Consider the following 57,066-nt stretch of genomic DNA (forward strand, 5'->3'; position numbering starts at 1 on the left):
GCGACCAGCCCCCACCCACCCGCACCCACCCCGCAACCGCACGCCCCCACCACCCACGCTCCACCACCCCCACGCCACACCACCCGAATCGCCCCATATGCCCCCTTCCCGTGGCACCCTGTCCGACGTCATCGCCCGCCACCCCGAAGGGACGCATCATGACCACCCTCCACCACGAGCACGCCTCCCACACCCACGACCACGGCCCCGGCTGCGGTCACACCGAGGTGCCGCACGAGGGGCACGTCGACTACGCGCACGACGGGCACCTGCACCGCGCGCACGACGGCCACTGGGACGAGTGCGAGGCCGGAGAACACGTCTCCCACGACGGTCACGAGCACCGGCACGGCCAGGACTGCGGACACGAGAGCGTCCTGCACGGCGACCATGTCGACTACCTCCATGACGGCCACCGCCACGCCGCGCACGAAGGCCACTGGGATGACCACTGACCCGACCGGAGAACCGGAGAACCGGAGTACCGGAGAACCGGAGAACAGCGGGAAGACTCCGCCGACAGCTCCCCGCCGCACCCCGCAGGGAGCTGTCGGCCTATCGTGGGCCGGATCACGTTCACCCCCACCTCTGGACGACATACCGACCAGTCGGCATGATGGTCGCAACCGTTCACGCGCGTAAGGAGCCCCGATGAGCCCCGACCATCCGCCAGGCCTCGACCTCGACCGGCTGCGCGGCCTGCTCGACCGCGAGCGGCCCGGCCTGGTGCAGGGCCCCCTCACCGGACGGCTGATCGAGGGCGGACGGTCGAACCTCACCTACGCGGTCTCGGACGGCAGCGCGCGATGGGTCGTACGACGGCCCCCGCTCGGCCATGTCCTGGCCACCGCGCACGACATGAAGCGCGAGCACCGGGTCATCAGCGCCCTGCACCCCACCGAGGTACCGGTCCCGAAGCCGGTCCTGCTGTGCGAGGACGAGGAAGTCATCGGATCGCCCTTCTACGTCATGGAGTTCGTCGAGGGCACCCCGTACCGCACCGCCGACCAGCTCGCCCCCCTCGGCCCCGAGCGCACCCGCGACGCGGTGCTCTCCCTCGTCGACACCCTCGTGGAGCTGCACGCGGTGGAGCCCGCCGAGGTCGGCCTCGCGGACTTCGGGCGCCCCGAGGGCTTCCTGGACCGCCAGCTGCGCCGCTGGGGCAAGCAGCTGGACGCCTCCCGCAACCGCGACCTGGCCGGCATCGACGAGCTGCACGCGGCCCTCGGCCGTCACCTCCCCGAGTCCCCCGCGGCCACGGTCGTGCACGGCGACTACCGGCTCGACAACGTCCTGATGGGCGACGACGACCGCATCAAGGCGATCCTCGACTGGGAGATGTCGACCCTCGGCGACCCGCTCACCGACCTCGGTCTGCTGGTGATGTACAGCATGCCGCTCGGCATGCCCGACTCCCCCGTCTCCACGACCGCGGAGGCCCCCGGCCACCCGGACCCCACCGAGCTGGTCGCGCGCTACGCCGAGCGCTCCGGGCGGGACGTGACGGCGGTGTCCTGGTACACGGCGTTCGCGTGGTTCAAGCTCGCCGTGATCCTGGAGGGCATCCACTACCGCTACACCCTCGGCCAGACGGTCGGCCGGGGCTTCGACCGCATCGGGGACCTCGTCCCGGTCTTCATCCGGCACGGTCTGACCACTCTTCACGACGGCATCCAGGAAGGCTGACCCGCATGGACTTCGCGTTCGACGCACGCACCGAGGAACTGCGCGCCAAGCTGCTCGCCTTCATGGACGAGTACGTCTACCCCGCCGAGGCCGTCGCGGAGGAGCAGCGGGCCGAGCTCGCCTCACCGTGGGACACGCCGGCCGTGGTGGAGGAGCTGAAGGCGGAGGCGCGCAGGCAGGGCCTGTGGAACCTCTTCCTGCCCGACGCCGAGTACGGCGCGGGGCTCACCAACCTCCAGTACGCGCCCCTCGCCGAGATCACCGGCCGCTCCCCGCAGCTCGCGCCCACCGCGCTGAACTGCGCCGCGCCGGACACCGGCAACATGGAGGTGCTGAGCCAGTTCGGCGACGAGCGGCAGAAGAAGCAGTGGCTGGAACCGCTGCTGGCCGGTGAGATCCGCTCGGCGTTCGCGATGACCGAGCCGGAGGTGGCCTCCTCGGACGCCACCAACATCACCACGTACATCGAGCGCGAGGGCGACGAGTACGTCGTCACGGGCCGCAAGTGGTACATCTCCGGGGCGATGAACCCGGACTGCAAGATCTTCATCGTGATGGGCAAGACCGACCCGGACGGCACGGACATCCGCCGCCAGCAGTCGATGATCCTGGTCCCGCGGGACACCCCCGGCGTCACGGTCGAGCGCGCGATGAAGGTCTTCGGCTACGAGGACCACTACCACGGCGGCCACGCCGAGGTGATCTTCGACCACGCGCGCGTACCGGCCTCGAACCTGATCGGCGAGGAGGGCGGCGGCTTCGCCATCGCCCAGGCCCGTCTGGGCCCGGGCCGGATCCACCACTGCATGCGGCTGATCGGCATGGCCGAGCGGGCGATCGAGCTGATGTGCCGCCGGGCGGTGTCCCGTACCGCCTTCGGCAAGGCGCTGGCCCAGCAGGGCGTGGTCCACAACTGGATCGCCGACGCGCGCGTGACCGTCGAGCAGCTTCGGCTGCTGGTCCTGAAGACGGCCTGGCTGATGGACACCGTCGGCAACCGGGGTGCCCACACCGAGATCCAGTCCATCAAGATCGCCACGCCCCGCGCGGTCGTCGACATCATCGACCGGGCCATCCAGCTGCACGGCGCGGGCGGGGTCAGCCAGGACTTCCCCCTGGCCGAGCTCTACGCCGGCGCCCGCACCCTGATGATCGCGGACGGCCCGGACGAGGTGCACCAGCGCTCACTGGCCCGGCGGGAGCTGAAGAAGTACCTGTGACGGGCCGCTAGGGCCGCAGGGCCCGCAGCAGCAGGTCGGCCAGGTGGTCGGCCACCTCCTGCGGGCCCATCGGTCCGTCCGGGCGGTACCAGGTGGACAGGTGGTGGACGGACCCGAAGTGGTAGTCCACCACCAGGTCGGCCGGGGTAGCCGTGGAGAAGACCCCCGCCGCCTGGCCCTCCTCGATCAGCGCCCGGAACCGCTCGTGGTACTTGCGCCGCTCGGCCCGCACCTGCTTGTTCTTCTCCGGGCTGAGGTGGTGCATCGACCGGAAGAAGATCATCGCGTCGTCGAGGTTCTCGATGGTGGTCACGACGACGTCGGCGGCCGCCGCCCGCAGCCGCTTCTCGATCGGCTCGTCGGTGCCCGCGAGCGCGTCGAGGCGCTCCTGCTGCACGCGCAGCACGCGCGCGTACACCTCGTGCAGGAGGTCGTCCTTGGAGCCGAAGTAGTGGTATAGCGCCCCCTTGGTGACGCCGGCCGCCTCGACGATCTCCTGCACCGAGGTGCGGTCGTAGCCCTGCTCGGCGAAGAGCCGGGTGGCGGCGGCCAGCAGCCGCTGCGGGACGGGCGTACCGTCTCCGTCGGTCGTCCTGGGCACTGTGCCGCCACCTGCCTTCCTGGAGGTCATTCACTGCCTTGCGGTCGGGAACGCAGTTCCCGACGGAGGATCTTCCCACTTGCCGTCTTGGGCAGGTCGGTCAGTATCTCCACGTGCCGCGGGTATTTGTAGGCGGCCAGTCTCTCCTTGCACCAGGCGGCGAGTGCACCGGGGTCGGTTTCGGCACCCGGACGGAGGCTGATGTACGCCTTGACGGTCTCCCCGCGGTACCCGTCGGGCACCCCGACGACGGCCGCCTCGCGCACCGCCGGGTGCGTGTAGAGCACGTCCTCGACCTCGCGCGGCCACACCTTGAAGCCGGACGCGTTGATCATGTCCTTCTTGCGGTCGACGACGTAGAGCCAGCCCTGCGGGTCCATGAACCCGATGTCGCCCGTGCGCAGTTCGCCGTCCGGGAAGGTCTCGGCGGTGGCGTCGGGCCGCCGCCAGTACCCGGGCACGACCTGCGGCCCCCGTACGACGATCTCGCCCTGCTCCCCGAAGGGCACCTCGGCACCCTGGTCGTCGACGATGCGGACGACGGTGTCGGGACCCGGCACGCCCACCGCGAGCGTCCCGGACACCGGGTCGACCGGCGCCTCCAGCTGGGGCGGCACGGACGCGCAGGGCGCGGTGCACTCGGTGAGTCCGTAGCCGTTGCGGATGTACGGCCCGAAGCCGGCCCGGAACTTCTCCACCAGGGCGGGCGGCAGCGGGGCCCCGCCGGAGGAGATGTTGACGAAGGACGAGAAGTGCTCGCGGGTCACGTCCGGGTGGGCGGCCAGGGCCATGAACGCGGTCGAGGGGCCCACGGTGTAGTGCGGCCGGTGCTCGGCGAACGCCTCCAGGACCACGCCCGCCTCGAAGCGGTACGCCAGCACGAGCGTGCCCACGCTGTTCAGACACGCCCCGAGCTGGCAGACCATCCCGGTGATGTGGAACAGGGGTGCGAGCGCGAAGTAGACGGGCGCGTCGGGCAGCGCGAGCCCGGTCCGCTGCCGCTCCGCGTTGTACATGATGTTGCCGTGCGTGTTGGTGGCCCCCTTGGGGGTGCCGCTGGTGCCGGAGGTGTAGCTGATCAGCGCGAGGTCGGCGGGCGTGACGTCCCGGCCCTCGGGCGCCTTGTGCCCGGCGCGGGCGACCGCGACCAGATCATCGGCGTCCGCGGCCTGCGGCAGCCGCTCGAAGGTGAGCACGCGCGCGTCCCCGCGGCTCTGGAAGTCCAGCTCGCACCCGGTGAGCGCGATCCGCACCGGCGAGCCGGCCGCCGTCTCGCGCAGGTACGACTCCCAGGCCCGGTCGGAGCAGATCAGCGCGGCCACCTCGCCGTCCCGCAGCACATGCCCCACCTCGCCGGCTTTGTACATGGGGTTGACGGGCACCACGACCGCGCCCGCCTTCCAGGCACCGAGCAGCGCGAGCACGAAGAGCGGGGAGTTCTGGAGCAGGATCGCCACCCGCTCCCCGCGTTCCAGTCCGCGCGCGGCGAGGTGCCCGGCGACGGAGTCGCTGAGCTCGTCGACCTCGCGGTAGCTCAGCCGTCCGTCGAAGTAGGCGAGGAAGGGCCGCTCCGGCGCCTCGGCGACGGCCCGCCGCAGCGCGTGGACCAGGGAGTCGTCGGGCGCGACCGGACCGCGCTGGGCTTCGCTCAGCAGCCCGAGCCACGGCCTGGCCGCGTACAGCGAGTCGGTCATCGCAGCTCCTCCCACTTCTGCTGGAGGTGGTTCATCCCGGCGAGCCACCGGTCGGGCGTGGCGGCCCGCGCCTGGTAGTACTCGGCGACCTCCGGATGCGGGAGGATCAGGAACCGGTCCTCCTCGATCCCCCGGAACAGCGCCTCCGCCACGTCCTCCGGCTCCACGGCGGTCGGCTTCAGCACCAGGTCCCCCGCGCTCCCGGTGGCGGCGAGCATGTCGGTGCGCACACCCTGCGGACAGATCGCGTGCACCTTGATCCCGCGGTGCCGGTACGTCAGCGACAGGTACTCGGCGAAGGCGAGCGCCCCGTGCTTGGTCACGGCATAGGGAGCCGCCCCGATCATGGTCAGCAGCCCGGCCGCGGACACGGTCGACACGAACCGCCCGCTCCCCCGCTCCAGCCACCCCGGGAGCAGCGCGTTGGCGGCCCGCACATGGGCCATCACGTTGACGTCCCAGGAGGTGGCCCAGGCACTCTCGTCGAGCGGGTCCCCGCCGAAGGCGACACCGGCGTTGGCGCAGTAGACGTCGACCACCCCGTCCAGGGCGTCGAGAGCGTCGGGGACCACGGCGGAGGCGTCCCCGGCGACGACGATCCCGCCGATCTCCTCGGCGACGGCCTTGGCCCGCCCGGCGTCCAGGTCGTTGACGACGACCCGAGCCCCTTCCGCAGCGAACCTCCGGGCCAGCGCAGCCCCGATGCCACCTCCCGCCCCGGTCACAACCACTCCGGCACCTTGCAAGGCTCCCACCATCGGTCTCCTTCGACTGCGGCTCGACTGCCCGGCCAGACTAACCGGTCGGTATGTCGGAAGGAAGGGTGACAGGAGCGCCCCTTTAGGGCGCGGGGAACTGCGCGACCAGCCACGAAGCACCCGCAGCCTCCCCACAACCGGCGGGAGCGCATACCGTGCCCCCCATGCGCCTATCCAGACGAGCTCTCCTCGCAGCGACAACGGCAGCAGCTTCACTCACCTCCGCCCCACCGTCCTCCGCGGCCCGGCACAAGAAACGCACCGGATTCGAGAACCTCGCCGCATCCGGCTACGAACAACTCCGCGGCCAGCGCATCGGCATCGTCACCAACCCCACCGGCGTCACCCGGGACGTCCACCACATCGTCGACGTGATGCACGCAGACGAAAGAGTGAACCTCGGGGCCGTCTTCGGCCCAGAACACGGCTTCCGCGGCACCGCCCAGGCCGGCGGTTCCGAGGGCCGCTACGACGACCCCGCGACCGGCCTGCCCGTCTACGACACCTACCTGAAGAGCGGCCAGGCCCTCGCCGACATCTTCACCGCCTCCGCCGTGGACACGGTCGTCTTCGACATCCAGGACGTCGGCGCCCGCTTCTACACCTACATCTGGACGCTGTACGACTGCATGGAGGCCGCCCGGCTCGCCGGGAAGCGGTTCGTCGTCCTGGACCGCCCCAACCCCGTCACCGGCCGCCGCGCCCAAGGCCCGGTCCTGCACAGGGAGTTCGCGACCTTCGTGGGCCGGCAGCCCATCTCCCAGGCGCACGGCATGACGGTCGCGGAACTGGCCCGCCTCTTCAACGCCGAGTTCCTCACCACCCCGGTGGCCCTGGACACCGTCCTGATGACCGGCTGGCGGCGCGAGGAGTTCTACGACGCCTGGGACCTCCCCTGGGTCCCACCGAGCCCGAACATGCCCACCCCGGACACGGCGCTCGTCTACTCCGGGACCTGTCTCTTCGAGGGTACGAACCTCTCCGAGGGCCGCGGCACCACCCGCCCCTTCGAACTCCTCGGCGCGGAGGGCCTGGACGGCCGCTGGGCCGCCGCCGCGAACGAACTGGGCCTGCCCGGCGTGCACTTCAGGGAGGCCTACTTCGCCCCCACGTTCTCCAAGTTCCAGGGGAAGACGATCGGCGGGGTGCAGATCCACGTCCACGACAGGCCGGCGTACGACCCCGTCCGCACCGGCATCGGCCTGCTCGTGACCGCCAGAAGGACGTGGTCAGACTTCGCCTGGCGCCCGGACAACTGGATCGACAAGCTCACCGGCTCCACCCGGGTCCGCACGATGATCGACGCCGGCGCGAGCACGGACGAGGTCGTCGGCGGCTGGCAGGACGAGCTGAGGGCGTTCCGGCGGATTCGAAAGAATTACCTCCTCTACGGATGAGCCGTGACGTATGGCCAACTTCACCTGGTAGCAGGACGATACGCACCACTGCGGGGGACGAGGTGGGTGCGTGATGGTGGATCCGGCGATGAGCGTGACGCCGTACTGGGAGCTGACGTTCGACGCGGACGGCGACCCGGACTCCGGCCGGCGGGACCGACTGCTCGCGGAGGTGGTGGATCGGGGCGTCAGGGACCTGGTCGTCTTCGCGCACGGCTGGAACAGCGACCGCTCGGGTGCGACCCGGCTCTACAGCCATTTCTTCGCCCCGTTCCCGGAGTTCGCGCCGGCGGCCGGGCTCGGGTACGTGGGGGTCGTATGGCCGTCGATGCGGTTCTCGGACGAGCCGATCCCGGACTTCCCGCGGGCCGTGGCCGCCGAGCTGCCGCCACGTCCGGTGCTGGACAAGGACACCCGGCACGCCCTCCTGGAGACCTTCCCCGGCCGGGCCACGGTGATCGACCGGTTGGCCCAGCTGCTGGATCAACAGCCTCGTGAGGAAGCGGAGTTGGCGGAGTTCGGGCGGCTGGTGCGGCTGCTGGTGGAGGTCGTGCCGCCGGGGCCGCAGGCGCTGTTCGCGGCGGACACGCTCGCCGAGGGGGTGCCGCAGGACGAGCCGGAGATCCTCGCCGGGGACACGGCGACCCTGTGCGAGGAGTTCGCGCAGGCCGTTGCACAGCTCGAAGACCCCGACGGGGTGCGGGGGTTCGCGCTCCCGAACCCGTGGGACGGGGCGCACGAACTGCTGCGGCAGGGGACGTACTACGCGATGAAGCGGCGCGCGGGCACCGTCGGCGAGCGCGGGCTCGGCCGGGCGATCGGGCAGCTCGCCGAGCGGGCGCCCGGGGTGCGGGTGCATCTGGTCGGGCACAGCTTCGGCGCCCGGCTGGTGTCGTTCGCGCTGCGCGGGCTGCCGGAGGGGGTGCACACGGTCAAGTCGGTCACTCTGCTGCAAGGGGCCTTCTCCCACTACGCGTTCGCCACCAGGCTGCCGCACGACCCACGCGCGGGAGGGGTGCTCCAGGGGCAGCAGAACCGTGTCGACGGGCCGCTGGTGTGCTGCTACTCCAGCCATGACTCGGCGCTGGGCACGTTGTATCCGCTGGCGTCGCGGATGGCGGGGGACGCGCTGGGGGTCGCGGACCTCGGCATCGGCCGGATGCTGGGCGACCGGTGGGGCGCGATGGGGCACGACGGGGTGCAGGCGGTGCCGGGCACGAAAGCCCTGAAGCTCGCCGACGCCCTCGCGACGGGGCTCCCCGCGAAGGGGTGTGTGAACGTCGACGCGGCGGCCGTCGTCAGACGGGGCGGACCGCCCTCGGGCGCGCACAACGACATCTGCCACCGCGAGCTGGCCCGGCTGGTGCTGGCGGCGGGCCGTGTCCGCTGACCCGCCGCCAACAGGTTCACTTCTCAACGGTGTTACCGGTGCGAGGTGTACTCCACCACCTGCTGGAAGGTCGGACGGTTCTGCCAGCTGATGTTGTAGTGCTTGATGCCGCCCAGGGTGCGCTGCACGATCGAGTCGGCGCACCACTGGTCACCCGCCGAGCACAGGCTGTCGCCCGGGTAGACCTGGGCCGCCGTCTTGCCGGACGCGGTCTTCAAGGTGCTGATGAGGATGTCCCGGCAGGCGCTGAGGCTGCCGCCGCCGCAGTACTTGTTCGCCAGCGGGCCCTGCACGTTCTCCCCGAGCACCGCGCGGACGTCCTTGTCGACGTAGCTCCACCAGCCGTACTGGAAGGAGCTGCCCGCGTGGGAGCCGGTGGGGCCGTGCGCGGCCGACGGGGACTCGTCGACGGGCAGGTTGGCCTGGAGGTCGGTGTACAGGGCGGTGCCGAGGCCCGGTTCGAAGATGCCCTTGGCCAGCAGGGGCCACCACGCGTCCAGGATGCGGATCGCGTCGGCGTCGGCGTACTTCTTCGAACCCGCGGAGGTCTCGGTGCGCTTGCCGCCGGCCGTCAGCCACGTCTGGAGCTTGGTCACCGCGGCGGCGGCCGTGGAATCGGTGACCGTCGAGCTGTTGATCACCTTGAGCAGGTCGGGCAGGACGTCCTCGGCGCGCAGGTCGGCCAGGGACGCGTCCGCCATGGCCTTCACCAGCGAGGCCCTGGTGACCCCGCCCGCGGCGACCAGTTTCTTCACCCGGTCCTCCAGCAGGTTGCCGCGGTGCACCGAGCCGTCGCCCCAGGGCGCGGTGGTGTAGTCCTTGGCCTGCTTGTTGTTCCAGGAGATGTAGTAGTCCTGGTCGATGGAGTTGGGGTGCGCGGCGGGCGGGGTGTAGTCGGCGGTGTTGGTCGTCGGGTTCCAGTTCCGCCACTCGTACGCGGCCTGCGCCCACACCGGGAACTCGGCGTCGACGCCGGAGGCGCGCACCGGGTTGTCGCCGCTGTTGTAGTACGCGGTGTGCGAGGAGTCGGCGTAGAACCAGTTGAAGGTGTAGTTGATGTGCTGCACCGCGCTCTGGAAGGTCTGCGGGCTCTTCACGTAGTCGGGGTCGTTGAGCATCTGGAAGCCGATGATCGAGTCGGCCTCGTGCATGTAGGAGGAGCGCAGGGTGGTGTAGGCGACCTTCTTGCCGCCGACGGTCGCCCGGTACTCGACGGGGCCGTACTTCGTGCGCCAGACCCTCATCGTGTACGACCCCGCGGCGGTGCCGTCGGCCGTGGTCGGGGTCCAGGAGTTCTTCTGCTCGATCTTGTCCATGGCCGTGCAGGTGCCGTGGTACAGGTAGTGGTAGTCGTCCTGGCACAGCTCGACGGCGTAGGTGTCGATGATGTCCTGGCCGGAGGTCGTGGCGGACCACGAGTAGTCCTGGCCGCGGCCCAGTTCGACGTACATGCTCAGGCCCGCGAAGGAGGCGCCGCGGGCGCTGATGCCCGGGCCCTGGATCTCCTGGAGCATCAGCAGCTGGGGGGCGAAGTAGCCGGTCTGGGGCCCGAAGACGGCGACCGGGTGGCCGCTGGCCGTGTACTTCCCGCTCACCACGAGGGCGTTGGACATGCCGCGCTTGGCGGAGGTGAGGGCGTTCCCGGTGGCCGCGGCGGAGGCGGCCGTCGCGCTCTGGGATGCGCCGGTGCCCGTGGCGTCGTAGACCAGCGGCTCGGTGTTCACCGAACCGGCGTCGGGCAGCGCCTCGCCCTGCGGGTCGGCGGGCTTGGTCGCGTAGGGGAAGCTCTCGCCGTTGTGGACGGTGAGGACCGCCTCGGGGTCGTTGCGCTCCCGGAAGGACTCCCAGACCTCGGTGCCCTTCGTCACGCCGTACTGCTGCTGGGCGGCGAGCAGCGAGATCGCGTTGTTGACCTCGCCGCCGCCTCCGGAGCCGAAGAGGGCGCCGATGACGGAGGCCAGCGCGACCAGGTCGGTGAGCTTGAAGTGGTCGATGGTGCCCGCGTTGGTGATCGAGTCCTTGTGTCCGGTCAGGACGTACTCACCGGGGAAGTAGCGGCCGCTGTCGGAGGCGTCGATGTAGGAGTTGATGCCGGCGAGATAGGCGTTGGCGTCGGCGAGCGCCTGCTGGCCCCGGGCGCCGTTGGCCGCGACCGCGTTGTCGATCTGGGCCTGGAGGTCGGCCTCGCTGTAGGGGGCGTTGCGCCAGAACTGCTGTTCCAGGCCCTGGTTGGAGGCGGCGCCGCCCGCGAAGCCGGTGAGCTGGCCCCGGCCCACGTGCCGGAAGACGTCCATGAGCCACAGCCGGTCCTGGGCCGCCGCATAGCCCGCGCCGAACTCGGTGCCGTACCTGGTGGTGCCGGTGATGTGCGGCACACCCGTCTTCTTGTCGCGGACGATCGTCACGTCGGTGCGGCCGGCCGGGCTGAGGGTGGAGGCGACCTGGTCGGAGGGGACCCCGAAGGAGGCGTCGTTGAAGAAGGTGTTGATCGTGGAATTGGTGAGACTCGGGTAGCCCTTGGCCAGGTTGGCGTAGGGGCCGAGCTGGTCCTCCGCGTGGTCGGGCTGGGTGCCGAAGGCCTGGTTGAGGAGGACCTGCGCCAGGGTCGCGTTGCCGTTCTCACCGGGCGGCAGGATGTCGGAACACTGGCCGCCGCAGTAGTCGTTGGAGGCGGCCGCTGCCGCGGTCGTCGCGGTGGCCGAGGTCTGCGCGGTGGCGGAGGTCTGTGCGAGTGGGGACAAAAGACCTGCAACCAGGACGCATATGGATGCCGACTTCAGGAACCCGGAGAGTCTGCCGGGAGTTCTCAGTCTGTCAAGGAGGGTGCGCGGGTTACGGCGAGGCATGGCAGCTCCAACCGACGGGGGGTGTGCGGGGACGTTACCGCCGGTATCCCCGAGATTGAAGATGAACATGCGTCAAGTTTTGACAGGGATGCGTGGGCTTATGGAGGGCATCGGAAATCGGATGGAGCCAAATCGCTTGTCGATACGTCTATTCGGCGAAGTCCGAACGACGACGCCGAAGTGACCGAAGTACAGGTGCAGGTGTGACGGAGGTGCAGGGCGATGGCCGGTTTCCGGAGTCTGGCGAGACAGGTGCGAGATCCGCGGTGCGATCTGGCGCTTCGGCGCTACTCACTGCGCAAGTGCCTTGAGAGGTTCGCTCCTTACGGGCACAGGGCGACCTGGGACCATTTGTGCTCCCGGGCGGGATTCGGTCCCGAGGACCGCTCCCCCGACCCAGCGCGGCTCGTGGCCGCACTGGAGGAACTGGAGGAGGCGCGTTCGGTCTGGCTGGCCTACGAGGTCGAGTTCGCCGAGCGGCGCAAGAAGGAGAAGCACGACGGGTTGCGCAGGCCGGGCAGTGTGGACGACTGGCATCGGCTGACCTGGGGCGGGTTCGGTGTCGCGTGGTGCGACGACCCCCGGGTGCACCCCGGTGAGCCGCTGGCGGAGGTGCTGCGCCGGCTGATCTCCGCGCTGGAGCGCGAGCCGGGCGCGGTGTGCCCGGTGTGCGACGGGGAGCGGCTCGTCTGGAAGTACGAACTGGACCACGAACCCTCGACGGGTCCGGTCTGCGTGGACTGCGGGATCCTGGTGCCGCGGCCCGTGCTCACCCCGGAGGCCCTGGCGGACGCCAGGCGCGGACGGCTGCTGGTGTCGGCCTAGAGCAGGTGCGCGCTGGGGGTGCGCCGGGGATGCCGCACCCCCTGTATTGCCGGGCCCGGCGGGACTGCCGGTGCCGACTGGCATCATCGAGTGATGGTGCAGGTGTGTCTGAACGGTCCGCGCGGGGCGGCCGACGGGACGGCGGTACCGCTGACGCCCGAGGCCATGGCCCGGTCGGCGGCCGAGGCCGTCGCGGCCGGCGCGACGGACATCCACGTCCATCCCAAGACACCGTGCGGGCAGGACAGTCTGTCGCCGCGTGTGGTCGCGGCGACGCTGGAGGCGATCCGGGCCCTGGTGCCGGTCCCGGTCGGCGTGACCACCGGCGCCTGGTCCGAGCCGGACCCCGCGGCCCGGGTCGCCCGCGTCCGGGAGTGGACCGTGCTGCCCGACCACGCCTCGGTCAACTGGCACGAGCCGGGTGCCGAGTCGGTGGCGGCCGCCCTGATCGAGCGCGGGGTCGGCGTGGAGGCCGGTATCTGGTCGGGGACCGACGCGGCGGCCCGGTTCGCGAGGTCACCGCTCGGGCCGAGAGTGCTGCGGGTGCTCGCGGAGGTGACGGACACAGAGGCGGCCGAGACCGCCGCGCACCGCCTCCTCGCCGGCCTGGGCCCGGCTCACGGTCGCCCGGTGCTGCTGCACGGCGAGGACGCCGGAGCCTGGCCGGTACTGCGGCTGGCCGGACGCCTGGGGCTCGCGACCAGGGTGGGACTGGAGGACGTGCTGGTCCTGCCGGACGGGCAACGGGCGCTTTCCAACGCTCAGTTGGTGTCCGAGGGGCTGGTCCAGTACGGGTGCGCCCAGCGCTCGTCGTAGGGCAGGGCGAGGAGTTCGGCCTGGACGGCCAGGTCGGGCTCGCCGCTGGCGCGGAGGCGGGCGGGGGCGTGGGTCGCCAGCCAGGACTGTAGGGCGGCGACCGCGGATCCCTCGTCGTCGTGGATCCACCAGAGCCACGGCGAACCGTCGGTGATCAGGTGGTACAGCCAGTCCTTCGCACAGCTCACCAGGTGCGCCTCTACGGCTGGCCCGTCCCGGAAGCGGTCGAGGAGCGGGGTCATGTCGTCCAGGATCATGGCGCAGGTCTCGAACACGTCGTGGACGGGGTACGGCGGCTCGGGGTTCGTGAGGGCGTCGTCCCACCAGGCGAGCACGAACGCCTCGACGGCTTGGGCCTGTCGGGTCGGCCAGGCCCGCCAGTCGACGCGGCTCAGGCCGTGCCGGGCCCAGCCGATGCCGTCCAGGCTGCCGTCGGCCATGGCGTGTGCTGCCTGCGGGAGGAGGCGGCGCATCACCGCCGGGTGGTCCTCGAAGTGACCGGGGCTCTCGAAGACGAACCGGCGGACCAGATCGGCGGGCACGCGCGTGTACGGGGTGCGCAGATACGCGATCTCCTCGGGCCCGTAACACAGCTCGCAGCCGGTCTCGGTGGGGCTCGCGAAGCCGTTGAACACGGTGTCGATGTCGGCGAGGGCCGCGGCAAGGGCCGGTGAGGTCATGGGAGTTCGTCCCGTCAGGACTCCGGGCGCGGTGTCGCCGCGGGCCGAAGATCGCGACGCTACCAGGCCCCGGCAGGGGGACCCAGTGGTTTTCCCGGGACACGGTGACCGCCGTCGCGGCTCAGCAGCACTCCCCCGCCGCCCCTTTCGGTTGCCGTTCCCCGCTCTGCTGCACCAGCAGGCGAGACCCCGTGTGACGGTCGCCGAAGACGTCGTCCGGGTTGGACAGCACGCAGGTGTCGAGGGAGAGACAGCCGCAGCTGATGCAGTCGGTGAGGTGGTCGCGCAGACGGTTCAACTGCTTGATGCGCTCGTCCAGTTCGGAGCGCCAGGCCGCGGAGAGCCGGGCCCAGTCCTCACGGGTGGGGGTGCGTTCCTCGGGGAGCTCGGAGAGGGCGTCGCGGATCGTGGCCAGCGGGATGCCGACCCGCTGCGCGGCCCGGACGAAGGCGACCCGGCGCAGCGCGTCACGCGAGTAGCGGCGCTGGTTGCCCGTGGTGCGGCGGCTGCTGATCAACCCCTTGGACTCGTAGAAGTGCAGGGCGGAGACGGCGGCGCCGCTGCGCGCGGCGAGCTGGCCGACCGTGAGCTCGTGGATCTTCTCGGGAATCTGGGGCACCCCTCGAACCCTACCCATGCCGCCACCCCGGCGGGTCCGTTGACAGGGGCCCTCCGGCCGACCATGCTAAGCAGTCGCTTAGACATGATGGGGCGAGGAGGCCGGGACATGGCAGAGCCGAGGATCTTCACGGGTGCGGACGACCTGAAGGCTGCGGTGGGCGAGGAGCTGGGGTACACCGACTGGCTGGAGGTCGACCAGAAGCGCATCGACCTGTTCGCGGAGGCCACCGGCGACCACCAGTGGATCCATGTCGACCCGGAGAAGGCCGCCACGGGCCCCTTCGGCACGACCATCGCGCACGGCTACCTCACGCTCTCCCTGCTGCCGCTCTTCGGGCCTCAGCTGATCAAGGTCGAGGGCGTGAAGATGGGCGTGAACTACGGGACGAACAAGGTCCGTTTCCCCGCGCCGGTGCCCGTCGGCTCCCGGCTGCGCGCCACCGCGCGGATCACCGGAGTCGACGACGTCGCGGGCGGGGTGCAGGTCACCGTGGCCTTCAGCGTGGAGCGCGAGGGCGGGGACAAGCCGGTGTGCGTGGCGGAGTCGGTGTCGCGGTACTACCTGTAGGGCTGCCCTCGACGCACTAGCTGTAGGGCTGCCCTCGACGCACTACCCGTAGGGCTGCCCTCGACGTACTACCCGTAGGGCTGCCGCTCGGCGCCCGTGGGGCTACTTCGCCGCCCCCACCATCCGCAGCACGAGGTCGGCGTCGAGCGCGCCGACCTCGTCGGGGGTCCAGGGGCCGTCGACGTTGAACCAGCGGGCCACGTCGATGCAGAGCGACATCACGGCGAGGGTGGTGCCCTTGACGTCGAGGACGTCGAACTCGCCGGAGGCGACGCCGTCCTCGATGATCCCGCGCACCACGGCGTCGCACTGGCGGCGCAGGTCGAGGATCTCGGCGCGGGCGTCGGGGCCGAGGGAGTCGAGTTCGTACTGGACGACCCGGGCGGTGGTACGGCCGCCGGCGTGCCAGCGGACGAACGAGCTCACGGCGTCGGTCAGCCGCTCGGTGGCGGTGCCCTCGCGGCGGGCGGCGACCTGGAGGATCTCCAGGGCCTTGGTGTGCCCGATCCGGCTGATGCGGTGGAGCAGCTCTTCCTTGGTCTTGTAGTGGATGTAGAGCGCGGCGGGGCTCATTCCCGCCCGGCCCGCGATGTCGCGGGTCGTGGTGGCGTGGTAGCCGCGCTCGGCGAACGCCTCCACCGCGGCGACGAGCAGCCGCCGCGCCGCGTCGGGCGTGACCTCACCCCACGCCGACGTCTCGCCGCCGGCCGTCTCCTCCGCCGTGCTCATCGCAGACCCCTCTCCACCGTTCAGAGCCCCCACCATACCGCCGAACCTGAGCAACCGCTTAGCCTCCCCGCTCAGACGCGGGAAACGACAGGGAGGGGGACAGGCCGGGGAGGACAGGCAGGGGAGGACAGGCAGGGTGGGCAGGCAGGCAGGCAGGCAGGGGAAACTCAGAGCTTCTCGAAGGGGTCGTGTTCGGCGAGGAGCTTTTCCAGGCGGGCCTGGTCGACCCGGCTGACGATCTGGCCGGCCTCCTGGCGGTCGCGGATCACCTTGGCCAGGGTGAAGGCCGAGGTGACGAGGTACAGAACGGCGATGGCGAGGAACCCCCGCACCCAGGCATCCGCGTTCAACCGGAAGATGCCGATGGCCGTGGCCGCCATGGCCACACCGAAGGAGGCGACGGCCTGTCCGTAGAAGGCCGCCGTGTTCTGCTGCTTGACCGGTGTCTCACTCATGGACAGAGTCTCGGCCCGCCGCGACCGCGGCCACATCCGCTCAAATACTCAGCTGGTACTCAGAACGCCGACACACCTGTCAACGCCCGGCCGATCACCAGCTTCTGGATCTGGCTCGTGCCCTCGTACAGGGTCATCACGCGCGCGTCCCGCAGCAGTTTGCCCACCGGGTACTCGTCGATGTAGCCGTACCCGCCGAACACCTGCACCGCGTTGTTCGCGGCCCGCACCGCGGCCTCCGAGGCGAACAGCTTGGCCTTGGAGGACTCCACGGCGAAGGGCAGGCCGCGGTCGATCAGATCGGCGACCCGCCAGGTCAGCAGTCGCGCCGCGTCCACGTCCACGGCGATGTCACTGATCAGCTCCTGGACCAGCTGGTGCCCCGCGATCGGCTTGCCGAACTGCTCGCGCTCACCGGCGTACCGGACCGCCGCGTCCAGCGCGGCCTGCGCGATCCCCACGCACCCCGCCGCCACCGACATCCGCCCCTTGGCCAGCGCGGACATCGCGACGGAGAACCCCTTTCCCTCGGGTGCCAGCATCGCGGAGGCCGGCACCCGCACCCCCTCCAGGACCAGCTCGGCGGTCGCCTGTCCACGCAGGCCCAGCTTGCCGTGGACGGTCCTGCGGGTCAGACCGGGGGTGTCGGTCGGCACCAGGAACGCGGAGACGCCCTTGTGTCCGGGTGCGTCCGTCGAGCGGGCGAACAGGAGCACCACATCGGCCCACGTGCCGTTGGTGATGAACATCTTGGTGCCGTCGATGACGTATTCGTCACCGTCCCGCACCGCGCGGGTGGTGAGGTTGCCGGCGTCGGAGCCGGTCCCGGGCTCGGTGAGGCCGAAGCAGCCGACGTACTCCCCGGAGGTGAGCCCCGGCAGCCAGCGCCGCTTCTGCTCCTCGCTCCCCCATGCCGCGACCGTCTTGGCGACCAGTCCCAAGGAGACCGACACGATCCCGCGCACGGAGGAGTCGCCCCGCCCGAGCTCCTCGGTGACCAGGCAGTACGCGAGATGGTCGCCGCCCGAGCCGCCGTACTCCTCGTCGATCGTCAGCCCGAGGAACCCCACCTCGCCGAGCTTCTTGACGACAGCCCGGTCGACCTCCTCGGCGCGATCCCAGGCGACGACATGGGGGGCGATCTCACGGTCCACGAAGTCCCGCGCCAGCCGCCGGACGGCGGTCTGCTCCTCGCTGAGCCCCAGGTCGACCACGAGATCACCCCACTGTGAGAGACAGGCATGCATGACAGGCAGGAAAGACAGCTTTAAATTAGCACTGCTAGTTTACCTTCCGCCGCCCTACTATGTGCGCCATGGCCCGACCGCGCAAGCCCCTCCTCAGCACCGACCGGATCGTCGAGACGGCCCGCGCGCTCGTGGACACCGACGGTCTGGCGGGCCTCTCCACCCGCCGGCTCGCCGCGGAGCTCGGGGTCAGCGGCCCATCCCTCTACAACCACTTCCGCACGAAGGACGAGATCCTGGAGGCGGTCGCCGACTCGGTGAGTGCCCAGGTCGACCTGTCGATGTTCCAGGACGGCCGACCGTGGCGGACGGCCCTGCACGACTGGGCCGTCTCCTACCGCTCGGCCCTGCGCGACCACCCGAACATCGTCCCGGTCCTGGCCCAGGGTCCCGGCCGCCGCCCCGCGGGACTCCGGCTCGCCGACGCGGTCTACGGCGCGATGGTCGACGCGGGCTGGCCCCCGGCCCAGGCCACGTCCATCGGCGCGCTGATGCGGTACTTCATCATGGGCTCCGCGCTCGGCTCCTTCGCGGGCGGCTTCGTGGACGACGCGAGCGCGTACGACCCGGCCGACTACCCGCACCTCGGCCAGGCCCACCTGCTCGCGGAACAGCAGGAGAAGATCGACGAACGGGCCTTCGAGACGGGCCTCAGGGCCCTGCTGGACGGTCTCGCCCAGCAGTACGAGCAGGTCGGGCGCACCGCGTAGCGGCAGCGCAGACACAGGCCGAGGCACAGGCACTGGCACTGGCACTGGCACAGGCACAGGCACAGCAACGCAGCCGTCCGAAATCCGCGAGCTTTCCGGCCCCGCACCTTCCTACCCTCGGAAACATGATGAACCCCCGCCGCACCGAACTGCTGGCAGCCGGCGCAGCCACCGTCACCGTCGTCCTGTGGGCCTCCGCCTTCGTCTCCATCCGCAGCGCGGGCGAGGCCTACTCCCCCGGCGCCCTGGCCCTCGGCCGGCTCCTGTCGGGCGCGCTCGCCCTGGGCGTGATCTGCCTGGTACGGCGGGAAGGTCTTCCGCCACGTGAGGCCTGGCGAGGCATCGCCGTCTCCGGCATCCTCTGGTTCGGCTTCTACATGGTCGTCCTGAACTGGGGCGAACAGCAGGTCGACGCGGGTACCGCCGCCCTGGTCGTCAACATCGGCCCCCTGCTGATCGCCCTGCTCGGCGCCCGGCTGCTCGGCGACGCGATGCCGCCGCGCCTGCTGGCCGGCATGGCGGTGTCCTTCGCAGGCGCGGTCACCGTGGGCCTGTCGATGACGGACGACGGCGGCTCCTCCGTGCTCGGCGTGGTGCTGTGCCTGCTCGCGGCGATCGCCTACGCGGGTGGAGTCGTCGCCCAGAAGCCCGCCCTCGGGTCGGCGAGTCCCCTTCAGGTGACGACCTTCGGCTGCCTGGTCGGAGCCGTCGTCTGCCTGCCGTTCTCCGGGCAGCTGGTGTCGGAGGCGTCCCACGCCCCCGCCTCCGCGACGCTCAACATGGTCTACCTGGGCGTCTTCCCGACCGCCCTGGCCTTCACCACCTGGGCCTACGCCCTCGCCCGTACGACGGCCAGCCGGATGGGCGCGACCACGTACGCGGTGCCCGCCCTGGTCGTCCTGATGTCCTGGCTGGCGCTCGGCGAGGTCCCCGGGCTGCTCACCCTCGCGGGCGGGGCGCTGTGCCTCGCGGGCGTGGCGGTGTCGCGGTCCCGGGCCCGGACCGCCGCGGGCCCGGTGACGGCGACGGCACCGGTCCCGCGGCCCGAGAAGGCCTCGGACTCCTCGTAGACGAACCCCGTCCGCGAGGACCGTGGGTCAGAACACCACCAACGCCCTGCCGCCCTTGCCCGCCAGCATGTTGTCGAAGGCCGCCGGGATGCCGTCCAGGGCGATCCGCTCGGTCACCAGCATCCCGAGGTCCAGGCGGCCCGCCCGGACGTGCTCGGCGAGCACCGGCAGGTCCTCGGCCGGGTCGGAGTTGCCGTAGACGCAGCCCGCGAGGGTCCGTCCCCAGTGGAAGATCTCCAGGGCGTTGAAGGAGACCTGCTGGTCCTTGCCGCCGATGCCGACGACCGTCGTACGGCCGCCGCGGCGGGTGGAGTCCCAGGCCGTGCGGATGGTCGAGGCGCGGCCGACGCACTCGACGGCGACGTCCACGCCCTGCTTTCCGGTGAGACCCCTGATCTCGCGGGCGGTGTTCTCGGAGGCGATCACGTAGTCGGTGGCTCCGGCGGCGCGCGCCAACTCCTCCTTCTCCGGGGAGACATCGACCGCGACGATCCGCGAGGCACCCGCGATCCGGGCCGCCTGGAGGGCGGCCAGGCCCACGCCCCCGACGCCGTACACCGCGACCGTCTCGCCCTCGCGGACCCGGGCCGCGTGGTGGACGGCGCCGTAGCCGGTGAGGACGGCACAGCCCAGCAGGGCCGCGTCGGTGAGCGGGATGCCGTCGGGGAGGGGCAGCAGGCAGGACGCGGAGACGACCGTCTCCTCGGCGAACGCGGCGACGTTCAGGCCGGGGTGCAGGTCGGTGCCGTCGGCGGTACGGGCGTAGACGTCGGCGGCGCCGTTGAGGGCGTTGGCGCACAGCCAGACCTCGCCGAGTGAGCAGGCGTGGCACCTGCCGCAGGAGGGCGCCCAGTTGAGGACGACTCCGTCGCCGGGAGCCACCCCGGTGACGCCCTCGCCCACGGCGACGACCGTGCCCGCGCCCTCGTGGCCGAGGACGGCCGGGACGGGGACGCGCATGGTGCCGTCGGACAGGGAGAGGTCGGAGTGGCAGACCCCGGCGGCGGCGAGCCGGACCCGTACCTGGCCGGGGCCGGGGTCCGGGAGCTCGATGTCGGTGACCTCGAGGGGAGCGCCCACGGCGGGGAGAACTGCTGCGCGAACCACGTGAAGGCTCCTAGAACTGGAGGGACTTGGTCTGGAGGTACTCGGCGAGACCGTGCGAGCCGAGCTCGCGGCCGACGCCGGACTGCTTGTAACCGCCGAAGGGGGCGAGGGGGTTGAAGCGGCCGCCGTTGATGTCGACCTGCCCGGTGTCCATCCTGCGCGCGAAGGCCACCGCCTCCGCCTCCTCACCGGCCCAGACGGCGCCCGCGAGCCCGTACACCGTGCCGTTGGCGATGCGCAGGGCGTCCTCCTCGTCCTCGTAGCGCAGGATCGACAGGACCGGGCCGAAGATCTCCTCCTGGGCGATCGTCATCCCGGACGTCACGTCGGCGAAGACCGTGGGGGCGACGAAGTAGCCCTGCTCTCGCGGGGATTCGGGGCCACCGGCAACCAGCCGGGCACCCTCGGCCACGCCCTTCTCGATGTAACCGCGCACTCGTGCCTGCTGCTTGGCGTTGACGACGGGGCCGATGCGCTCGCCGTACTTCGCGGCAGCGGCGGCGGCCAGCTCGACGGCCTCGTCGTACTGGTCCCGGTGGACCAGCATTCGGGTCCAGGCACTGCATGTCTGGCCGGAGTTGGACATCACGTTGGCGACGCCGACGTTGACGGCCTTGGCGAGGTCGGCGCTCGGCAGGATGACGTTGGCGGACTTGCCGCCGAGTTCCAGGGCGACCTTCTTCAGCGCGGCGCCGGCGGTCGCGCCGATCTGCCGGCCGACGGCGGTGGAGCCGGTGAAGGAGACCAGGTCGACCCCGGGGTGCTCGGCGAGGGCCTGTCCGGCGACCGGGCCGAGGCCGGTGACCAGGTTGAGGACACCGGCCGGGACGCCCGCCTCGTGGACCGCCTCGGCGAAGAGCTGGGCGACCAGCGGGGTGTCCTCGGCGGGCTTCAGGACCACCGTGCAGCCCGCCGCCAGCGCCGGTGCGACCTTGGCGACGATCTGGTGCAGCGGGTAGTTCCAGGGGGTGATCGCGGCCACCACACCGACCGGCTCCAGGTGGACCGTGGAGTTGCCGACCTTCTCCTCGAAGGGGTGGGTCGCGGCCAGTTCGGCGTAGGAGCCGGCGACCGCGACGGGGACGGCCGCGTGGACGTTCTGCGAGAACTTCAGCGGCGAGCCGAGTTCGGCGGTGACCGTCTCGGCGATCTCGTCCTTGCGGGCGGCCAGCACGTCCCGGAGGGCGGCCAGCCGGGCGGCCCGCTCGGCCGGAGCGGTCGCGGCCCAGGCCGGGAGGGCGGCGCTGGCGGCCCGTACGGCGTGGTCGACGTCCTCGGCGGTGCCCGCCGGGACCCGCCCGATGACCTGTTCGTCGGCCGGGTTCACGACCTCGATCACGTCCGGTCCGGTGGCCGGGCGCCACTCGCCGTCGATGTACATGCCGTCGTGCGCCTTCATGGTGCGTCCTCCCGGGCTGGGCCGTGTCGTCGTCCGGCTCACAAAGTCCAGCCCACAAACTAGCGGCGATAGTTTTTCGGCGCCAGGGCGGGGTGGACCACCCCAGGAGATCAGAACCAGGGCGGGCCGGACGACCCCGGGACGTCCGGCGAACCTACGGGCTCACGTCCCGCCACCGTCCGTGTCCGCTCAGCACGGTCAGCGCGCCGGGAAGGCCGGGGTGACGTCCGTGCCGGCGCCCGGCGCCAAGCCCCGTCGGCGCGCACGCAGTTCATTCGTCCAGGTCCGGAAGGTGGTCCGGGGACGGGCAGATGCGCTCGCCGTGCTGGTCGAAGACGAACAGGTGGGAGATGTCGACGAGGAGGGGGACCTGCATGCCGCGGCGGAGGTCGATGTCCGGGGTGGTGCGGACGACCAGGTCACCGGGGAGGCGGGGGTCGGGCGGCGTGGCGCCGGGACCGGGGTCCGGTGCGTCGTCCAGGACCACGACCGGGCCCGCCCGCAGGGAGCCGGCGCGTTCTCTGAGGCGGTTCAGGACGGTGCCGTCGCGGCGGCGCCTGGCCGCCGGGCGGGCGGTGGGGCGCGCGGCCTCCAGGTCGGGGACGTGGGCCGGACGGGAACCGGTGTTGAAGTGCACGAGGACCTCGTGACCCTGGAACTCCACGTGCTCGACCAGCCCGGTGATCGGCATCTCGCCGGGGCGGGCGGAGGCGGGATGGGCGATGCGGACGGCCTCCGAACGCAGCCCGACGATGACCTCCCGGCCCTGCTGGACGCGGAGCAACTGGTGGTCCAGGGACAGCGGTTCGGGCAGCCGCAGGTACTGCTTGCCGAGGCTGATGGTCATGGCTCCGTCCAGCGGGGCCCGGACCAGGCCGCGCAGCAGGTTGATGCGCGGGGTGCCGATGAACGCGGCGACGAAGACGTTGCGGGGCAGGGCGTACACCGAGCGCGGGGAGTCGACCTGCTGGAGGACTCCCCCGCGCATGACGGCGACCCGGTCGCCCAGCGACATGGCCTCGGCCTGGTCGTGGGTGACGTAGACGGTGGTGACGCCCAGTTCGCGGGTGAGGCTCGCTATCTCGGCGCGCAGGTGGTTGCGGAGCTTGGCGTCGAGGTTGGACAGCGGCTCGTCCATCAGGAAGGCGGAGGGGTGGCGGGAGATGGCCCGGCCCATCGCCACACGCTGGCGTTCACCGCCGGAGAGCTGGGCCGGGTAGCGGTCGAGGAGGTCCTCGATGCCCAGCATGCGGGCGGTGGCGTCCACGCGCGGGCGCGGGTCCGCGCCGGGGGCCTCGATGCGGAGCGGGAAACCGATGTTCGCGCGGGTGGTCATGTTCGGGTAGAGGGCGAAGTTCTGGAACACCATCGCCATGCGCCGCTCGGCGGGCCCCAGGTCGTTGGCGTACTCGCCGTCCAGCCTGAGTTCGCCCTCGGTGATCTCCTCCAGCCCGGCGATCATGCGCAGGACGGTGGACTTGCCGCAGCCGGAGGGGCCGAGCAGGACGAGGAACTCGCCGGGCGTGATGTCGAGCGTGAGGCGGTCCACCACCCGGGTTCCTCGGGTGTACGTCTTGCTCACGTCGTGCAGGGAGATGGAGCGTGTCATGGCAGTGCCCCCGGGGGCTGACTCAGGCGTTGGTGCTCCGCGATCGGACGACCCCGGACGGCTCGCACGGGGCTGTGCGTCACGGAAGTTAACGGAATGCACCCGGCGGGGGGAAGGGACTGGGCGGGATCCGGCACTCCCGTCCAGTCCCTGAGAAAGCGGACGACCTGGTTCAGCGAACCGCCACGCTCGTGGACGGCTGCCACACGGGGACCTCGGGCTCGCGATTCCGGGGGTCGGGGCCTCGCGGCACGGAGCTTTGGGGCCCGTTGTTCGAGGGATCGGGGGCACGGGAGCCGGGACCTGGGAGCCCCGCGTTCGAGGACCCGGGACTTGCGGGCCGGGGGCTCCGGAGTCCGGGGCTTGCGGGCCCGGGGCTCTGGAAGCCGGGGCTTGCGGACCCAGTGCTCTGTAGACCGGGAGTTGAGGACCCAGGGCTCTGGAGACCGGAACTCGAGGACCCGGAACCTGGCGGCCAGGGACTCCGGAGCCCGGCGGACCGGGTCGGGCCGGGCCGGGGCTCGCGGGTGCCGACGAGGTGGGCGAAGACCACGACGTTGCTGGTGTAGCCCGTCCGTCTCGTGAAGAGCCCGCCGCAGGTGATCACGCGCAGTTCCGGGCGCCGGGACTGCCCGTAGACCTCCTTGTCGGGGAAGCCCGCCTTGTCGAAGACCTTCACCCGGTCCACGGCGTAGACGGCGGTACGGCCGTCCGCGCGCCGCGCCTCGATGAGCTTGCCGGGCTTCACCTCGGCGAGGGCGGCGAAGACGGCGGGGCCGGTCCTGGTGTCGCGGTGGCCCACGGCGATCGCCGTGCCGGCCTCACCGGGGGTCGGGCCGCCCTCGTACCAGCCCACGAGCTTCGGCTTGTCGACCGGCGGTGTCGCCAGCTCCCGGCCCTTGATGAGCCCGAGGCCCATGACCGGGGCGTTGATGCCCAGGGACGGAATGCGCAGGGACGTCGGCCGGGACCGGGACAACGGGCGCGGCGGGAGCGTGCGCGGCGGGGTGCTCCGCGGCGGGCGGCGGGCCGAGGGCGTCGACCCCACGGCCGCGCCCGGCCCACCGGCCACCTTCGCATCCGGGCCGGCGCCCGAGCCGGCGGCCGCCACGGCGTCCGGGCCGCCGGGCCCGTCCGGCAAGGGCGGCCCGTCGTCGGCCGTGCACCGCACCCCCGTCGTCACCAGGACGACCGTGAGCAGGGCCGTCCTGGTGAGACGGTAGGCGCGGGTCCGGTACCAGGGCCTGCGTCTGCGCCTACGCGGCGCCATGGGGCCGACGGCGGTTCTGCCGGAACCAGGCGACGCCGCCGACCGCCACCAGGCCGACCGCGCCGGCGCCGGCCACCGGCGCGTACGCGGCCGCGGTGTCGACGAGACCGCCGCCACCCGCGTGCACACCGCCCTTCGGGCCGTTGGAGTCGCTCTGACCCCAGGCCCCGCCGCCGCCCTGCTGCCGGTCCTCGATCTGGTCGCCCGGACGGCGCCCGCCGTCGCGGTCGGCCTCATGGCAGTTGACGCGGAAGACCTTCTCCTTGGTGACACCCGCCACGATCCACGTGATCTTGTACTGTCCGTCCGCCACCCCCAGCGGGTCGGTGTGGCCGGCACCTCCGGCGAGCTGGACGGCGCCGGTCACCGTCGCGGCGGTGGGCAGCGGAGGCTGGGGGGTGATGGTGTAGGCGATGGTGGTGAGAACGTCGAAGTTGACGGCATCCAGGTAGAACTTGCAGACCCTGGGGTCGTCCTTCGACACGCCGTAGGGCACGCCCACGCGGTGGATCCTGATGTCGCCGTTCTCTCCTGCGGCCGAGGCGGCGGGTGCCGCCACCCAGGAGGCGCCGGACGCGGCGAGGGCGGTGAGGACGACAGTGGCACCCGCGCGGGCGCGGAGACCATGTGGGAGTGTCAGGCTGGGCATGCGCGCTCCTCCGATTCAGACGATTTTCATACAAATCGTTCTTTCGCGAGGACTCTGCTTCATGTGCCCGGCGGCCGGCCGCATCGACGCCCGGCGCGCCGTCAGATATCGCTCGTGCGGCGCAATCCCGAGCGCTTCGGCCGCTCCCCCGGGGCCGGTCCGGCCCCTTCCTCGCGCCGCGCCGACGAGCGCAGCGCGACTCCCGACGACACCAGCAGCAGGCCGCCCAGCATCACGAACGGCGCCGCCACTCCCGCGACCCCCGCCACCAGCCCCGCGGTGGCCGGTGCGGCGACCTGGCCGAGGCGGTTGCCGGTCAGGCGCAGGGCGAGGGCGGTGGAGCGGGCGCCGTCGGGGGCGGCCTGGACGACCGTCGTCATCGACAGCGGCTGTCCGACACCGAGGCAGAAACCGAGCAACGCGAGCATCACGGCCAGCGCCCACACCGGGACCGGCAGTGCGACACCCGCGCACAGGAGGGCGCCCAGCAGACACGTCACGGTGAGGAGCGGCGCGCGCCCCAGCAGCCGTAGCAGCGGAGTCAGCACCAGACGGCAGGCGATGGTCGCCGCCGCGCGCAGGCTCAGCAGCAGGCCGATCACCGAGGGGGCGATGCCCCGGTGCTCGCCGACCACCGGGAGGTACGCGGTGAGGATGTCGGTGGCGGACAGCACGGACAGGCTCACGAAGATGCCGCCGGGCACGCCCCGGGCGCGCAGGATGCGTCCGACGGGGACCCGGTCGCCGGGCCCGGTACGGGAGGTGGCCGCCGTGTCTCGGTGCTCGATGCGCCACAGCGAGGTGAACGAGACCGCCGCCCCCGCGCCCGCGACGAGCAGCGCGAGCGCGCTGGTGCCCGCCCGGTCGGAACCGCCGATCAGCGCGCCTGCCGCGAGCGGGCCCACCAGCTGGCCGAGGGAGACGCCGATGGTGAAGTGGCCGAAGTTGCGGTCCTGTTCGTGCGGGGCGGACTGGCGGGCGACCAGGGACTGGGAGCCGATGACGAAGCAGAGATGGCCGAGCCCCATCACCCCGCTCCAGACCGCCATCGTCCACAGGGAGTCGGCGATCCCGCTCAGCGCGCACCCGCCGGAGATGAGCACCACTCCCACGGGCAGCAGCGGCGCACATCGCCCGTGGTCCGTACGGCGGCCCAGCGGTACGGCGGCGAACAGCGGGAGCAGCGCGTACACACCGGCGATGACACCGATCGCGCGTTCGTCCGCGCCCAGCGCGAGAGCCCGGTAGGAGACGGCGGGCCGTGCCATCGACACCGCCCCCTGCGTGAAGCTGAAGGCGATGACGAGGCGGAGCAGCCAGCCGCGGTTCCCACCGGGCGCCATGTGCGAGTCCTCCGACGGTACGGGAAGCGGATCAGATGATTCCGAAGAGGATGCCTGCCCCGAGGATCACCAGGCATGTGAGCGCGGCCCACTTGACCACGAACCTGGTGTGGTCGCCGAACTCCACCTTGGCCATGCCGACCAGGACGTACACGGCCGGGACGAGCGGGCTCGACATGTGCAGGGGCTGGCCGACGAGGGAGGCGCGGGCCATCTCCAGCGGGGTGACGCCGTGCGCGGCACCGGCCTCGGCGAGCACCGGCAGGACACCGAAGTAGAAGCCGTCGTTCGACATGAAGTAGGTGAGCGGGAGGCTCAGCACGCCGGTGACGAGGGCCATGTGCGGGCCCATGCCCGAGGGGATGACGTCGACCATCCAGCGGGCCATGTGGTCGACCATGCCGGTGCCCTGGAGGACGCCGGTGAACACGGCGGCGGCGAAGACCATGCCGGAGACGTTGAGGACGTTGTCCGCGTGGGCGGCGAGCCGCGCCTTCTGGTCGGGGATGTGCGGGAAGTTGACGGTGAGCGCGAGCGCCGCACCGAGCAGGAACAGCACCGGGATCGGCAGCCACTCCATGATCATGCAGGTGAGCAGGACGACCGTGAGCAGCGCGTTGAACCAGTACAGCTTGGGGCGCAGGGTGGGACGGTTCGGGTCCAGGACCTGGAAGCGCTTCTGCTCGTCCGCCTCTTCGGCCTCGTCGTCCGTGTCGGTGCCGGAGCCCGAACCGCCGGTGGCCGCAGCGGACTTGCCGGTGCCGGAGCCGGCGCCCACCAGGACGGACTCGGTCTCCTTCTCCTCGACCTTCTCCTCGACGAGGACGTCGCCCAGCGTGAGCACGCCCAGCCGCTTGCGCTCGCGCATGCCGAGGACGTACGAGAGGACGAAGACGCCCAGCAGGCCGACGGCCAGGGCCGGGATCATCGGGACGAAGATGTCGCTGGCGTCGACCTTCAGCGCGGTGGCCGCGCGGGCCGTCGGACCACCCCAGGGCAGCGTGTTCATCACGCCGTTGGCCATGGCGGCGACACCGGTCATCACGACCAGGCTCATCTTCAGGCGCTTGTACAGCGGGTACATCGCCGAGACGGTGATCATGAAGGTGGTCGAGCCGTCGCCGTCGAGCGAGACGATCGCGGCGAGCACCGCGGTGCCGACCACGATCCGCATCGGGTCGGCCTTGCAGAACTTCAGGATCCCGCGCACGACCGGGTCGAAGAGGCCGACGTCGATCATCACACCGAAGTAGACGATCGCGAACATGAGCATCGCCGCCGTGGGGGCGAGGCTGGTGACGCCGTCGATGACGTAGTCACCGAGCTTGGCGCCCTTCCCGACGAAGACACAGAACAGTGCCGGGATCAGCACGAGCGCCGCGATCGGCGACATCTTCTTCATCATGATCAGGACCAGGAAGGTCGCGATCATGGCGAAGCCGAGGATGGTCAACATGAGTGGATACCTAACGTTCGCCCTTGAACTCCCACCAGGGCCGGCGGTTCGACGACGTTAGGTCCGTTCGTTTGGCGTTAACAAGACGTTGACGTGCGAGCAATAAGCGCAAAACTCCAGGTCACGGACTTGCGATCAGTTCGACGGGCACTCCGTTGAGGACCGCGTTGCCTGACAGGGGGTCCAGGAGGGTGCCGTCGAGCAGCTGGTTCACATTGACACCGGGGTCCTGGGCCGCGTGCCGCAGACGGGTCCCGGGGCGGTCGTGGCCCCAGCCGTGCGGCAGGCTCACCACACCCCGCCGAACCGTGTCGGTGATCTCCACCGGCGCGGTCACCGCTCCCCCGGCCCCCTTGATCCCGACCAGCTGGCCGTCGGCGAGCCGCAGGTCCTCCGCGTCCTCGGGGTGGATGTGCAGGGTGCAGCGGTTGGTGCCGCCCGTGAGAGCGGGGACGTTGTGCATCCAGCTGTTGTTGGAGCGCAGGTGCCGGCGGCCGATGAGGACGAGCCCCTCGGCCCGCTGCCGCAGGGCCTCCCGCAGCCGGGGCAGGTCGTCCGCGATCGGCCCGGGCAGCAGCTCGACCTTGCCGCTGCGGGTCTTCAGCGGCTGCGGCAGCCGGGACGTCAGCGGTCCGAGGTCGATGCCGTGCGGATGCGCGAGCAGCTTCGTCAGGCTCAGCCCGTCCGGTCGTACGCCGAAACCGTCGCCGTAGGGGCCGAGGCGCAGCATCATGTCGAGCCGCCGCTCGGGGCCGGTGTCGCCCTGGAGGAGGGCGGCGAGCTCCTGCGGGTCGCGGCCATGGACGGGCGAGTGGGTCTCCTTGACCGCCTTGCCGAGGGTCTGGCCGACGACCAGGTCGTCCACCGCGGAGGGGTCGGCGCCGTGCATGCCGGTGGCGGCGAGGACCAGCCGGGCGAGGATCTCCGTCTCCGCCATCCGGCCGGGCTCCAGCGGGACGGCGGGGCGGGTGTAGCGGACCTGGTTGCGGACGGCCAGGGTGTTGAACGCGAAGTCGTGGTGCGGGCTCTGGGAGGGCGGGGGCGGCGGCAGCACGACGTGGGCGTGGCGCGAGGTCTCGTTGAGGTACGGGTCCACGCTGACCATGAAGTCGAGGGAGCCGAGGGCCTTGTCGAGGCGGTCGCCGTCGGGGGCGGACAGGACGGGGTTGGCGGCCACGGCGATCAGTGCCCGGATCGGCTCGCCCTCGCCGGTCGCGGTGTCGATCTCCTCGGCGAGCGCGGAGAGCGGCAACTCGCCCTTCGCCTCGGGGTGTTGGCTCACCCGGGAGTGCCAGCGTCCGAGGGCGAAGCCGTGGCTGGGTCCGGCGGGCCGGGGTGTGCGGTCGGTGGCGGCCTGTGGGAAGAGGGCGCCGCCGGGCCGGTCGAGGTTGCCGGTGAGGATGGTGAGCACGTCGACGAGCCAGCTCGCGAGGGTGCCGTGCGGGACCGTGCAGCTGCCGATGCGGCCGTATACGGCGGCGGTCGGGGCGGCGGCGAGTTCGCGGGCGAGGGTGCGCGTCAGCGAGGCGTCCACGTCACAGGCGGTGGCGACCGCTTCGGGGGTGAAGTCCCTTACGGCATCTCGGAGTTCGTCGAGTCCCTGGAGGTGGGGGGCCAACTCCCCGGTGTCCACGAGGTCTTCCTCGAAGAGCACCTGGGTCATCGCGGCGAGGAGCAGCGCGTCGGTGCCGGGCCGGATGGCGATGTGCCGGTCGGCGAGCCGGGCGGTGCGGGTGCGGCGGGGGTCGACGACGGTGAGGGTGCCGCCGCGGGCCTTGAGCGCCTTGAGCTTGCCGGGGAAGTCGGGGGCGGTGCACAGACTGCCGTTGGACTCCAGGGGGTTGGCGCCGAGGAGGAGCAGGTGGTCGGTGTGGTCGAGGTCGGGCACCGGGATTGCGTTGGCGTCGCCGTACAGCAGTCCGCTGGAGACGTGCTTGGGCATCTGGTCGACCGTGGAGGCGGTGAAGACGCTCCGGGTGCCGAGTCCGGCGAGCAGCACCGGCGGGTAGAGGGCGCCGGCCATGGTGTGCACGTTGGGGTTGCCGAGGACCACCCCGACCGAGTTCGCCCCGTACCGCTCGACGACGCCCCGGATCCCGGCGGCGACCGCGTCGAAGGCCTCCTCCCAAGTGGCCTCGCGCAACTCCCCGTCCCGTCGTACGAGAGGGGTGCGCAGCCGGTCGGGGTCACCGTCCACGGCCCCGAAGGCGGCGCCCTTCGGGCAGATGAACCCCTTGCTGAACACGTCGTCGCGGTCGCCGCGGGCCCCGGTGACCCGGGTCCCCTCGACCGTGAGCGTCAGACCACAGGTGGCCTCGCACAGGGGGCAGATACGCAGAGCGGTGCGGGACACGGGTCCTCCCGGGGCAGCGGTGCCAGTCCCCGTGAGCATACCGACCGGTATGGACGGAGGGGAGGGGTTGCCGGGACTCAGTCCAGAACGCGCGCCAGATACGCGCGCAGCATCTCCCGCATCTCCTGGATGATCCGCTCGTCCCCCTCCGGCGCCATCCGGAAGGCCAGGTGGACCAGGGTGTCCGCGGTTTCCGTGGCGATCAGGAAGGTGCGGCGGAGGTCGTCGTCGGGTTCGCGCGAGAGGTAGCCGGAGAGCAGCTCGGTGAGGCGTTCGGCGACGCGGTGGTTGGGTTCGGCGTGGCGGGCGCCCACGGGGATCTGGTTGCCGAAGTCGACCAGGGAGAAGCCGGGGGCGGTGCGTTTCATGGCGAGGTACTCGTCCAGGACGACGTCCATCGCGGTCCGCCAGCCGCCTTCCTCGCCCGACTTCCCGAGGCGGTCGGTGACCCGCGCCGTGAAGCGTTCGAGGTTGCGCTGGGCGAGGGCGTCGGCCATCTGCCGCTTGTTGCCGAAGAAGCGGTAGACCGAGCCGATGGGCACGCCGGCGCGCAGGGCCACGGCGCGGGTGCTCAGGTTGTCGTAGCCGACCTCGTCGAGCAGGTCGGCGCAGGCGTCGAGGATTCTGGTCAGCCGTTCGGCACTACGCCGCTGCACGGGGGCACGGCGAAGCGGGGTCGCTTGGGGCACGGGCTTCATGATGCCTTTCCACCGAGGCGGGGTGAACCCCACGGGGTGCCTGCGGCGCTCATACGCGGACTCCGGTACGCACCGTGATCCGCGGCGCGCGGGCGCCGGGGCGGGTGCTCGAGGTGATCGGCGTCGCGGGGGCGCCGGGGCGGGTGCTCGCGGCGATCGACGTCGCGAGAGAGCCGATGCCGGTGCCTGCCGTGATCGACGTTGCTCCGGCGCCGTCGCGCCTGGGCGCCGTGAGCCCTGTCGCGTGGGCGTCGTCGCGGGTGCCCGCTGTGAGCCGCGTCCCGGTGGAGCCGTTGCCGGCACCGTTCGTGAGCCTCGTGCCGGAGCCGCTGCCGCCGGCGATCGCCGCGAACCGCGCCCCGGATTCACCTGCACCCGGCAGGGACTCCGGCTCCGAGCCGTCCCCGTCCGCACCGTCCCCGCCCGCACCCGCCGTCGGCTCCGACCCAGGGGTCCCGGCCGCCGGGCTAGTCGACGTCTGCGGCTTCGACGCCGTGACGTCCGCCGTGCTCTCCACCGGGTCGCCGTCCACGGCCCACACGGTGCCGTCGTCGGCATAGAGGCGGGCGGTGACCTTGTGGGTGCCCTGCGGGACATACGCGGCGGCGAGCCGGTACGTGGGAGTGCGCAGGGTGGTGACCGGGCGGTCGTCCACGAGGAGGACGGCGACACCCCGGCCGGAGACCGCCTCGGCCTCGGTGCCGTCGGGCGAGAACGCGAAGTTCTCGACGGTCAGCCGCACCGACCAGCAGTCGTCGGTGGCGGGCTGCACCTCTATGCCGACCCCGGGAGCGTTCTTCTTGTCCACCTCGCGGTAGTGCCGCCCCTCGCCGTCGGTGTCGCCGAGGACCTTGCCCACCGGCGAGACCGACTGGCCCTCCCCCTGCCCCTGCTCCCCACTGGCGCCACAACTCACGGATCCGGTCACCAGCACGACACAGACCGCGAGCGCGGCAAGGAGTCCCCGCGTCCACGACATGCCGGCGAGCCTAGAACACGGGTACGACACCGAGAATCCCCCTGTGGTCTGTTCTCGTCCTCATCCCTGAGGAGGTCACGAGCGGGGAAATCGGTTCCACGCGACGCCCTCTTGCGCCGCCGAAACCGCAATCCTACGGTAGTCCATAGGAATCAGATCGCAAGGGAGCGACCATGAGCGGGGACGCGGCGAGCACACGCGCGGACGCAGTGAGCACCAGCGGGGACGCGGCCAGCACCCGCGGCGACGCACGCAAGACCGCCGAGGGCCTGACGTATCTCTCCGGCTTCGGCAACGAACACGCCTCGGAGGCCGTCCCGGGGGCCCTCCCCGAGGGCCGCAACGCCCCCCAGCGCGCCCCCGTCGGCCTCTACGCCGAGCAGCTCAGCGGCACGGCCTTCACCGAGCCGCGTGCCCACAACCGCCGCTCCTGGCTGTACCGGATCCGCCCCTCGGCCGCGCACCCGGCGTTCACCCACACCCACCACGGCCGGATCCGTACGGCCCCCTTCACCGAATCGGTCCCGGACCCCAACCGGCTGCGCTGGGACCCGCTGCCGGAGCCCGCCGAGGGCACCGACTTCCTGGCCGGCCTGTGGACCCTCGGCGGCAACGGCGACGTCACCCAGCGCACCGGAATGGCCGTGCACCTTTACCACGCCACCGACTCCATGGACCGCGTCTTCAGCGACGCCGACGGCGAGCTGCTGATCGTCCCCGAGCGCGGCGGACTACTGCTGCGCACCGAGTTCGGGCTGCTGCATGTGGAGCCCGGACATGTGGCACTGGTCCCCCGTGGGGTGCGCTTCCGTGTGGAGCTGCTGGACGAGTCCGCCCGCGGATATGTGTGCGAGAACTACGGCGCCCCCTTCCAGCTCCCCGACCTCGGCCCCATCGGCGCCAACGGCCTCGCCAACGCCCGCGACTTCCGGGCCCCCGTCGCCGCGTACGAGGACATGGAGGGGCCGGTGGAGGTGGTCAACAAGTTCTGCGGCAACCTCTGGACGGCGACCTACGACCACTCCCCCCTCGACGTGGTCGCCTGGCACGGCAACCACGTGCCGTACGTCTACGACCTGCGCCGTTTCAATGTCATCGGCTCGATCTCCTACGACCACCCCGACCCGTCGATCTTCACCGTGCTGACGTCCCCGTCGGACACTCCGGGGCTGGCCGGCGTCGACTTCGTGGTCTTCGCGCCGCGCTGGCTGGTCGGCGAGGACACGTTCCGGCCGCCTTACTTCCACCGCAACGTGATGAGCGAGTACATGGGCCTGATCGAGGGCGCGTACGACGCCAAGACCGCCGGGAAGGGGGGTTTCGTGCCGGGCGGCGGCTCGCTGCACAACATGATGTCGGCGCACGGACCCGACCGGGAGACGTTCGACCGGGCGAGCGCGGCCGAGCTGCGGCCGCAGAAGATCGACGACGGACTCGCGTTCATGTTCGAGACCCGCTGGCCGGTGACGCTCACCGCCCACGCGGCCCGGGCGGACCACCTCCAGCCGCACTACGACGACGTGTGGCGGGGCCTGGAACGCCATTTCCGCCCCACGCGCTGATCCACCGCGCCCCACGCACTGCACCGGTCCGCCCGCCGCGCCGGGCCGGCCGTCCCAGCGATCCGCCCGGCCCACCGGTCCGCCCGTTGCACCGACCGACGCGCGAAAGGTACGGATAGCCCGTGACCTCCTTCGCTCCGGACTCGATCGTCCTGAACCGCAAGCTGCCGCTCTGGTACCAGGTGTCGCAGTCGCTGCGCGCCTCCATACTCGGCCGCTCGCCCCAGGACCCGCTGCGCCTGCCCACCGAGGAACAGCTCGCCGGGCACTACGGCGTGAGCGTGCTGACCATGCGGCAGGCACTGAAGGAGCTGGAGGACGAGGGGCTCATCACCCGGCACCGCCGCCGGGGCACCTTCATCGAGCCGGACGCCAGAAGGGGCAGCCCGGTCCGGCTGCTCGGCTCGGTGGACGCGATCGTGGCCCAGCAGTCCGGTATGACCACCGAGCTGCTGGACCACGGCAAGTCCGCGGTGCCCGTCGAACTCGCCGAGCACTTCCCGGCGTTGGACGAGGTGGCGGCGTACCACCGGCTCCGCAGCGACGAGCGGACCGGCGAGCCGACCAACCACGCCCGCAACTACGTCCGCCCCGAACTGGCCGCGCGCATCGACCCGTCGGACCTGGTGCGCTGGCCGATGACGAAGGTGCTGCGCGATGTCGTCGGGGCGGACATCAGCCGCATCACGGACACCGTGGAGGCACGGCTCGCGGACCCGGAGACGGCCCGGCTGCTCCAAGTCCCCCTGCTCAGCCCGATCCTGCACTACACGGGCCTGGCGTACGACGGGGAGGGCCGGGTGCTGGACGCGGCGGTGATCCACTACCGCGGCGACCGCTTCTCCTTCACCGTCACCCTGGACGCCACGTGAACGCACGGGGCGCGGCTGCCTGTCCGCGGAAAGTCGTACGATGCCCAGCGTGACGCACGACGACGCTCCGCCACTCGCGGACCTCATGCCGTGGTCCGTCGCACCGCCGCGGCTCGGCCGGGGGTGGCCGGCGGGCCCCGACGCGGCCTCCCTGAAGGCCCGCTGGGACGCGCTGCTGAAGGCCGAGGGCCCCGACCGGGAGGCCCTGTTCGAACCGACCCGGTCCCGCACCCTGCGCTCGGCGGTCGGACAGCTGCCGGGACGGACGGGCGGCACCGAGCGCCTCGCGCGCGCCTCCGGCCCCTGCCCGGAGCCGGTAAGGACCCTGTCCGCGCCCTTCGACGAACAGTGGCTGATCCCGGACCACCGGCTGATCGACGCCGCCCGGCCCGAACTGTGGCGGGTGGCGGACGAGTCGCAGGTGTTCGTGGTGGAGACACCGACGGAGGGCCGGGGCCCGCACCTCCTCGCGACCTCGCTGCTGCCCCTGCTCCGCCCCGGGCGCATCCGTCCGCTGTACCGCCGCCCGGACGGCACGGAACCGAACCTGGCGCCGGGCCTGCTGGAACACCTGCGGACGCGGCTCGGTGTCGCGGTGGAACCGCTGGACGTCCTTGCCTGGATCCTGACGGCGGTACGCTCCGACGTCACCGTCCCGCTCCCCGCCGACCCCGAACTCTGGTCCCGTGGCGTGGAGTCGGGCCACCGCACGCTGTGGCTGATGCGCCGCGACGGCGACCGCCCGAGACTGCCCGGCGGCCGCCGCCCGTACGTCCGCGCGCCCTTGCCGTCCCGCCCGCTGACCCTGGACTACGACCGCGACGAGGAAACCCTGCTGCTGGACGACGGCCGTATCTCCCCGGTACCGCCGGATGCCTGGGACTTCGAGGCGGGCGGGGTACGGGTGCTGGAGCAGTGGTTCACGGCCCGGACCGAGGAACCGGAACCGGGCACCCTGGCCGCGATCCGCCCGACGGCCTGGCCCCAGACCTGGACGTCCGAACTCCTGGAGTTGATCACGGTGCTGGCTCTGCTGGCGGATCACCAGCCCCTGGAGGACGAGTTGCCGTCGCAGATCACGACGACCGACCTGCGTGAGGCGGGCGTATTTCCGGTTCCGGACGCGGCCCGAAGGCCGGCTTCAGTCCTGGACGGCCACGAGGAGGGGCCGGAGGGTCAACTGACGCTGCTGTAGCCCACCCGGGGGCGCGGGGATGTGTTGGATTTGCGGCTACCGCCGCGCGGGCGCGACCAGCCCACAGCGGCGCCGCACCCGGCACGAAACAGTCACCCCCGCGGCGAGAACCCGTCCAATACCCGCCCCAACATCCTCTCGAAGACCGCATCAAGATCAATCGGCCCCGCATCCTCCGCGAACGACGCCGCCAGCCGCGGATACGCCCCGGAAGCCACCTGACCCCCCAGATAAGCGATGCGCACCGCGTTCTCCTGCTCCTCCGACCACGGCAACGACCGCACCCGCTCTGCCGTGGACAGCTCGTTGGAGACATACGTCGTCACACACCCGTTGAGCATCGCGACCAGCTCGATCTTCGTGCCGTAGGGCGCGTCCAGCGGGTCGAGGCAGGCGAGGCAGTGCTCCAGGTAGCGCAGGGCGTTGGGGCTGAAGCCGTACACCCCTGACATCAGCCGGACCATCCAAGGATGCCGGTGCATGAGCGCCTTGGTCTGGCGCGCGTTGCGGAGCATGTCGGCCCGCCAGTCCCCCGTCGGCTCGAACAGGTCGTGCTCACCGCTGACCGCGTCCACCATCAGCTCGTACAGGTCCTCCTTGCGGGGGACGTAGTTGTACAGCGACATCGTGCCGCAGCCCAGTTCGGCCGCGACGTGCCGCATCGACACCGCGTCCAGCCCGCCGGCGTCAGCCAGCCGCACCGCCGCCGCCGCGATGTCCGCCCTGGTGAACGCGGGTTTGGGCCCACGCCCGGTCCGTTCGGGACGAGCCCAGATCACTTCGGGTACGGCCGCTCGGCCCGCCATCGGTCATCACCTCGGCCACCATCCTAGTTACGTACAGCGTACGTAGTGCGCTATGGTCCTGCCATGACTTCTACGTACGCTGTACTTAGTGAGGGTCTGGAAAAACGGTTCGGGGAGGTCCATGCCCTGCGCGGCCTCGATCTCGCGGTCGCCCAGGGCACGGTCTGCGGCATCCTCGGGCCCAACGGCGCGGGCAAGACCACGGCCGTACGGCTGCTCACCACGCTGCTGCGGCCCGACGCGGGCTCGGCCCGGGTCGCCGGGCACGACCTCGTCCGGGAGCCGGAGGCGGTCCGCCGCTCCATCGCCGTCACCGGGCAGTACGCCTCGGTGGACGGGGACCTCACCGGCCGGCAGAACCTCGTGCTGTTCGCGCGGTTGCACCGGGTGCGGGGGCCGGCCGAGCGGGCCGCCGAGCTGCTCGACCGCTTCGGGCTGGCCGAGGCCGCCGACCGGACCGCCGCCACCTACTCGGGCGGGATGCGCCGCCGGCTGGACCTGGCGGCGAGCCTGGTCCGCCGTCCGGAGATCCTCTTCCTCGACGAGCCGACGACCGGCCTCGACCCCGCCAGCCGCAACCTCATCCACGACGCCGTACGCGAGCTGACCGCGGACGGCACGACGGTGCTGCTGACCACGCAGTACCTGGAGGAGGCCGACCAACTCGCCCATGACATCGCCCTGGTGGACAAGGGGCGGGTAGCGCACACGGGTTCGCCGGCCTACCTCAAGACCCTGATGGGGGCGCATGTCGAGATCGTGGTCGCGGACCCCGACGTCCTGGCGAGAGCGGCCGCCTTGCTCGAGCAACTCACGGGCGGGGAACCGTCGTTCGACCAGGACCGCCACGCGGTCGGCTCGACCACCCGGGACACCACTCTCACGTTGCCCCGGCTGGTGCGCGAACTGGACGCGGCGGGTGTGCCGTTGCTCGACGCGAGCATCCGGCCGCCGACCCTGGACGAGGTTTTCCTGCGACTCACCGAGGAGGTGGCCGCATGAGCATGTCGGCCTACGACGGCACCGCAATGCTGGGCCGCCAGTTGCGCCGGGTGCGGAACAACCCGGGGCTGCTGGTCCTGACCCAGACCATGCCGATCACCATGCTGCTCTTCTTCGGCTATGTCTTCGGCAGCGCGCTGGCGATGCCGGGCGAGCAGTACCGGTCCTTCCTGGTGCCGGGTCTGCTGGTGGCGACGGCGGCGAACGGGATCATGACGGGGATGTTCCAGGCGGCCCAGGACGTCCACCGGGGCGTGACGGAGCGGCTGCGGACCCTGCCGATCAGCCGGGCGGCCGTACCGCTGGGACAGTCGGTCGCGGACGTCGTGGTCAGCGCCGCGGGGCTGGTGCCGTTCCTGCTGGTGGGGCTCGCGGTGGGCTGGCGGGTGGAGGGGTCCGCGCCGCAAGCAGTGGCCGCCGTGGGGCTGTTGCTGCTGTTCCGGTTCGCGACGACCTGGGTGGGCATCTTCCTCGGGCTGCTCAGCCGCAACGAGGAGGCCGCGGGTCAGCTGGGCGGAGCCACCTTCATCCTGCCGCTGCTGTCCAACGCCTACATCCCGACCGAGGGTCTGCCCGGGTGGCTGCGGACCGTTGCCGAATGGAACCCGATCAGCGCGGTGACCACGGCCCTGCGGCACCTGTTCGGGAACGCACCGGTGCCGGAGGGGGCCGCCTGGCCGGTGGCACATCCGATCGCAGGGTCACTGCTGTGGTGCGCGGTACTGCTCGCGGTCTTCGCACCGCTCGCCGTGCGGCGGTACGGGCGCGGAGAAGGCTGAAAGCCTCTCGCTGACCGCTTGGCGCTGAAAGCCCCCTGCTGAACGCCTCTTGCCGGGAGGAGAGTTCGGGCCCTGCCGGGGCCCGGGCCGACCTCGGAGGCGTGCATGCCAAAGGTGGTGCGCGTACGGGGTGGCCGAGCCGGGGGTGGGGTGCACCCCTTGCTCGGTCCGCTCACCTGGATCGTGCTGCATGCCGTGGGGATGACGGACAGGATCGCAGCACGAAACCGGGTGGCTGGGGCTCAGTGCCCGCCGAACAGCGAACGGCGCAGTCGGCGCAGTGGCGCGAACAGCGAGACGCGACGCACGCGGGCGCCCCGGTCGCTGCGCTCCTGCTTGGTGGTGTCACGCGCGGTCAGCTCACGCATCAGCGAGGTCGCCTCGGCCGCCTCGCGCTGCGGGACGGCAGGCCCCGACAGCACCGAGAGATGGCGGTCCAGGCGCGAACTGGTCGCGCTGCTCCCGCAGGTGATCGCAGGGACCCTCGCCCTGCGCACTGCTATCTGTTCCATGTCACTCCCCACCCGTACGAGTCCACCCGGCCCGGGCAGGGTAACCCTATCGCCCCGTCGAGGCACACGTGTATCGGCGTCACAGGATTCACCTTCCCCGCAAGGGCGTTGACGACCCCTCCATGATTACTCTCCGAATCCAACAGATTTCAGGGCGAGTTGGACAACCGGCTGAGTAGTGGGTTGCGGTGAGCCCCCGTCGGGCTCCACGGTCACAGCGAGTGATGTTGCGGACTTGTCGAGTCCGGTGGCGACCAAGGGCGTGTCGGCGGCGAAGAGCCCCAGGGAGCGCGGTTGCTCGTCGGGGCGCATGAGCCACAACTGGCGCACGCGGCCGCTCGGGGGCGCGCTGTACCCGCTCAGGGTGACGACCGCGCGCCCCTCCGACGCGGAGGCGACCACGGCGATGCTCCGGCCCTGCGCGTCCCGACCCCGGGTCGCGAGCACGTCCGTGGCCTGGAGAACGTGGGCGATCTCACTGGCCTGCGCCTTCTGGGCGTTCAGTTCGTCCTGGGTCCGGTGGGCCTGGACGGCGAACAGGGAAGCGACGACGAGCGCCGCGGCCGCCGTGGCCGTCGCGAAGGGCACGAAGAGCGGACGCCGCCGACGCTGCCGGGGCGGCGGCTGCACGCCCCACACATGCGGGGGCAGCTGCGACTTGCGGGCCCGGGCCGGCTCCGGCCGAGCCCGCACCGGATCCGGCCGTGCGGGCGACTGCTGCGGGGTGGTACGCACGGCGGACAGCACCCGGTCGCGCATCGCGGCCGGCGGCGGAGCGGCCGTCGACCATGCCAGCCGTACGGCGTCCTCGGACAGGGCACGCACCTCCGCCGCGCAGCTGTCGCAGCCCTTGAGATGCCGCTCGAACCGGGCCCGCTCAGGGGGTTCCAGCGCGTCGAGGGCGTAGGGGGCCGCGAGGGAGTGGAGATCTTCCCGGCGGAAGAGACTCACGCCACACCTCCCAGGCACTCCCGCAAGCGGGTCAGTCCGTCACGCATGCGCGTCTTCACCGTCCCCAGCGGCAGCGACAGCCGCTCAGCCACTTCACGGTAGGTGTACCCGTCGTAATAGGCGAGGGTCACCGACTGGCGCTGGAGTTCGGTGAGACGCTCCAGGCACCGGCGCACCCACTCGCGTTCAAGGCCGGCCTCAACCTCCTCGGTCACCTGGTCGAAGGCCGTGTGGTGGGCCCGCCGCGCCTCGCGCTGCTCGCGCTCACCGGCCGCGCGGGCGCTGCGCACCCGGTCGACGGCACGGCGGTGCGCGAGCGTGAGGATCCAGGACAGCGCGCTGCCCCGGCCCGGGTCGAACCGGGCGGCCGACCGCCAGCATTCCAGCAGCACTTCCTGTGACACCTCCTCCGACTGCGCCGGATCACGCACCACGCGCCGTACGAGCCCGAACACCGGTCCCGCCACGAGCCCGTAGAGCTCCTCGAAAGCCCTCTGGTCCCCGCCCGCCACGAGCACCAGAAGCTCGTCCGCCTCCAACTCGTCGCCCCCTCCCGCAAAGCCGCACCTGGGCCGTCCCGTCCCACGAGGTATTCGCAACGAACACACCTCCGGATGGGGTTACGGATCAGATCGCCGAAAACGCGGGTCGAGCAGCAGAAAAGAAGTTTTGAGATTCGACCAATCCGGCCCGCCCCCCGTTCCGAATCACCGGGCGTCAGGCAAGTTGGACTGAGGACGGACGGCATGACACCTATCTCCAGGAGCGGCTCGGGACGCAGGAGTCTCGCGACCCTCGTATGTGGTGCGCTGGCCGCCGGCGGGCTCGCAGCCGCCGGTGTGGCCACGCTGGAACCCGGGGCGGCCTCCGCCTCCAGCCACCGGGAGGCCCCGCTCATCTCGGGGACCCCGCAGTACGACAACACCGACCTGTACGCGTTCGTCAGCCCCGACAAGCCGGACACGACGACGATCATCGCGAACTGGATCCCGTTCGAGGAGCCCGGAGGCGGCCCGAACTTCTACCAGTTCGCCGAGGACGCGCAGTACGACATCCACGTCGACAACAACGGCGACGGACAGGGCGACCTGCTGTACCGCTTCACCTTCAAGACGCACGTGAAGAACAAGAAGTCGTTCCTGTACAACACCGGTGTCGTCGACAGCCTCCACGACCCGGACCTGAACGTGACGCAGACGTACGACATCGAGCTCTTCCGGCTGAAGTACGGCAGGGTGCAGTACAAGACGAAGGTCGCCGACGACATCCCGGTGGCGCCGTCGAACGTCGGCAAGGCGTCCATGCCGAACTACGAGAAGCTGCGCGACCAGGCGGTCTACAAGCTTCCCGGCGACGCGACGGCCTTCGCCGGCCAGGCCGACGACCCGTTCTTCGCGGACCTGCGCGTCTTCGACCTGCTGTACGGCGGGAACCTCAGCGAGGTCGGCAACGACACGCTCAAGGGCTACAACGTCAACTCGATCGCCCTCCAGGTCCCGAACGACGTCATAGCCGAGTCCTCGCACCAGCCGGTCGTGGGCATCTGGTCGACGACCCAGCGCAAGAACGCCCGCGGCTACTACTCCCAGGTCTCTCGCCTCGGGAACCCGCTCGTCAACGAGGTCGTCAACCCGCTGAAGGACAAGGACAAGTTCAACGCGTCCGTGCCCACGGACGACGCGCAGTTCCTCAAGAACGTGACCAACCCCGAACTGCCGAAGCTCATCGAGGCGATCTACAAGATCCCCGCCCCGAAGGAGCCTCGCAACGACCTCGTGGACGTGTTCCTCAAGGGCGTGAAGGGGCTGAACCAGCCGCCCTACGTGCGGCCCGCGGAGGAGCTCCGCCTCAACACGTCCATCAAGCCCACCGATTCTCCGAAGCGGCTCGGTGTGCTTGATGGCGACAACGCCGGATTCCCGAACGGCCGTCGGCTCACCGACGACGTGATCGACGCCTCGCTCCAGGTCGTCGAGGGCGAGCTGGTCGGATCCAAGAACGACCTCGGTGACGCGGTCGACAAGAACGACAAGGACTTCGAGAAGTCCTTCCCGTACCTGGCGCTGCCGACGGAGGGTTCCCGTGGGCCGCTGGCCAAGGGGACGTCCGGTGGGAACGACGTCCGCAACCAGCTGGGTGACGCGCTCTCCCCCGCGGGGAGCTCAGGGTCGAACAACATGTCCCTGATCGCGGGATCCGCGGGTGCGGGTGCGGCCGGGATCGTGCTCATCGGTGCGGCGCTGATGTGGTGGCGGCGTATGCGGCGGCGTGCCTACTAAGGTGCCTCGGTCTGCCGTCTGGCGGGTGCGGGTTCGCTGTGGCCGGTCGCGCCCCGCGGCGGAGCCGCAAATCGACACAGCCCCGCGCCCCTGAAGGCCCACACCGCACCCCCCTTTTACTGGCGCGGCCTGCGCTACTCATCCCCCACGGTGCAGGCCGCGCCGCGCAGTACACGATCACGAACGCATCAGGAACCAGGAGAGGGCCATGTCCGGGTCTACGACCGACAGCGCAGCCGAGGACGAGCAGAGCGGAACGTCGGAGGACGTGGAACCCACCATTGCGGCCGAGGACCCGAAGGTCGCCGCCGTGCGGCGGGTCTCCGCGGCCGGGCGGCGTTGGCGGGCCGCTCAACTCGCCGGGTGTGCGGCGCTGTTGGCGGTCGCCCTGACCGGCGGATCGATCGCGTTCGGGGCGTTGCGGGACGGCGGGGCCGCCACCGTGGCCAGTTCGTCGTCGGCGGTCTCGCCCGGGCTCATGGCCAGTGGGGACCTCGACGCGGGGATCAAGGCGATCCAGGCCCATCTCCGCACCCAGCCCAAGGACTTCGGCAGCTGGGCCACCCTGGGCCTCGCCTACGTCGAGCAGGCGCGGACGAAAGGCGACCCGTCACGGTACCCGCAGGCCGAGCAGGCCCTCCGGAAGTCGCTGAAGCTGTCGGCGGACAACGAGCAGGGCCTCACCGGACTGGCCGCCCTCGCCGCCGCCCGGCACGACTTCAAGGACGCCCTCACCTACGCCGACCGGACTCTCCGGCAGAACCCCTACAGCGAGCGCGCCCTGTCCTCCCGGATCGACGCCCTCGTCGAACTGGGCCGCTACGACGAGGCGTCGACGACCGTGGACCTCGCGGACGCACGGCGGCCTGGCATCCCGGTGTTCACCCGCTACGCCTACGTCCACGAACTGCGCGGCGACGTCCGCACCGCCCGCCGCGTCCTGGAGCAGGCCCTGTCCACCGCGACCACCCCGGGAGACATCTCGTACGTGGCCGCCGCGCTCGGTCAACTCGCCTGGAACCAGGGCGACTACAAGACCGCGCTGACCGACTACGCCCGCGCTCTCGCCGCCGACGACACCTACCTCCCCGCCCTGGAGGGCAGGGCGCGCGCACAGGCGGCGAGCGGGGACCGCGCGGCCGCGATCAAGGGCATGGAGGCCGTCGTGGCGCGGTATCCGCTGCCCGGCCCGCTCGTCGAACTCGGTGAGCTGTACGAGGACCGGGGCGGCGAGGGGGACAGGGCCAGGGCGCGCGACCAGTACGCGCTCGTCGACGCCTGGATCGCCCTCGCCCGGGCCAACGGCGTCAACGCCGACCTCGACACCGCGCTGGCCGCGGCCGACCACGGCGACAAGGCCTCCGCCCTGCGCGCCGCCCGCGCCGAGTGGGCCCGCCGGCACACGGTGCACACCGCGGACGCGCTGGCCTGGGCCCTGCACGTCAACGGCCGTGACGAGGAGGCCCTGCCGTACGCCCGGCAGGCCACCGCCACCGGCTACCGCAACGCCTCCTTCCGCTACCACCGCGGGATCATCGAGCTCGCCGTGGGCGACAAGAAGGCCGCCAGGACCCACCTCACCTCCGCCCTGAAGCTGAACCCCGGCTTCTCCCCGCTCGGTGCCCGCGAGGCCCGCAAGGCACTGAAGGAGATGGCCCGTTGAAGCTCCGCCGTCTGTTCGTGTCCCTCCCGGCCGTCCTGACGGCGGCTTGTGCGCTCGCGCTGCTCCCTTCCGGCAGCGCGAGCGCGCACCCTCTCGGGAACTTCACCGTCAACCGCTACGACGGTCTCGTGGCCGCCCCCGGCCAGCTCCGTGTCGACCACGTCGAGGACCTCGCCGAGATCCCTGCCACCCAGGCCAAGCCGGACCTGGAGCGGCTCGGCACCACCGAGTGGGCCGCCCAGCGCTGCCAGAAGGCGGCGGAGGGTGCCAAGGTCACCGTCGACGGCCGCGCGGCCGAGCTCGTCGTCGGGAGCAGCCACGCGCGTCTGCGTCCCGGACAGGCCGGTCTGAACACCCTGCGGGTGGAGTGCCGGCTGACCGCCCCGCTGCCGGAGGATGCCTCCGTCTCCCTGGGCTTCCACAGCGCGGGCACCGACTCCGGCCCCGGCTGGCGCGAGATCACCGCGCGCGGCGACCGTATGACGCTCACCGGGTCGGACGTGCCCACGAAGTCGGTCTCGAAGGAACTGACCACGTATCCGAAGGAGTTGCTGTCCTCGCCCGCGGACACCGTGACCGCCTCCGTGCGTGTGCGGCCAGGTGGGCCCGCGCTCGCCGAGGAGAAGACGGGCGCTCCCGCCGCCTCCGTGCTGCCCCGCGGCGCCGACCGCTGGACGCGCGCCCTGGACTCCCTGGTCGCCCGTCACGACCTCACCGTCGGGTTCGCGGCGCTCGCCCTGCTCATCGCGATCGTCCTCGGCGCGATGCACGCGCTCGCCCCCGGTCACGGCAAGACCCTGATGGCGGCGGTGGCCGCGGCCCGTGGCGGCAAGGCCCGGATGAAGGACGTCCTGCCCCTGGCCGCGTCCGTGACGGTGACCCACACCCTCGGTGTGGTCGCCCTCGGCCTGCTCGTCACGGCCGGCTCGGCCGCGGCGCCCTCGGTGATCGCGTGGCTGGGCATCGCGAGCGGGCTCATGGTGACCGCCGCGGGGGTGACCCTGCTGCGCCGGGCCCTGCGCACCCGTACGCACCAGCACGGGCACGGGGGCGATCACGGGCACGGAGGCGATCACAGTCACGGGCACGGGCACGGGCAGGGAGGCGATCACCCGCACGGCCACTCCCACGACCATCCGCACGACCACCCGCACGGGCCCGCCGCCGAGGAGCCCGAGGAGCGCTCCCTGGTCCTGGTCGCCGCGCACCCGGAGACAGCCCCGGCGACGGCGAAGGCGCACCAGCATGTCCACGCGCCCGGCCACTCGCACACTCACGCGCCCGCCCACCCGCACACCCACGCCTCCGACCACACCCACGACCACCCTCACGGTCACAGCCACCCCCACGACGACGACCACACCCACTCCGAGGAGCACGGTCACGACCACCCGCACCCCCACAACCACTCCCTCGAACACACCCACGGCGGCTTCACCCACACCCACGCCGTCGCCCCCACCGTCCGCGGCACGATCCTGCTCGGTTTCGCCGGGGGGCTCGTGCCCAGTCCCTCCGCCGTCGTCGTGCTCGTCGGCGCCGCCGCGCTCGGGCAGGCCTGGTTCGGACTGCTGCTCGTGGTGGCGTACGGCGTCGGCCTCGCCCTGACCCTGACCGCCGCTGGATTCGCTGTCGTCAGGCTGGGTAGCGGAGTGACACGGATGATGGACCGGCGCCCCCGCCTGGCGGCGAGCCCGCTGACCGCGCTGGTGCGCAGGACCGCACCGCTGATGTCCGCGTTCGTCGTCGTGGCCCTTGGGGCTGGTTTGGTGCTCAAGGGGGCGGCATCCGTACTCGGCTGAGCTACTTTTGTGAAGAAATCATGCGAAGTCGAGCGGAGTACGAAGTGGGGGACGGCCGTGTCCGAAGAACCGGGCGGTGAGCGACTGATCGCGGGCCGCTACCGCCTGCTGTCCCCGCTCGGCGAGGGCGGCATGGGAACCGTGTGGCGTGCCCGGGACGAGGTGCTGCACCGCGAGGTCGCCGTCAAGGAGGTACGTGCGCCGCACGGCCTTGCGACGCAGGAGGTCGAGCGGCTGTACGCCCGGCTGGAGCGCGAGGCGTGGGCGGCGGCGCGGGTGGCCAACCGCAACGTGGTGACGGTGTACGACGTGGCCTCCGAGGACGGCCGGCCGTGGATCGTGATGGAGCTGGTGCGCGGGGTCTCGCTGGCCGAACTGCTGGACGCGGAGGGCCCGCTCGACCCGCAGCGGACCGCGCACATCGGCGCCGAGGTGCTCTCCGCGCTGCGTTCCGCGCACGAGGTGGGGGTGCTGCACCGGGACGTGAAGCCCGCCAATGTGCTGTTGTCGAACGACGGCCGGGTGGTGCTCACCGACTTCGGCATCGCCCAGGTCGAGGGCAGCTCGGCGCTGACGATGACCGGCGAGGTCATCGGCTCGCCCGAGTTCCTCGCCCCGGAGCGGGCGCTGGGCCGCACCCCGGGCCCGGAGTCCGACCTGTGGTCGCTGGGCGTGCTGCTCTACGCCGCCGTCGAGGGGAACTCGCCCTTCCGGCAGAACACCCCGCTGAGCACCCTGCGCGCGATCGTGGACGAGGAGCTGCCGCCGCCGTACCGGGCCGGTCCGCTCACCCCCGTCATCGAGGGGCTGCTGCGCAAGGACCCGGCCCAGCGGCTGCCTGCCGAGCGGGCCGAGCAGGAGCTGCGGATCATCGCGGCCGGGGGGACGCCCGGGGCGGACGCCGTGCAGGCGGGGCCGTACGCCCCGACGATCGCGGCGCCCTTCCCGCAGGAGCCGCCGACGACCCCGTACCGGCCCGTTCCGACGCCGACGTCCACCCCCGTCACCACCGCCGCGCCTCCCGAGCGCAACCGCCGCGCGGGGGTGGTCCTGGTCGCGGGTGTGCTGGCCCTCGCGCTGGCGATCGCGGGGCTGACGTACGCGCTGCTGAACCACGACAACGGCGACAAGGACGGGGAGACCGCCAAGGACCCCGGTTCGACGGTGAGTTCGCCCGCGCAGACCAAGACGGACGAGCCCAGCCACACCCCCTCGCCCAGCCCGAGCGAGAAGACCACGAGCGCGCCCCCGCCGCAGTCGGTGAGCGTCTCCCTGAGCGGCTCGAACACCGACTACACGGGCAGCTGTCCGCCGGACAGGTCGGCGGCCCCCACCTTCACGGTCACGCTCGAGGTCGGGCGGGTCCCGGCCACGGTGAGCTATCGCTGGGTGTCGAAGAACGGTTCGGTGAACGGGAGCTGGAAGACGCTGACGTTCCCCGCCGGGGGCGGGAGGACACAGCAGGAGCGGCGGTTCATCACCACGCAGGACAACAGCGGGACCTTCGAGGACACCATCAGCGTGGAGGTCCGCGACCCGGTCGAGAAGACCTCCAACTCCGTTCCGTTCACCCTCACTTGCGTGACGGAGACCCCGTCCGGCAGCGACGAGGCCTCCCCCACTGCGTCCCCGTGAGGGGCGGTCAGGCCGCGCTGTTCAGGACCGGGAGGTAGCCGCCGGACTGGCCGGCCGCGGTCGGGTGGTAGGACTCGCCGATGTTGAGCAGGTTGAGGCTGTGCAGCCAGGCGCTGCCGGAGCAGAGTTCGTGGCCGGTGAAGGTGGAGCGGACGTCACCCCAGGCGAAGCCGTGGTTCGCGGCCCGCTTGGCGGTGGCCGTGTCGAGGTAGTCGGCGGCGTCGTTGATCGCCTTCCGCTTGGTCTCGGAGAGGCCGAGGCAGGTGGTGCCGAGCTTGTAGAAGCGGGGGTAGCCGAGGACGACCACGTGGGCGTTGGGGGCCCGGGACGTGATCGCCGAATAGACGTTGTCCAGTTGGCCCGGGAGCGTGGCGTCGACGTACGCCTTCGCGGTGTTGATCCGGGCCAGGCAGGCGCTGTCGGACTGGAGCACACAGGTCGTCATGACGTCGGAGAAGCCGGCGTCGTTGCCGCCGATGCTGATCGAGACGAGAGCGGTGGCGGCGTTGAGCGGGGTCAGCTGACTCGCCAGAACATCACCCGTACGGGCGCCCGAGCAAGCCGTGAAGGCGAACGACGAGGGTGAGTGCGCGGCCGCCCAGAGGTAGGGGTAGGCCTTCGTGCTGCGCTTGCAGTCGCCGCTCGAACCGATGTAGCTGCCCGAACCGACTCCCGAGGAATAGGAGTCCCCGAGGGCCACATAGGGGCCTGTGGCGGCGTGGGCGGTGCCCGTCCCGGTGAGGACGGCGGCGAGGGCGAGGAGGAGTGAGCCGACGTACGCGGCAAATCGGGAACGTCTCATGGAACCTCCCTTTAGCAGGATCTCTGCCACATCTGTCGTAGCAAGCAGGCGTATCAACGGGAAGTGTCCATGCCAAAACCGGCATTGATTTCGTGGGCATGACAGGTTTGTTGACTCCTCCTCAACTCCCTTGTTCTTTACGTGCGGATGACCCAGCCTTTACCCCAGCCGGGAGCGGAACGCGACGCTCCAGGCCGTGTGCGCGATCACGCGCGCACCCCCCACGGACACCCGCCCGACCCAGGCGCGTGTCGCCCATGAGGAGGACTCCCTCGTAATGGCACAACTGCGTAGCAAGAAGCTCCGGTTCGCCGCGACCACCGTCCTGGCGACCACCGCCCTCGTCGGCGGGCTCACCACCCTGCCCGCCCAGGCCGCCCCGGCCGAGGGCAAGGTCCTCGCCGCCGGCTCCCCCACGGCCGTCAAGGACAGCTACATCGTCACGCTGAAGAAGAACGCGGGCTTCAAGGCCGCGTCCAGCGAGGGCAAGGGGCTCATCAAGGAGTACGGCGGGACCGTCGGGAAGACCTTCGGCTCCGCGCTCAACGGCTACACCGCCACGCTCTCGGCGACCGAGGCGAAGAGACTCGCCGCCGATCCGTCGGTGGCCGCCGTGGAGCAGAACCAGACCGTCCACCTGGCCGACACCACCCAGTCCAGCGCCCCCTGGGGCCTGGACCGCATCGACCAGGCCGCGCTCCCGCTGTCCGGCACGTACACCTACCCGGACAGCGCGGGCGGCGGCGTCACGGCGTACGTCATCGACACCGGCGTCCGCATCACGCACAGCCAGATCAGCGGACGCGCCTCCTACGGCTACGACGCGGTCGACGGCGACACCACCGCCGCCGACGGCAACGGCCACGGCACCCATGTGGCCACCACGATCGCGGGCTCCACCTACGGCGTCGCCAAGAAGGCGAAGATCGTGGCGGTGCGTGTGCTCGACAACGCCGGCTCCGGCACCACCGCGGGTGTCATCGCGGGCATCGACTGGGTGACCAACAACCACTCCGGTCCCTCGGTCGCCAACCTCTCGCTCGGCGGCGGGGCGTCCAGCACCCTGGACACCGCCGTCCGCAACTCCATAGCGAGCGGCGTCACCTACGCCGTCGCGGCGGGCAACAGCAGCGCCAACGCCTCCTCCTACTCCCCGGCACGCGTCACGGAGGCGATCACCGTCGGCGCCACCACCAGCACCGACGCCCGGGCCAGCTACTCCAACTACGGCTCGGTGCTCGACATCTTCGCCCCCGGCTCCTCCATCACGGCGGGCTGGTACACCAGCGACACCGCGACCAACACCATCTCCGGGACCTCGATGGCGACCCCGCACGTCGCGGGCGCGGCCGCGGTCTACCTCGCCGGTCACACCTCGGCCACCCCGGCCCAGGTCGCCACGGCACTGGTGAACGGCGCCACGTCCAACGCGGTCACCAGCCCGGGCAGTGGCTCGCCCAACAAGCTCCTCAAGCTCGTCCCGTAGGGCCTGAAATTCCCGAAATCCCGTTCCCCAGAGGCTCCTTGCGCCTCCGGGGAACACCCCTGTCCCCGTCCGTACCAGTCGGCCTTGACGGCTCCCGCGGCGCTGCGCGACATTGAAGTCCGGCATCCGGCGCTTTCTGGGGGGAAAGGTCGCCCATGCAGACGACACGGACACGGACTTCCTCGAGAACGTCCGGCAGAGAACTGACGCCGTTGCTCGCGGGCTCGGCGACCGCGGTGGGGGGATTCGGGGCGCTGCTCGCGCTCGCCGGTTCCGACTCGCCGTTGCGGGCCCCGCTCGTGCTGTTCTTCCTGCTCGCGGCACCCGCCGCCGGCATCGCCGCGGCGCTGCGCGGCCTCGACCCGTTCGCCCGCGCACTGGCCGCACTGGCCGGCTCGGTCGTCCTCAACATGCTGGTGGCCCAGGCCATGCTGGCCACGCACCGCTGGTCACCGCGCGGTGGCGTGGTGGCGATGGCCGTGCTCAGTGCCCTGATCCTGCTGCCGGGGCTGCTGCGGCGACGCCGGACGGCGAAGGGTCAGGACGGCTGACGTGGACATCAGCGTGTACCGGCCCGGGGAGCTCAGCGGCGCCGACCGGGCGGCGTGGACGGCTTTGCAGTCCAAGGCCCATCTCCAGGGCTCGCCCGGTCTCGCCAACCCGTTCCTGTCCCCGGAGTTCGCGCTCGCGGTGGGCCGGTGCAGACGGGGCGTGCGGATAGCGGTCGTACGGGAGCGGGGCGAGCCCGTCGCGTTCTTCCCGTTCCAGCGGACCGCGACCGGCGTCGGCCGGGCCGTCGGACTCGGGATCTCGGACGCCCAGGGAATCGTGCACCGGCCCGGATACACCTGGGACGCCGAGGAGTTGTTAAGGGCCTGCGGACTCGCCGTCTGGGAGTTCGACCATCTGGTGGAGGGCCAGCAGCCGTTCGGGACGGGAGCCGCCAAGGGCTTCCCCTCACCGGTCATGGACGTCGACCAGGGTTACGAGACCTATCTGGCCCGACTGCGCGACCGGTCACCGAAGTTCACCCGTACCACCCTCGCCAAGGAACGCCGTCTCCTGCGCACCGCGAGCGGGGTGCGCTACGTGCACGACGAGCGCGACCCGGCCGCCCTGAGCACCCTGATGGGCTGGAAGTCCGCCCAGTACCGCAGGACCGGTCGCAGCGACCGGTTCGCGCACGAGTGGATCGCCGGTCTCGTAAGGCAGTTGTTCCACACCCGGTCCGAGTCGTTCGCGGGGATCCTCTCGGTGCTGTACGCCGACGGGAAGCCGGTGGCCGCCCACTTCGGGCTGCGCACCGAGCGCGTTCTCGCGTGCTGGTTCCCGGCGTACGACCCGGAGTACGCGAAGTACTCCCCGGGCCTGATCCTGCATCTGCGCATGGCCGAGGCGGCCGCCGCCGACGGTGTCGCGCACCTCGATCTGGGCCGGGGTCAGAAGGAGTACAAGGACTCCCTGAAGACACGGGAACTGACCGTGTCGGAGGGGTGGGTGACCCGTCGGCACCCGGTGGCGGTCGGACACCGCGTCCGCCGGGCTCCGGCGCGTGCGCTGCGCAACGCGGTGGTGACACGTCCGGAGCTGTTCGAACCGGCCGACCGGCTGCTGAAGAAAATAGGAAAGATCCGTTCGGAGGTGACTGTAACGCTCAAACCTACAAAAACGTGAGACCTCGTTCCAGGTCTTGCCAAAGGGGTTCAATCGCAATACCGTCATACATTTCACCCGCATCGTCCCGTCATCGAGCGGCCCCAGGGGAGGGCTCAAGGACCGCGACGGGGTGGCGCGGGGCGCGGTAGGGGGGTGCCGTGCTCGGTGACCGCAGTGGTGACCGGGCCGTGCCGCGCGACCGGCTGTCGTTTCGGACGGCGGTCGGCCAGCTTTGCCAGCTCACCCGGCGGGTACGGAGATTCCTTCCGGCGTGCCGTCAGTGAGAACCCCCCTTTCGAACCGGAGCAAAAAACCGGACCGCCCACAGGGGCGGGCGGTCCACCGGACGAGAGGGAACCAGACTCATGAGTTCAGTTCTGCGCCCGCCGGCTGCGGGCCAGGATGCGCCGGCGGCCGGTCCGTACCGGCCGATCTCCACTCACCTGGCCATCGCGCCACCGGTGAGTGTCGTCATACCCGCCATGAACGAGGCGGAGAACCTTCCGTACGTCTTCAAGACCCTGCCCGGCTGGATCCACGAAGTGGTCCTGGTGGACGGCAACTCCACGGACGACACCGTCGCGGTGGCCCGTGAGCTGTGGCCCGAGGTGAAGGTCGTGAAGCAGCACGGCAAGGGCAAGGGGGACGCTCTGATCACCGGGTTCGAGGCCTGCACCGGTGACATCGTCGTCATGATCGACGCGGACGGTTCCGCCGACGGCAACGAGATCGTCTCCTATGTCTCCGCCCTGGTCTCGGGCGCGGACTTCGCCAAGGGGTCGCGGTTCGCCAACGGCGGTGGCACCGACGACATGACCTTCATCCGCAAGCTCGGCAACTGGGCGCTGTGCACCATCGTCAACCGCAAGTTCGGCGCCCGCTACACCGATCTCTGCTACGGGTACAACGCCTTCTGGCGGCACTGCCTCGACAAGATCGACCTCGACTGCACGGGCTTCGAGGTGGAGACCCTGATGAACATCCGGGTGGTCAAGGCGGGGCTGAAGGTGCAGGAGATCCCGAGCTACGAGTACCTCCGCATCCACGGCGCCAGCAATCTGCGGGCGGTCCGGGACGGGTTCCGGGTGCTCAGGGTGATCCTCGGGGAGCGGTCCAACCGGCGGGCGCTGCGCCGCCGTGCCCACCACTCGCCACTGCTCGACTCGCGCCGGGGAGAGGTCTCTTGAGCGGTCCCGACGTCTCCGTCGTGATCTGCGTGTACACCGAGGACCGCTGGGAGGACATCCTCGCGGCGGTCGCCTCGGTGCGGGCGCAGTCGTACCCGGCCCGGGAGACGCTGCTGGTGGTCGACCACAACCCGGCGCTCCTGGACCGGCTGGCCAAGGAGTACAAGGAGGTGGACGAGGTCCGCGTGTTCGCCAACGCGGGCCCCCGGGGCCTGTCCGCGGGCCGCAACACCGGCATCGCCGCCTCCCGCGGCGAGGTGATCGCCTTCCTGGACGACGACGCCGTCGCCGAACGCGACTGGCTGCGGCACTTCGCCGGGGCCTACGCCGACCCGCGGGTCATGGCGGTCGGCGGCCGTACGGTGCCGATCTGGGCCTCGGGACGCCGACCGGCCTGGTTCCCCGAGGAGTTCGACTGGGTGGTGGGCTGCACCTACAAGGGCCTCCCGCCCGGCCTGGTCCGGGTGCGCAACGTCCTGGGCGGCAACGCCTCCTTCCGCCGCAGCGCGTTCGACGCGGCGGGCGGCTTCGCCACCGGCATCGGACGGGACGGCGACAAGCGCCCGCTGGGCTGCGAGGAGACGGAGCTGTGCATCCGGCTGAGCCGGTCCAGACCGGACGCCGTCCTGCTGATCGACGACCGGGCGGTGATCCACCACCGGGTGCCCGAGACGCGCGAGCACTTCGGGTACTTCCGCACCCGTACGTACGCGGAGGGCCTGTCGAAGGCTCTGGTGGCCCGAAGTGTGGGCGCTGGCAAAGGACTTGAGTCGGAGCGCCGGTACGCCACCCGGGTGCTGCCGTCCGGGGTGGTGCGCGGGCTGCGGGACGCCGCGCTGGCCCGGTCCGGGGGTGCGGGCCGGGCAGCGGCGATCGTCGCGGGGGTGCTGACGGCGGCCGGCGGCTATGTCGTCGGAACCGTCCGGGCACGGCGAGGCGGGGCCTCGTTCTCGGTGGCGGCGATCGAGGGGGACGGAGATGCCTGAGCCGCCCGTACCGATCCTCATGTACCACGCGGTGGCGACCGACCCGAACGACGCGACCCGGGTGCTCTCGGTGTCCCCGGAGTCCTTCGGGCAACAGATGGACATCATCGGCGCGTTGGGGTGCACACCGCTCAGGACCGACGACCTGGCGGCGCGTTGGCGGGACGGCCGCCCACTGCCCGAGCGGCCGGTCCTGGTCACCTTCGACGACGGCTACGAGGGGGTCCACCGCCATGCCCTGCCGGTGCTGGCCAAGCACGGCTTCCCGGCCACGGTGTTCGTCTCCACCGGCTGGATCCGGGGCGCCCACGACATGGGCGGCGGTCTGGACGCCATGCTGGACTGGGACCAGGTCCGCGAACTCGCCGCCGCGGGCGTGGAGATCGGCGGCCACACCCACACCCACCCGCAGCTCGACCAGCTGGACGACAGCGCGCTGCACCACGAGCTGATCCACTCCAGGGAGATCGTCGGCGACGAACTCGGCACCGTGCCGGTCTCCCTCGCCTACCCGTACGGCTACTCCAGCCGCCGGGTGCGCCGGGCGGTGCGGGAGACGGGGTACGGCCAGGCACTCGCCGTGAACAACGGTCTCGCGCGCCGCCGTCAGGGTCCGTACGCGCTCACCCGGCTCACCGTGCGCCGCGCCACCACGACCGAGGAGTTCGAGCGGCTCGTCCAGGGCCGTGCGATCGCCCGGGACTTCGCCAGGGACCGTGCCCTCACCAAGGGGTACGCGTTGGTCCGAAGAGCACGACAGGTCCGCCGGAAGGTCTCCCGTTCCCGTGTCTGACACGACGACCACGACCGAGCCCGAGTCGACCGCGGCCAAGGCGCCCGAGCCGTCGGGGCGCCGATTCCGGCTGCCCGTCCGGGGCGTGGGCGGCGGCAACCAGCTGTTCCGCAACGCCTACGCCCTGATGCTCAACACCGGTATCTCCGCGGTGCTGGGCCTGGGCTTCTGGCTGGCGGCGGCCCGCTACTACTCCGAGTCGGCGGTCGGCCAGGGCTCCGCGGCGATCGCCGCGATGAAGCTCCTCGCCGGACTGACCGCGGTGACCCTGACCGGCGCGCTGGCCCGCTTCATACCGGTCGCGGGCCGGGCCACCGGGCGCCTCGTCTTCCGTACGTACGCGGGCAGTTCGGTGGTCGTGGCGGTCGCCGCGGTCGTCTTCCTGCTCACCCTCGACGTGTGGGGGCCGTCGTACCGCTTCCTGCACGGGCCGGTGAACGGGCTCGGCTTCATCGCGGCCGTCGTCGCCTGGAACGTCCTCACGCTCCAGGACGGGGTGCTGACCGGGCTGCGCAGCGCGCTGTGGGTGCCGGTCGGCAACACCGTCTTCTCCGCGGTGAAGCTGGGTCTCCTGGTCGCGTTCGCGGTGGCGATCCCGACGGCCGGTGTCTTCGTGTCGTGGGTCGCGGCGATCGCCGTCTCCGTACTGCCGCTGGGCTGGCTGGTGTTCCGGCGCCTGGCTCCCCGCCATGCGAAGGCGACCGAGGGGCACGCGAAGCCGCCCTCGGTCAGGGAGATCGGGCGGTTCCTGGCGGGCGACTACACCGGCTCGCTGTTCTCGCTCGCCGTGGTCTACCTGGTCCCGGTCATCGTGGCCGCGCAGGTCAGCTCCCAGGACAACGCGTACTTCTACATCACCACGACGATAGGCGGCACCTGCAACCTGCTCGCCATCAACATGGGCGCCTCCCTGACCGTCGAGGGCTCGCACGACCCGGGCCGGCTGGCCGCCAACACCCGTGCCGCGCTCCGGCGGATGGCCCGGATCATGCTGCCGGTGGCCACGGTCCTGTTCGTCGGGGCGCCCTGGATCCTCGGGGTGTTCGGTGCGGGCTACGCGGACGCGGCCACCCCGCTGCTGCGCTGGTTCGCGGTCGGCGCGGTGCTCAGGGTTGTCATGGAGACCTACTTCGCGGTACTGCGCGCGCAGAGCCGCACCTCCGGACTCGCCTGGCTCCAGGGTCTGTTGTGCGTCCTGGTGCTGGGGCTGACCCTGCTGCTGCTGCCCCGGATGGGGCTGACCGGAGCGGGCGTCGCCGAGATCTCCTCGCTCACGGTGATCGTCGCCATCGCCGCGCCCCGGCTGTACCGGACGATCCGGCAGGCCCCGGCCGCCGAGATCCCGGCGGGTGCGGCCCCCGACGGCGACCTCGCCGACCTCGGGACGCGCGAGGTACCGGCCGCCGGCCGCACCCGCCGCCCCGGCTGGGCGCTCGACCAGGACACCCTCGCGCTGGGCATCCACGTCGACTTCGACCACCAGGAGCGCCGCCCCGACGTCCGGCCGGGCCCCGGCACCCCGCCCACGGGGACGCCGGTCGTGTCCCCCACACGCGACCTCCCGACCTGGGCCCTGCGGAAACTCCCCGAACTCGGCCTGCCGGTGGAGGAGAGGGAGCCGGGCGCCGAGTCCTCCCGCGGCCCGTCCGAGACGGAGGTGGACGCGCCCTTCGAGGTGGCCTTCGACGCCGGCAAGGAGATCGCCGCCGTACCGGAGGAAGCCGCCGCACCCGTGGAGGCTGGCGCAGCCGAGGAGGTGGTGGCGCGGTCCGGTGAGCCCCCACGCCCCCTCTCCCTGCGGGAGCGCGTGCAGCCGGACCGGCTCGGGGTGTTCCTCGGCGGCCTGCTCGCCGTCGCGCTGCTCCTGTACTGGGTGCCGGTCACGGGCCTGGGCGAGGCCGATCTGGACCGGATGGGCGGGCTCGGGCTGATCTCGGTCCTGCCGTTGCCCACGCTGCTCGGCGCGGCCCTGCTGGTCGTGGTCTTCGCCTCGCTGCTCTGGCCGGCCCGCGAGCACCGGGCGCTGCTGCTGCTCACCCTGGTGGCGACGGTGGTGTCGCTGCACGCGCTGCCCGCGGTGATCGAGGCCGAGCCGCGGTTCGCGACGGCCTGGCAGCACCTCGGGTTCATCGACCACATCGACCGGACCGGCTCGGCGGTGCCCGACCTGGACGCGCGCTGGAGCTGGCCCGGCTTCTTCGCGGTGGCCGCGTTCGTCGCGAAGGCCTGCGGAGTCACGGACCTCACCGAGATCATCCGCTGGTGGCCGACGGCGATCGAACTCGCCTACCTGGTACCGATGTTCCTCCTGGTGCGGCACATGCGGGCGGGCTGGCGGGCCAAGTGGACCGGCATCTGGATCTTCGTCCTCAGCGGCTGGGTCGGCCAGGACTACTTCTCCCCGCAGGGCTTCACCTATCTGCTCTACCTGGTGTTCGTGGCCGTCCTGCTGGTCTGGTTCCGCGCCCCGCGCGTGATCTGGACGAGGCGGCGGCCCGGCGAGGCCGAGGTGGAGCCGACGACCCGGCGCCAACGGGCGGTGCTGCTGGCGGTGTTGATCGGCCTGTTCGCGGCGAGCGTGCCCGCGCACCAGCTGACCCCGTTCGTGATGCTCGGCGTGCTGGCGGCGCTCGTGGTGTTCCGCCGCAGCGAACTACGGGGCCTGCCCGTCCTGTTCGCCGTGATGGTGACCGCCTGGATCGGCTGGCTGGCCGAGCCGTACTGGTCCGGCCACTTCGACGATCTGTTCGGCGGGGTCGGCGGCGTCGGCAGCAATGTCTCCTCGTCGGTCTCCGGCCGTATCGAGGGCGGCAGTTCGACCCACAAGCTGGTCCTGTACGTACGGGTCCTGCTGGCCGGCGGGGTGATGGCGCTGGCCTGCTACGGCTGGTGGCGCCGCCGCGAGCACAGGTACCGGGAAGT

Annotated in this window: 49 protein-coding genes and 1 pseudogene (1 of these 50 only partly in view); 26 read left to right on the top strand and 24 right to left on the bottom strand. The window is 71.4% G+C overall.

What is annotated here, in order from left to right; genetic code table 11:
* The first annotated feature begins 158 nt into the window (after positions 1-158).
* From IF54_RS0124660 to IF54_RS0124670, 3 genes are all read left to right on the top strand, one after another.
* A complete protein-coding gene (locus IF54_RS0124660) occupies positions 159-455 on the top strand; it encodes a hypothetical protein (RefSeq protein WP_030322281.1) in 297 nt (98 codons plus the stop codon).
* Positions 456-651: 196 nt separating this feature from the next.
* On the top strand, positions 652-1,686 hold the full coding sequence (locus tag IF54_RS0124665; RefSeq protein ID WP_030322283.1) for a phosphotransferase family protein: 1,035 nt from the start codon (positions 652-654) through the stop codon (positions 1,684-1,686).
* A gap of 5 nt (positions 1,687-1,691) precedes the next feature.
* Positions 1,692-2,906, top strand: coding sequence for an acyl-CoA dehydrogenase family protein (locus tag IF54_RS0124670; RefSeq protein ID WP_030322284.1), 1,215 nt, complete (start codon positions 1,692-1,694; stop codon positions 2,904-2,906).
* A gap of 7 nt (positions 2,907-2,913) precedes the next feature.
* Here the strand turns inward: IF54_RS0124670 and IF54_RS0124675 are convergent, their stop codons facing one another.
* Genes IF54_RS0124675 through IF54_RS0124685 form a run of 3 tightly spaced genes read right to left on the bottom strand, consistent with a single transcriptional unit; the run spans position 2,914 to position 5,959 of the window.
* Positions 2,914-3,507 (bottom strand): TetR/AcrR family transcriptional regulator, encoded by a 594-nt coding sequence (locus IF54_RS0124675; protein ID WP_030322286.1) that lies wholly within the window; start codon positions 3,505-3,507, stop codon positions 2,914-2,916.
* Between the two features lie 26 nt (positions 3,508-3,533).
* A complete protein-coding gene (locus tag IF54_RS0124680) occupies positions 3,534-5,201 on the bottom strand; it encodes a class I adenylate-forming enzyme family protein (protein ID WP_030322288.1) in 1,668 nt (555 codons plus the stop codon).
* Entirely contained in the window at positions 5,198-5,959 is a 762-nt protein-coding gene (locus IF54_RS0124685; protein ID WP_030322289.1) for an SDR family oxidoreductase, read from the bottom strand. Before IF54_RS0124685 ends, IF54_RS0124680 begins: the two co-directional genes overlap by 4 nt.
* A gap of 164 nt (positions 5,960-6,123) precedes the next feature.
* On the opposite strand from IF54_RS0124685, the gene IF54_RS0124690 reads away from it, so the two are divergent.
* Positions 6,124-7,356 (top strand): exo-beta-N-acetylmuramidase NamZ domain-containing protein, encoded by a 1,233-nt coding sequence (locus IF54_RS0124690; RefSeq protein WP_030322291.1) that lies wholly within the window; start codon positions 6,124-6,126, stop codon positions 7,354-7,356.
* A gap of 73 nt (positions 7,357-7,429) precedes the next feature.
* Positions 7,430-8,746, top strand: coding sequence for a hypothetical protein (locus tag IF54_RS0124695; RefSeq protein WP_030322293.1), 1,317 nt, complete (start codon positions 7,430-7,432; stop codon positions 8,744-8,746).
* Between the two features lie 32 nt (positions 8,747-8,778).
* Here the strand turns inward: IF54_RS0124695 and IF54_RS0124700 are convergent, their stop codons facing one another.
* A complete protein-coding gene (locus IF54_RS0124700) occupies positions 8,779-11,592 on the bottom strand; it encodes a penicillin acylase family protein (protein ID WP_030322295.1) in 2,814 nt (937 codons plus the stop codon).
* A gap of 222 nt (positions 11,593-11,814) precedes the next feature.
* On the opposite strand from IF54_RS0124700, the gene IF54_RS0124705 reads away from it, so the two are divergent.
* Together IF54_RS0124705 and IF54_RS0124710 are read left to right on the top strand one after the other, a co-directional pair.
* On the top strand, positions 11,815-12,417 hold the full coding sequence (locus IF54_RS0124705; RefSeq protein ID WP_028809923.1) for a hypothetical protein: 603 nt from the start codon (positions 11,815-11,817) through the stop codon (positions 12,415-12,417).
* Between the two features lie 93 nt (positions 12,418-12,510).
* Positions 12,511-13,233: a 3-keto-5-aminohexanoate cleavage protein gene (locus IF54_RS0124710; RefSeq protein ID WP_030322296.1), complete on the top strand. Its 723-nt coding sequence runs from the start codon at positions 12,511-12,513 to the stop codon at positions 13,231-13,233.
* Here the strand turns inward: IF54_RS0124710 and IF54_RS0124715 are convergent.
* Both IF54_RS0124715 and soxR read right to left on the bottom strand, forming a co-directional pair.
* Positions 13,179-13,913, bottom strand: coding sequence for a hypothetical protein (locus IF54_RS0124715; protein WP_030322298.1), 735 nt, complete (start codon positions 13,911-13,913; stop codon positions 13,179-13,181). The two genes, IF54_RS0124710 and IF54_RS0124715, sit on opposite strands and share 55 nt — an antisense overlap.
* Before the next feature lie 121 nt (positions 13,914-14,034).
* The gene (soxR, locus tag IF54_RS0124720) at positions 14,035-14,532 is read right to left on the bottom strand and encodes a redox-sensitive transcriptional activator SoxR (protein WP_030322301.1); all 498 of its coding nucleotides are present in this window, start codon (positions 14,530-14,532) and stop codon (positions 14,035-14,037) included.
* A 108-nt stretch (positions 14,533-14,640) separates the two neighbouring features.
* On the opposite strand from soxR, the gene IF54_RS0124725 reads away from it, so the two are divergent.
* On the top strand, positions 14,641-15,102 hold the full coding sequence (locus IF54_RS0124725; protein WP_030322303.1) for a MaoC family dehydratase: 462 nt from the start codon (positions 14,641-14,643) through the stop codon (positions 15,100-15,102).
* A gap of 102 nt (positions 15,103-15,204) precedes the next feature.
* On the opposite strand, the gene IF54_RS0124730 is transcribed toward IF54_RS0124725, so the two are convergent.
* From IF54_RS0124730 to IF54_RS0124740, 3 genes are all read right to left on the bottom strand, one after another.
* Entirely contained in the window at positions 15,205-15,831 is a 627-nt protein-coding gene (locus IF54_RS0124730) for a TetR/AcrR family transcriptional regulator (protein WP_030322304.1), read from the bottom strand.
* Positions 15,832-15,998: 167 nt separating this feature from the next.
* A complete protein-coding gene (locus tag IF54_RS0124735; RefSeq protein WP_028809924.1) occupies positions 15,999-16,286 on the bottom strand; it encodes a YiaA/YiaB family inner membrane protein in 288 nt (95 codons plus the stop codon).
* 59 nt (positions 16,287-16,345) lie between these two features.
* On the bottom strand, positions 16,346-17,533 hold the full coding sequence (locus IF54_RS0124740; protein ID WP_051735516.1) for an acyl-CoA dehydrogenase family protein: 1,188 nt from the start codon (positions 17,531-17,533) through the stop codon (positions 16,346-16,348).
* A 68-nt stretch (positions 17,534-17,601) separates the two neighbouring features.
* Between IF54_RS0124740 and IF54_RS0124745 the strand changes: the two genes are divergently transcribed.
* Positions 17,602-18,243, top strand: coding sequence for a TetR/AcrR family transcriptional regulator (locus tag IF54_RS0124745; protein ID WP_030322306.1), 642 nt, complete (start codon positions 17,602-17,604; stop codon positions 18,241-18,243).
* A 128-nt stretch (positions 18,244-18,371) separates the two neighbouring features.
* A complete protein-coding gene (locus IF54_RS0124750; protein WP_078852093.1) occupies positions 18,372-19,313 on the top strand; it encodes a DMT family transporter in 942 nt (313 codons plus the stop codon).
* Positions 19,314-19,340: 27 nt separating this feature from the next.
* Here the strand turns inward: IF54_RS0124750 and IF54_RS0124755 are convergent, their stop codons facing one another.
* From IF54_RS0124755 to IF54_RS43510, 10 genes and pseudogenes are all read right to left on the bottom strand, one after another.
* Positions 19,341-20,420, bottom strand: a complete 1,080-nt coding sequence (locus IF54_RS0124755; RefSeq protein ID WP_030322308.1) for a Zn-dependent alcohol dehydrogenase — start codon at positions 20,418-20,420, stop codon at positions 19,341-19,343.
* 10 nt (positions 20,421-20,430) lie between these two features.
* Positions 20,431-21,819: an aldehyde dehydrogenase family protein gene (locus IF54_RS0124760; protein ID WP_030322309.1), complete on the bottom strand. Its 1,389-nt coding sequence runs from the start codon at positions 21,817-21,819 to the stop codon at positions 20,431-20,433.
* A 271-nt stretch (positions 21,820-22,090) separates the two neighbouring features.
* Positions 22,091-23,428: an ABC transporter ATP-binding protein gene (locus tag IF54_RS0124765; RefSeq protein WP_030322310.1), complete on the bottom strand. Its 1,338-nt coding sequence runs from the start codon at positions 23,426-23,428 to the stop codon at positions 22,091-22,093.
* A 520-nt stretch (positions 23,429-23,948) separates the two neighbouring features.
* Positions 23,949-24,698 (bottom strand): annotated as a pseudogene (locus tag IF54_RS0124770) (class F sortase); the annotation flags it as partial.
* On the bottom strand, positions 24,685-25,347 hold the full coding sequence (locus IF54_RS0124775; RefSeq protein WP_030322312.1) for a hypothetical protein: 663 nt from the start codon (positions 25,345-25,347) through the stop codon (positions 24,685-24,687). The pseudogene IF54_RS0124770 and the gene IF54_RS0124775, both read right to left, overlap by 14 nt.
* A gap of 101 nt (positions 25,348-25,448) precedes the next feature.
* On the bottom strand, positions 25,449-26,690 hold the full coding sequence (locus tag IF54_RS0124780; RefSeq protein WP_030322313.1) for an MFS transporter: 1,242 nt from the start codon (positions 26,688-26,690) through the stop codon (positions 25,449-25,451).
* 31 nt (positions 26,691-26,721) lie between these two features.
* Positions 26,722-28,146: a CitMHS family transporter gene (locus IF54_RS0124785; RefSeq protein ID WP_030322315.1), complete on the bottom strand. Its 1,425-nt coding sequence runs from the start codon at positions 28,144-28,146 to the stop codon at positions 26,722-26,724.
* Positions 28,147-28,267: 121 nt separating this feature from the next.
* A complete protein-coding gene (locus IF54_RS0124790; RefSeq protein WP_030322317.1) occupies positions 28,268-30,499 on the bottom strand; it encodes a molybdopterin oxidoreductase family protein in 2,232 nt (743 codons plus the stop codon).
* A gap of 77 nt (positions 30,500-30,576) precedes the next feature.
* Positions 30,577-31,197: a TetR/AcrR family transcriptional regulator gene (locus IF54_RS0124795; RefSeq protein WP_030322318.1), complete on the bottom strand. Its 621-nt coding sequence runs from the start codon at positions 31,195-31,197 to the stop codon at positions 30,577-30,579.
* Positions 31,198-31,246: 49 nt separating this feature from the next.
* Positions 31,247-32,176: a hypothetical protein gene (locus tag IF54_RS43510; RefSeq protein ID WP_234439052.1), complete on the bottom strand. Its 930-nt coding sequence runs from the start codon at positions 32,174-32,176 to the stop codon at positions 31,247-31,249.
* Positions 32,177-32,349: 173 nt separating this feature from the next.
* Here IF54_RS43510 and hmgA point away from each other — a divergent pair, with 173 nt between their 5' ends.
* The 3 genes from hmgA (at position 32,350) to IF54_RS0124815 (ending at position 35,805) form a co-directional block, all read left to right on the top strand.
* Positions 32,350-33,738 (top strand): homogentisate 1,2-dioxygenase, encoded by a 1,389-nt coding sequence (hmgA, locus tag IF54_RS0124805; protein ID WP_051735517.1) that lies wholly within the window; start codon positions 32,350-32,352, stop codon positions 33,736-33,738.
* A 122-nt stretch (positions 33,739-33,860) separates the two neighbouring features.
* Positions 33,861-34,610, top strand: coding sequence for a GntR family transcriptional regulator (locus IF54_RS0124810; RefSeq protein WP_030322325.1), 750 nt, complete (start codon positions 33,861-33,863; stop codon positions 34,608-34,610).
* Between the two features lie 40 nt (positions 34,611-34,650).
* The gene (locus tag IF54_RS0124815) at positions 34,651-35,805 is read left to right on the top strand and encodes a type ISP restriction/modification enzyme (RefSeq protein WP_030322326.1); all 1,155 of its coding nucleotides are present in this window, start codon (positions 34,651-34,653) and stop codon (positions 35,803-35,805) included.
* A gap of 92 nt (positions 35,806-35,897) precedes the next feature.
* Here IF54_RS0124815 and IF54_RS0124820 read toward each other — a convergent pair whose 3' ends face one another.
* Complete coding sequence (locus IF54_RS0124820; RefSeq protein ID WP_030322327.1) at positions 35,898-36,611, bottom strand: TetR/AcrR family transcriptional regulator; 714 nt, start codon at positions 36,609-36,611, stop codon at positions 35,898-35,900.
* 63 nt (positions 36,612-36,674) lie between these two features.
* Here IF54_RS0124820 and IF54_RS0124825 point away from each other — a divergent pair, with 63 nt between their 5' ends.
* Both IF54_RS0124825 and IF54_RS0124830 read left to right on the top strand, forming a co-directional pair.
* Positions 36,675-37,613, top strand: a complete 939-nt coding sequence (locus IF54_RS0124825; RefSeq protein ID WP_030322328.1) for a daunorubicin resistance protein DrrA family ABC transporter ATP-binding protein — start codon at positions 36,675-36,677, stop codon at positions 37,611-37,613.
* Positions 37,610-38,392 carry an ABC transporter permease gene (locus IF54_RS0124830; protein WP_030322329.1) on the top strand — a complete coding sequence of 261 codons (783 nt, stop codon included), beginning with the start codon at positions 37,610-37,612 and terminating at the stop codon, positions 38,390-38,392. The genes IF54_RS0124825 and IF54_RS0124830 overlap by 4 nt, the downstream gene beginning before the upstream one ends.
* Before the next feature lie 242 nt (positions 38,393-38,634).
* Here IF54_RS0124830 and IF54_RS0124835 read toward each other — a convergent pair whose 3' ends face one another.
* From IF54_RS0124835 to IF54_RS0124845, 3 genes are all read right to left on the bottom strand, one after another.
* Complete coding sequence (locus IF54_RS0124835) at positions 38,635-38,904, bottom strand: hypothetical protein (protein WP_030322332.1); 270 nt, start codon at positions 38,902-38,904, stop codon at positions 38,635-38,637.
* Positions 38,905-39,030: 126 nt separating this feature from the next.
* The gene (locus IF54_RS0124840) at positions 39,031-39,855 is read right to left on the bottom strand and encodes an anti-sigma factor (RefSeq protein ID WP_030322334.1); all 825 of its coding nucleotides are present in this window, start codon (positions 39,853-39,855) and stop codon (positions 39,031-39,033) included.
* Positions 39,852-40,394 carry a sigma-70 family RNA polymerase sigma factor gene (locus tag IF54_RS0124845; protein ID WP_020139353.1) on the bottom strand — a complete coding sequence of 181 codons (543 nt, stop codon included), beginning with the start codon at positions 40,392-40,394 and terminating at the stop codon, positions 39,852-39,854. The genes IF54_RS0124840 and IF54_RS0124845 overlap by 4 nt, the downstream gene beginning before the upstream one ends.
* 207 nt (positions 40,395-40,601) lie before the next feature.
* Here IF54_RS0124845 and IF54_RS0124850 point away from each other — a divergent pair, with 207 nt between their 5' ends.
* From IF54_RS0124850 to IF54_RS0124865, 4 genes are all read left to right on the top strand, one after another.
* A complete protein-coding gene (locus IF54_RS0124850; protein ID WP_174856995.1) occupies positions 40,602-42,134 on the top strand; it encodes a DUF4331 domain-containing protein in 1,533 nt (510 codons plus the stop codon).
* Between the two features lie 208 nt (positions 42,135-42,342).
* The gene (locus IF54_RS0124855) at positions 42,343-43,797 is read left to right on the top strand and encodes a tetratricopeptide repeat protein (RefSeq protein WP_030322338.1); all 1,455 of its coding nucleotides are present in this window, start codon (positions 42,343-42,345) and stop codon (positions 43,795-43,797) included.
* On the top strand, positions 43,794-45,599 hold the full coding sequence (locus IF54_RS0124860; RefSeq protein ID WP_030322340.1) for a sulfite exporter TauE/SafE family protein: 1,806 nt from the start codon (positions 43,794-43,796) through the stop codon (positions 45,597-45,599). Before IF54_RS0124855 ends, IF54_RS0124860 begins: the two co-directional genes overlap by 4 nt.
* Positions 45,600-45,656: 57 nt before the next feature.
* A complete protein-coding gene (locus IF54_RS0124865; RefSeq protein WP_030322341.1) occupies positions 45,657-47,234 on the top strand; it encodes a serine/threonine-protein kinase in 1,578 nt (525 codons plus the stop codon).
* 7 nt (positions 47,235-47,241) lie between these two features.
* On the opposite strand, the gene IF54_RS0124870 is transcribed toward IF54_RS0124865, so the two are convergent.
* A complete protein-coding gene (locus tag IF54_RS0124870) occupies positions 47,242-48,036 on the bottom strand; it encodes an SGNH/GDSL hydrolase family protein (protein ID WP_030322342.1) in 795 nt (264 codons plus the stop codon).
* A 277-nt stretch (positions 48,037-48,313) separates the two neighbouring features.
* On the opposite strand from IF54_RS0124870, the gene IF54_RS0124875 reads away from it, so the two are divergent.
* From IF54_RS0124875 to IF54_RS0124905, 7 genes are all read left to right on the top strand, one after another.
* Entirely contained in the window at positions 48,314-49,522 is a 1,209-nt protein-coding gene (locus IF54_RS0124875) for a S8 family peptidase (protein WP_030322343.1), read from the top strand.
* A 155-nt stretch (positions 49,523-49,677) separates the two neighbouring features.
* A complete protein-coding gene (locus IF54_RS39745; protein WP_030322346.1) occupies positions 49,678-50,073 on the top strand; it encodes a hypothetical protein in 396 nt (131 codons plus the stop codon).
* 1 nt (position 50,074) lies between these two features.
* A complete protein-coding gene (locus IF54_RS0124885) occupies positions 50,075-51,196 on the top strand; it encodes a GNAT family N-acetyltransferase (RefSeq protein WP_030322350.1) in 1,122 nt (373 codons plus the stop codon).
* Between the two features lie 347 nt (positions 51,197-51,543).
* On the top strand, positions 51,544-52,365 hold the full coding sequence (locus IF54_RS0124890; RefSeq protein WP_030322351.1) for a glycosyltransferase family 2 protein: 822 nt from the start codon (positions 51,544-51,546) through the stop codon (positions 52,363-52,365).
* Positions 52,362-53,351: a glycosyltransferase gene (locus IF54_RS0124895; RefSeq protein ID WP_030322353.1), complete on the top strand. Its 990-nt coding sequence runs from the start codon at positions 52,362-52,364 to the stop codon at positions 53,349-53,351. The genes IF54_RS0124890 and IF54_RS0124895 overlap by 4 nt, the downstream gene beginning before the upstream one ends.
* Positions 53,344-54,144, top strand: coding sequence for a polysaccharide deacetylase family protein (locus IF54_RS0124900; protein ID WP_030322355.1), 801 nt, complete (start codon positions 53,344-53,346; stop codon positions 54,142-54,144). Before IF54_RS0124895 ends, IF54_RS0124900 begins: the two co-directional genes overlap by 8 nt.
* Positions 54,137-57,066, top strand: the 5' portion of a protein-coding gene (locus IF54_RS0124905; protein ID WP_030322357.1) for a lipopolysaccharide biosynthesis protein. Its footprint extends 901 nt past the window's final position; 2,930 of the gene's 3,831 nt are visible here — the first part of the coding sequence; the start codon lies at positions 54,137-54,139; its stop codon lies off the right edge, out of view. The genes IF54_RS0124900 and IF54_RS0124905 overlap by 8 nt, the downstream gene beginning before the upstream one ends.

Origin of the sequence: Streptomyces sp. NRRL B-3229 (assembly GCF_000719505.1) — a bacterium.
GTDB lineage: Bacteria > Actinomycetota > Actinomycetes > Streptomycetales > Streptomycetaceae > Streptomyces > Streptomyces griseorubiginosus.

Coding starts and splice junctions, on each gene's coding strand:
- IF54_RS0124660 (WP_030322281.1), top strand. CDS start 159: ATGACCACCCTCCACCACGAGCACGCCTCCCACACCCACGACCACGGC.
- IF54_RS0124665 (WP_030322283.1), top strand. CDS start 652: ATGAGCCCCGACCATCCGCCAGGCCTCGACCTCGACCGGCTGCGCGGC.
- IF54_RS0124670 (WP_030322284.1), top strand. CDS start 1,692: ATGGACTTCGCGTTCGACGCACGCACCGAGGAACTGCGCGCCAAGCTG.
- IF54_RS0124680 (WP_030322288.1), bottom strand. CDS start 5,201: ATGACCGACTCGCTGTACGCGGCCAGGCCGTGGCTCGGGCTGCTGAGC.
- IF54_RS0124685 (WP_030322289.1), bottom strand. CDS start 5,959: ATGGTGGGAGCCTTGCAAGGTGCCGGAGTGGTTGTGACCGGGGCGGGA.
- IF54_RS0124690 (WP_030322291.1), top strand. CDS start 6,124: ATGCGCCTATCCAGACGAGCTCTCCTCGCAGCGACAACGGCAGCAGCT.
- IF54_RS0124695 (WP_030322293.1), top strand. CDS start 7,430: ATGGTGGATCCGGCGATGAGCGTGACGCCGTACTGGGAGCTGACGTTC.
- IF54_RS0124700 (WP_030322295.1), bottom strand. CDS start 11,592: ATGCCTCGCCGTAACCCGCGCACCCTCCTTGACAGACTGAGAACTCCC.
- IF54_RS0124705 (WP_028809923.1), top strand. CDS start 11,815: ATGGCCGGTTTCCGGAGTCTGGCGAGACAGGTGCGAGATCCGCGGTGC.
- IF54_RS0124710 (WP_030322296.1), top strand. CDS start 12,511: ATGGTGCAGGTGTGTCTGAACGGTCCGCGCGGGGCGGCCGACGGGACG.
- IF54_RS0124715 (WP_030322298.1), bottom strand. CDS start 13,913: ATGACCTCACCGGCCCTTGCCGCGGCCCTCGCCGACATCGACACCGTG.
- IF54_RS0124725 (WP_030322303.1), top strand. CDS start 14,641: ATGGCAGAGCCGAGGATCTTCACGGGTGCGGACGACCTGAAGGCTGCG.
- IF54_RS0124730 (WP_030322304.1), bottom strand. CDS start 15,831: ATGAGCACGGCGGAGGAGACGGCCGGCGGCGAGACGTCGGCGTGGGGT.
- IF54_RS0124735 (WP_028809924.1), bottom strand. CDS start 16,286: ATGAGTGAGACACCGGTCAAGCAGCAGAACACGGCGGCCTTCTACGGA.
- IF54_RS0124740 (WP_051735516.1), bottom strand. CDS start 17,533: ATGCATGCCTGTCTCTCACAGTGGGGTGATCTCGTGGTCGACCTGGGG.
- IF54_RS0124745 (WP_030322306.1), top strand. CDS start 17,602: ATGGCCCGACCGCGCAAGCCCCTCCTCAGCACCGACCGGATCGTCGAG.
- IF54_RS0124750 (WP_078852093.1), top strand. CDS start 18,372: ATGAACCCCCGCCGCACCGAACTGCTGGCAGCCGGCGCAGCCACCGTC.
- IF54_RS0124760 (WP_030322309.1), bottom strand. CDS start 21,819: ATGAAGGCGCACGACGGCATGTACATCGACGGCGAGTGGCGCCCGGCC.
- IF54_RS0124765 (WP_030322310.1), bottom strand. CDS start 23,428: ATGACACGCTCCATCTCCCTGCACGACGTGAGCAAGACGTACACCCGA.
- IF54_RS0124775 (WP_030322312.1), bottom strand. CDS start 25,347: ATGCCCAGCCTGACACTCCCACATGGTCTCCGCGCCCGCGCGGGTGCC.
- IF54_RS0124780 (WP_030322313.1), bottom strand. CDS start 26,690: ATGGCGCCCGGTGGGAACCGCGGCTGGCTGCTCCGCCTCGTCATCGCC.
- IF54_RS0124785 (WP_030322315.1), bottom strand. CDS start 28,146: ATGTTGACCATCCTCGGCTTCGCCATGATCGCGACCTTCCTGGTCCTG.
- IF54_RS0124795 (WP_030322318.1), bottom strand. CDS start 31,197: ATGAAGCCCGTGCCCCAAGCGACCCCGCTTCGCCGTGCCCCCGTGCAG.
- IF54_RS43510 (WP_234439052.1), bottom strand. CDS start 32,176: ATGTCGTGGACGCGGGGACTCCTTGCCGCGCTCGCGGTCTGTGTCGTG.
- hmgA (WP_051735517.1), top strand. CDS start 32,350: ATGAGCGGGGACGCGGCGAGCACACGCGCGGACGCAGTGAGCACCAGC.
- IF54_RS0124815 (WP_030322326.1), top strand. CDS start 34,651: ATGCCCAGCGTGACGCACGACGACGCTCCGCCACTCGCGGACCTCATG.
- IF54_RS0124820 (WP_030322327.1), bottom strand. CDS start 36,611: ATGGCGGGCCGAGCGGCCGTACCCGAAGTGATCTGGGCTCGTCCCGAA.
- IF54_RS0124825 (WP_030322328.1), top strand. CDS start 36,675: ATGACTTCTACGTACGCTGTACTTAGTGAGGGTCTGGAAAAACGGTTC.
- IF54_RS0124830 (WP_030322329.1), top strand. CDS start 37,610: ATGAGCATGTCGGCCTACGACGGCACCGCAATGCTGGGCCGCCAGTTG.
- IF54_RS0124835 (WP_030322332.1), bottom strand. CDS start 38,904: ATGGAACAGATAGCAGTGCGCAGGGCGAGGGTCCCTGCGATCACCTGC.
- IF54_RS0124850 (WP_174856995.1), top strand. CDS start 40,602: ATGACACCTATCTCCAGGAGCGGCTCGGGACGCAGGAGTCTCGCGACC.
- IF54_RS0124855 (WP_030322338.1), top strand. CDS start 42,343: ATGTCCGGGTCTACGACCGACAGCGCAGCCGAGGACGAGCAGAGCGGA.
- IF54_RS0124870 (WP_030322342.1), bottom strand. CDS start 48,036: ATGAGACGTTCCCGATTTGCCGCGTACGTCGGCTCACTCCTCCTCGCC.
- IF54_RS0124875 (WP_030322343.1), top strand. CDS start 48,314: ATGGCACAACTGCGTAGCAAGAAGCTCCGGTTCGCCGCGACCACCGTC.
- IF54_RS39745 (WP_030322346.1), top strand. CDS start 49,678: ATGCAGACGACACGGACACGGACTTCCTCGAGAACGTCCGGCAGAGAA.
- IF54_RS0124890 (WP_030322351.1), top strand. CDS start 51,544: ATGAGTTCAGTTCTGCGCCCGCCGGCTGCGGGCCAGGATGCGCCGGCG.
- IF54_RS0124900 (WP_030322355.1), top strand. CDS start 53,344: ATGCCTGAGCCGCCCGTACCGATCCTCATGTACCACGCGGTGGCGACC.